Raw genomic sequence first — 56,460 nt, 5'->3', positions numbered from 1 at the left:
AGCATGCGGTTGAGCAGGCGGAAGAAGCGTTGATCCTGCCATGCGCGCCGCGCTTCCATGCGGATTGCCGCAAACAGCTGCGGCGCCTCGAACGCGCCCAAGGCCGCGATGTGTTCGGCCAGGCGCACCGCGTGCGGCAGCGAATAGCCGGTGGTCGGGTGGAACAGGCCGGCGCGCAGGCCGCTGCTGGGCTGTCCTGCCAGCTCGTCCCAGAAGGCGTCGAAGTCGCCGGCCAGCACGATCGGCAGCGAGCCGTGTTCCTCGCGCAGCACCTCAAGCACCCGCCAGCCGCGCGCGGCCACGTAGGCCGCGATGTTGGCGCGCAGCCGCTCGGGCTGCCAGGCGGCGCTGTCGACGTAGTGGGTGTCCTCGACCAGCAGCCGGTCCGGCCCGAAGGGCAGCAGGTAGACGAAACGGTAGCCGCCCTGCTGTTCGACCGCCGCATCCATGATGACCGGATGGTCCAGGCCATGCGGCGCGGCCAGGCGCAGCTCCTGGCCCAGGAAGGTCTGGTAGCCCAGCGAGAGATGGCCGCTGGGGCGCATGCCGCGCCCGTCGATGACGGCGCGCGCGTGGATGGTCTGGCCGTCCGCCAGGCGCACGCTGGTCGGCGTGAGCGACGCGATACGCACGCGGGTGAGCAGGGCGGCGCCCAGCGCCGGCTCGATGACGCGCGCGAAATCGCTGGAAGCGATGCTGGCGTAGCCGCCTTCGAGCGTGCGCGCCAGTTCGGGGAAGGCGACGTCGTAGCGCGGCCAGCGCTGGGTGACGAGCGGGGCGATCCAGGCGCGCTGGGCCGGGCTCAGGTCGCTATCGTGGAAGGACCAGGTGTGGTTGCCGCCGATGTGCTCGCCGCTTTCCAGCAGCAGGATGCGCAGCGCCGGGCGCAGGCTGCGCAGGCGCCAGGCCAGCAGGCCGTTGGCGAGTCCGCCGCCGGCCAGCACCAGGTCGTAGTCGGGCATGGACTTATCCAAGGGTAGCCGCATCCATGGCAAGCGGCCGGCGCGCACCCTGCAGCGCGGCCTCGATGATGTCGGCCGCGCGCAGCGTACCGCCGGCACTGGCCACGCTGTCGGCCATTGCGTCCAGGCGCGTGCGGAAGCCGTCCTCGTCGAGCAGGCGGCGCAGCAGGCGCGCCAGCTGGGCGCTGCCGGTCAGGCGCGCCGAGGCTTTCAGGCCGATGCCCGCGTGGACGATGCGCGCCGCCGTGCCGGGTTGGTCGAAGGCGATCGGCAGGGCCAGGATCGGGGTGCGTGCGGCGATCGCGTCCATGATGGTGTTCGAACCCGCGTGCGAGACCACGGCGTCGGCGCGCTCGAGGACCGCCTGCTGGTCGGCGAAGCCGCAGACCCAGGTCGCGCCGGCCGCCTCCAGGGCGCGCTCCTGATGCGTATCGAGGCCGCCGCAGTGGGCGACCAGCAGCTGCGCGTCGAGCGCGCGGCAGGCCCGCGCAATACGCTTGAACAGCGCCAGGCGTCCGCCCTGCATGGTGCCGAGCGAGGCGAATACGAAGGGCTTGCCGGCCGCGATCGCGGGCATGAAGTGCCGCTTCGTGCCGCCGCCATGCGCGCCGGTGGGGCGCAGCGGCCCGACATGGTGGAAGTGCGGCGGCAAGGCGCGGCGCGGGAAGTCGAAGGCGGCCACCGTCTGGCTGACCTGGGCCAGGGGCGACAGGCAGTCGTGCAGCGCATCGCGGGCCAGCAGGCCGAGGCGGCGCGCATTGGCTTCGATGCTGCGGCGGTGCGGGTTCATCATCCAGTCGTAGACGCGGGTGCTGCCCTCGTAGATGGCGCGGGCGCGCTCGTCCTCGGCATAGTCGAAGGGCATGACGGGCAGCGGGATGCCGGGCTCGCGGTTGACCGGCAGCGCGCAGGCCACCGAGACGAAGGGCAGGCCGAGTCCCTCGGCCACCAGTGCGCCGGCCGCTTCCATCTGGTCGGCGATGACGGCGTCGATCCCGAGCGCGTCGACGGCGCGCGGCAGTTCGCGGCACAGCATGTCGGTGCTGCCCGCCATGTCGAGGATGACGCGGCGCAGGCCGAGCGGACTGCCCGGGTTGGCGGCGCGGCGCAGCACGGCGTCCAGCGAGCCGGGAGGATGGGTGGCAGCGCCCACCGCATGGAAGCCGATGCGCGGATCGGCGACGTAGGCGCGCGCATCCGGGCGGTGCACGAAGGTGACGCGGTGGCCACGTTGCACCAGCTCGCCGGCGAGCGCGCCCAGGGCGCTGAAATGGCTGTAGAACGCGGGTGCGACGACCCCGAAGTGCGCCATGGGATGTCTTCCGTCTTTCAGTTCACCACAGCTTCGCGGCTGCGCGCGGCATCGGCGCCGGCCGCGGGAGTCTCGGCGGCAAAATGCATGCGAGAACGGCCCGTTGCGAACAGGCTGTCGACGAACAGGCAGGTTGCCGCTTTGGGGCCGAGGGCGGCCACTAGATGCTGCTGCGCCTCGTGCAGGTGCCTGGCCAGGCGCCGCTGCGTTTCCTCGACGCCGAGCGAGGCCAGCACGGTGGCCTTGCCGAGGTCCTTGCCGGTGTCCTTGCCGCTTTCCTTGCCGGTGAGGGCCAGGTCCTGGCCCGGCAGGTCGATCAGGTCGTCGCGGATCTGGAAGGCATGGCCCGCCGCCAGCGCGAAGGCGCGCAGCGAGGCCGCCACGCGCTCGTCGGCCTGGCAGATGATGGCCGCCATGTCGACCGCGACGCCGAGCAGCACCCCGGTCTTGAGTTCATTGGTGGTGGCGATCGCGTCGAGGGTGCGCGCGCCGCCGTGCAGGTCCTGGAACTGGCCGCGCACCAGTCCCTGGGTGCCGACGGTCTCGGCGAGTTTGGCGACCAGGCGGGCACGCGTGACCGGCGGGATGTCGGCGGCGCCCGCCAGCACGCCGAAGGCACGGCTCAGCAAGGCGACCGATGCCAGGATGGCGACATCTTCACCGTACTGGACATGGACGGCCGGCTTGCCGCGCCGTAGCTGGGCATTGTCCATGCAGGGCAGGTCGTCGAGCACCAGCGAAGCCGCATGCACCATTTCGACGGCGCAGGCGACGTCGGCCAGCGCCGGCGAATTGCAGCCGAGGTCGCGCGCCACCAGCATCACCAGCAGCGGACGCATGCGCTTGCCCGCGCCCAGGGCGCCCGCGCGCATGGCCGCGCCCAGCAGGTCGGCCTGGTCGCCGGACTCGGCCAGCAAGAAGGCCATGCGCTCTTCGACGCGCTCGCGCAGCGCGAGCAAGCCGTGTGGATCCGCTTCGGCGCCTGGGGGCAGGGCGAAGCCGTTGATGGAAGCGTTCATGGCTCCGTTGAACCGCTGTGACTTTCGTGTCATGTGCTTTCCCCTTGTCGTCGAGAGCCAGAACAATAATTGCTAAATTTGCCGACGATCATACCGGAAGCAATATTGGGAATTCGATAATTTTTCAATTGTGTGCAGGGGTCTTGAGGTGCATGCGTGCTGCTGCCTGCGAACCACCGCATCGATGTAGCAAACGTATTAAACTTGAAAATTAGGCCAGATTCACTTGCGCCACGCATGGTCAGCGGGTCAAGCACGGGACGAGGACGGTGCGCTCCGGCTCAGTGCCGGGGGCAATCACGAAAAAAAGGCCGGCGAGGCCGGCCTTCCTGGGGCATGCGGCGCTGCGCCGCAAGCCTTGCTTAGAACGAGTGGCGGATACCCACGTTGAACACGCGCGGGTCGGCGCCCAGCGCGGTTGCCGGCGGCGCCACGGTCACCGACGACGAGGTGATGCCGAAGGCGGCGCGGCCGTTGTTGCGCAGCTGGGCATAGGTCGTGTAGATGTTGGTGCGCTTCGACAGCGCGTAGGTGTAACCCACCGACACGGTATTGCCCTTGGCGCCGTTTTCAAGCTTTTGCTGCTGGAAATTGACGAGGAACTTGCCCGGGCCGGCGCTGTAGGTGCCGCCCAGGTTGGCGTTCTTGTACTCGTTGTTGGCGCCGGTCGGGTTCGCGACCAGGTAGTTGCCCTTCACTTCGAAGGCGCCGAAGCTGTAGCCCGCGCCGAACGCGTATTCCTTGTCGTCGCCGGTCGCCAGGCGCTCGAGCTGGTGGTAGCCGGCGCCCAGGTACAGGCCGCCGTTCTTGTATTCCAGCGACACGCCCATCAGGTCGCCCGACGGGTCGACGGCTTTTTCGCCGGTCGAGTAGGCGGCGTTGACGGTGAAGCCGCCCGCTGCGTTGCTCTTGTAGTTGACCGAGTTGGCCAGGCGGCGGGTCAGGCGACCGCTGGTGAAGGCCGACAGGTTGCTGCCGTACAGGCCCTGGCCCAGGGCGTCGGTGGCGGCGGCCACGGCGGCGATCGGGCTGTATTCGCGGCCCACGGTCAGGGTGCCGAAGCTGCCCTGCAGGCCGACCACGGCGCGGCGGCCGAACATGGTCGAATCGGCGGCGCCGGTATCCAGGGCCACGCCCGCTTCGATGTTGAACAGTGCTTTCAGGCCATTGCCCAGATCTTCGGTGCCACGGAAGCCGATCCGGCTGCTCGACTGGTTGCCCGAGTTGATCACGGTGCGGCTGTCTTCACCCGGTGCGTCGGTGTCTTCCACGCCGATTGCCGCATCCATCACGCCGTAAATCTGGACGTTGGTCTGGGCGTTGGCGAACAGCGGCAGGGAAGACAGCAGCGCAGCTGCCAGGTACTTGAACTTCATGAAGAGCTCCTTTGGTTTGGACAGGATGTCGAGTTCTCAATAAACTCAGATCGACGCGGATCTTACCTAGCGAATATGTCGACTTAATGACATGTTGCTATGTGACATCTTGTTATGCCAAAGGGGCAAGGCGGCTGGCGCTAGCTGGTGGCGTTCTCCCCGATGATGCGGCCGGCCAGCGGCAGCGCGATCTCGATGGTGGTGCCGGACATGCCTTCGCTGCTGATGGTGATTTCGCCGTGCATGGCCCAGACCCGTTCGCGCATGCCCACCAGGCCCAGCGACTCCTTCTTTTCCATGTCTTCGGAACGGATGCCGCGGCCGTCGTCACGGATGGTCAGGAGCAGTTCGTTATCAAGGCGGTCGAGATTGAGCACGACCTGGGTCGCTCCCGCATGGCGCGCGATGTTGGTGAGCGCCTCTTGCACGATGCGGAACACGGCGGTGCTGGCGGTATCGTCCAGGCGCAGTTCGGCTTCGTCGGCCAGCAGGGCGCAGGCGATCCCGTGGCGTTCGACGAAGTCGTCGCGCAAGCCCTGCAGCGCGAAATACAGGCCGCCTTCGTCGAGTGCACGCGGGCGCAGGTTGGTGGCGATGCGGCGCAGCGAGGCAATCGCCATCATCAGGTTGGTTTCCATGCCCTCGATCAGGCGCTGGCTCGGCTCGGGCAGCCTGGCGTTCCCCTGCAGCAGGGTCAGGTCCATGCGCAGCGAGGCCAACAGTTGTCCGAGGTCGTCGTGCAGTTCGCGCGCGATGTGGGTGCGTTCTTCTTCGCGGATGGTCTGCAGCGCCGAGGAAAGCTGGCGCAGCTGGTCGTGCGAGCGCGCCAGCTTCTGCTGCACCAGGTGGCGCTCGGAGACGTCGCGCAGGATCACGGTACAGACTTCATGGCCGTCGTGCTCGACGGTGGAGATCGAGCCCTCAATCGGGAACAGCTGGCCGTTGGCGCGGATGCCGGTGACGGCGTAGTCGGTGGCGCGCCGCCCTGCGCGCCCGCCGCCGGCGGGAAAGTAGTCGCACGGGGCCCTGGCATTGCGCACCGGCGCCTGGATGAAGCGTGCCAGCGAGCTGCCCTGCATGACGCCGACGCTGCTGGCGAACATCTGGGCCGCGGCCGGGTTGGCGAACAGGATCATGGCCTCTTCGTCGATCGAGAGGATGGCGTCGCTGGCGCTGTGCACGATGCGGCGGCCGTCGAAGGCGCGCAGGGGACGATGCACCTCTCGGGCACGGCGCAGCGCCGCGACGGCCCGGCCGGCGCAGTAGCCGCCCAGGAAGGAGAACACGAGCACCGCCGTGCCCGGACTGCGCTGTCGAAAGCGCCGCTGTGTTGGCCGCTGAATGCTCATGCAGAAGCTGCAAGGAAAGGCCTGGAGGCCGGGAGCTCTACATTACGGTGTGGCGGCGCACAGCGGATTGAGGCCACACAAGACCGTTCTAGCCTAGCTGGAAGCGCAGCGCAAAATTGTCCAGCGTCCCCGGCAACCGTTCCGGGTCTGGCGCGAGCCCTCCGGTCTGCGCCAGCGGGCGACCGTCGAGCAGGGTGGCCAGCATGGCGCTGCTCAGCATCAGCACCAGATGGCGCCCCGGGCACATCACCGGACCGTCGCTGAAGGGGACCAGGGGCCAGTCCTGGCCGGCGGTCCGGCCGTCCAGCCACAGCTCGGGCGTGAAGCGGTCGGCATGCTCCAGGCGGGTATCGTCGCGGTGGAAGAAGGGGGCGTGGATCAGGATGCCGGTGTCGGCCGGCATGCTGCCACGTTCCCAGCGCGTCTCGGAGGTGCTCTGGCGCAACACCATGGGCGTGGTCGGCCACAGGCGCAGCGCTTCCAGCATGCAGGCGCGCAGGAAGGGCAGGGGCTGCCCGGCCTGGCGCGCCGCGATCTCCTCGCGGGCGCGCGCCAGCTGTGCGGGGTGGCTGGCGAGCAGGGCCAGGGCGCGGAAGCTGGCCATCACGGCGGCGTCGAAGGCGAACAGCCATTGCGGCACCTGCTGGCGCGGCGCGGTCGTGGCGCTGCGCGCTATCCCGGCCATGTAGCCGGCCAGGCTGCCCGGCTCGGCGCGGTCGAGGTACATCTGGATGCGCGCCAGGAAGCGCTCGCGCCTGGCCGGCATCTTCGGGTGGAAACCGGCCCAGTTGGCGGCCCCGCGCAGGCGCACGATCAGGGCCTGCAGTTCCTGGTCCTCGGCCGCGCTGTTGCCCAGCACCACGCGCCGGATCAGGCGGTACCAGCCTTCGGACCAGGTTTTCCAGTCGAGCGTACCGCCGGCCTGCGCCAGCATGCGCGCCGCCTCTTCCTTGACGATGGGCAGGAAGCTGGCCGCCATCCGGTGCATCGGGTGCGCGGTGTCGAGCGCGGCCTCGTTGAAGCGGCGCCGGTCGGCGCGCTCCGGGCCGGTCGACAGCAGCACGCCCTTCGGTTCGAAGTGCGACAGCGCAGCGCGCTTTTCGGTGCTGGCGGCGGAAAACGGGACCGGCGATTGGTCCAGCACGCGCTGGGCGTGGGCCGGATCCAGCACCACGGCCTGCTTGCGGATCGGCAGCGGCAGCATCAGGGGGCCGGGGCCGTACTTGTCGCGCAGCTTCTGCATGCGCCGGATGGCGCGGCGGTGGGTGTCGAAGCGCTCGGCCAGGGCCATCATCGGCGGACGGCGGATGATCACGCCCTGCGCCACCACCGGGGCAAAGACCTCGAGCCCCAGGGCGAGCGTGTCGAGCAGGCTGGCGCGCGGCAAGCCGTCATCGCGATTGGCGTGGGTAGCGGGAGCGGTCCGGGCGATGCGCCGGCCGGCGGCCAGTCCGGCGCCGAAGGCGCCGAGCACGCCGGCGGCCAGCAGCAGGGTGTCCTTGCGCGAATTCTTCATGGTTCATCCTGTCGAGTTCGTAAAATTTGACTGTACGACATTCGACAGGACGAGCGCGCACGGGCGCCGGCGGGACTACATCTGCTTGAACAGGTGCAGGAAGCTGCGGCTCACTTCCAGCTTCTCGGGCCTGCCCTTGACCAGCACCAGGTGTCGCCCACGGATGTCGCGCGTCACGCCTTCGATCGCATTGACGTTGACCAGGGTGGCGCGGTGGATCTGCCAGAACAGCGAGGGGTCGAGCTCTTCGGCCAGGTCGCGCACCGGCTTGCGGATCAGGGCCTCGAAGCCGGCGGTCTGCACGCAGGTGTATTTTTCGTCCGAGCGGAAGAACAGGATATCCTCCACCGGAATCATGCGCAGGTCCTGGCCGATGCTGGCCTGGATCCACTGCAAATGCTTGGGCTTCGGGGAGGCGATCTTCTCGGCCAGCTGCGACAGCATGGCCTGGACGCTGTCGTTGACGCTGGCTTTCTCGTTCGGACGCTCCAGGCGCTGCTTCAGGCGGTCGACGGTGACCTTCAGGCGCTCCGGCTCGGTGGGCTTGAGCACGTAGTCGATGGCGCCGCGTTCGAACGCTTCCACCGCGTACTGGTCGTAGGCGGTGACGAACACGATCTGGCTGCGGTCGCCGATGTCGCGCGCCGCTTCCATGCCGGTCTTGCCCGGCATGCGGATGTCGAGGAAGGTCAGGTCCGGCTTGAGCTGCTCGACCAGTTCCACCGCTTCCTCGCCGTTCTTGGCTTCGCCAATGATGTCGAGCTCCGGCCAGGCCTCGGACAGGCGCAGGCGCAGCTGGTCGCGCATGAGTCGTTCGTCATCGGCGATGATCGCGGTAGGTGCGGTAGGCATGCTTGTCCCTGTAGCTATGTGATTATTTATTGATTATTCAATGAAACAGCGCGGCAGGCAAGCTCCTGGGCAGGCGCCGGCCCCTGCCCATGCACGGCGGGTCAGCCCGCCCTGGCGAGCTGGTAAGGCACCTCGATCATGGCGATCACGCCGCTCGGGCTGTTGGCCGCGATGTGCAGCTGGCCGGCGTCGCCGTGCAGCAGCTTGAGGCGGTCGCGGATGGTCTGCAGCCCGAGGCCGGTGCCGTCGCTCGGCACCACCCCGAAGCCGACGCCGTCGTCGGTGACGGTGACGAGCAGCTTGCTGTCGACCACTTCGGCCTGGATTTTGAGGGTGCCGCCTTCCGGCTTGCATTCGAGGCCGTGCTTGATCGCGTTCTCGACCATCGACTGCAGCATCATCGGCGGGAAGGCCGCGCTGCGCAGGCCCTCCGGCACCTGCATCACCACCGTCAGGCGCTCTTCCATGCGCATCTTGAGCAGGGCCAGGTAGGCCGTGACCATGTCCACCTCGCGCCCGAGGCCGGTGACGACGGCGTTGTCGCGCATCTGCGGCAGCACCGCGCGCAGGTACTGGATCAGGCTGCGCTGCATGGCCGAGGCGCGCGGCGGGTCGACCTGGATCAGGTGCTCGACCGAGGCCAGGGTATTGAACAGGAAGTGCGGCTCGACCTGGGCCTGCATCATCTGCATCTTGGTTTCCGACAGCTGGCGCTGCATGGCTTCGCGCTCGGCCGCCGCGTTGGCCAGCTGGGATTGCGCTTCGGCGCGCTTCTTGCCGCCGACCAGGGCCTTGGTGCCGAACAGGGCCAGCACGAACAGCAGCACGAAGTTCATGAACCAGGTCGACGCCTGCTTGTGGTAGCGCGACACCTTCTGCTCGGCGGCGTCTTCCACGGCGGCGTCGATCGCGTTCGACAGTTCTTCGCTGATCTGCGGCGGCAGTTCGATGTGGACCGATTCGCCACTGCTGCCCGCGGCCGGGGCGGGCGGCGCGCTCGGCGCCGGCGGGGCCGACGGGGCGGATGGCGCATCGGGCGCGTCGGGTGCGCCTTCGGCATCCGGCGGCGCGGGCGGCTCCGGCGGCGTCGCACTGCGCGGCCGGTTACGCGGATGGAAGCGGATGCCGCTCTCGTCGATCAGGATGGCGGCGTCGCCGCCGCGCCGCTCGCGTTCGGCGCGCGACACGTATTCTTCGGCCGGCCCGGAGAACAATTCCTCCTGCAGGATGGCCCCGGCGGTCAGGGTCAGGATCGCAAACAGGAAAAACTTCCACCACGACAGCTGGGTAACCCAGGTCGCCACGGCGTCGAAGCCGCGGTAGAGCCACGACAGGACGCTCGAGAAATAATGCGGATTGGTGTTCCTGGCTTGCATATCGATCTTCGCTATTGGTGCAAGCGGCGAGTGTACCTCGTCGCCACCTGCGCGTGCCGGAAATACAACATTGTCGGCATCTACGACTGTTGGGATGATGCAACTTTACGCCTTGCCGTCCCTGGCGGCCAGCGCCGTGCGACAGCCTGCACGATCCGGGGAATGGATTGCGTCCAGCTCTGCCAGAATGCGCCATCGCAAATGCTGACAAGCGGAAACGTTGCAAGGTATGATCTTTTGGACCGCAGTTTCGCTTTCCGACTCCAGAAAGGAAGTGCCGATGTCAGCCGACCAGCAAAAATTCCGACTCGTAACCCGCAGCGACTTCGACGGCCTGGTGTGCGCGGTGCTGCTCAAGCACCTCGACCTGATCGACGACATCCTGTTCGTGCATCCGAAAGACATGCAGGACGGCAAGATCGCAATCAGCGGACGCGACATCACGACCAACCTGCCTTATGTGCCGGCGGCCCACCTGGTGTTCGACCACCACCTGTCCGAGACCATCCGCAACACGGGCAGGCGCGACAACCACGTCATCCATCCCGAGGCGCCCTCGGCGGCGCGGGTGGTCTACGACCACTACGGCGGCCCCAGGACCTTCCCGGCCGCCTGGAACGAGATGATGGCGGCGGTCGACAAGGGCGACTCGGCGCGCTTCTCGCGCGAGGAGGTGCTGTTTCCGCAGGGCTGGAACCTGCTGAACTTCCTGATGGACGCGCGCACCGGCCTGGGGCGCTTCCACGACTTCCGCATCTCCAACTACCAGCTGATGATGGCCCTGATCGATTACTGCGCCGAGCATCCGATCGAGAAAATCATGGAGCTGCCCGATGTGCGTGAGCGCAGCACGCTGTACTTCGAGCACAGCGAGGCTTGCCGTGAGCAAATCCGGCGCTGCGCCCGCGTCCACCGGAACCTGGTGGTGCTCGACCTGCGCAGCGAGGAGGTGATCTATGCCGGGAACCGCTTCATCATCTACGCCCTGTTCCCCGAGACGAATATCTCGATCCACGTGCTGTGGGGCGTCAGGCAGCAGAACACCGTATTCGCCACCGGCAAGTCGATCCTGAACCGGACCTCGAACACTAACATCGGCGCCCTGATGCTGGAATACGGCGGGGGCGGGCACGAGAACGCCGGCACCTGCCAGGTGGACAACGAGATGGCCGAGGACGTGCTCGGCGCCCTCGTCAACCGCATCAACAAGGACGGTTGAGCTGAAGCTCAGGCGCCCTTAATGGCCGGCGCGGCGTGCGCCGATCCGGATGCAGCCGAGGGCGGCGCAGGTCACCGCGGTGCCGAGCGCCAGGCCGCCGACCATCCCGGCCACACCGATCGGGGCGGCGAGCCAGGCCAGCATGTAGCCGAGTCCGCCCAGCACCAGGGCCCAGCCGGCGAAGCGGCGCGCGGCCTGGTCGGCGCTAGGGGAGGCGCAGCGCATGCGCGCCGCCAGCGCCTTCGGGATGGCGTTCGCATACACCACCACGACGCCGCCCAGCAGGGCGCCGGCAAGGCGCCGTGCCCATTCCGGATCGAGGTAGGCCGGCGCGGCCCAGGCCAGCAGGGCGGATGCACCAAGGATGCAGGCAGCCGCCAGCACGGCGCGGCACAGGTGGGAAAGGCGGGACGACGGCTTCATGCTTACTCCTTCGTTGGTGGGACAGCGGGAGGCTCCGGCCGGCTGAGGTTCAGCCCAAAGGCCTGCGCGAATCCCAGCAGGGCGTCTTCGAGCACCGACAGCCTGAGCCGGTAGGTGATGCTGCGGCCCTGTTTTTCCGCCGCAATCAGCCCGGCCGCGACCAGCACGGCAAAGTGGGCCGACATCGTCGGTTTCGACACGTCGAACAGGTCGGCCAGTTCGCCGGCGCCCATCGGCCCCTTCTGCAGGTGCTCGAGGACAGCGCGGCGGGTCGGATCGGACAGGGCTTTGAAAACGGAAGTCATGATCGATTGTTAGCTAAATATCGAACTATTGCAAGAAGTTTGATGCGGCTGCGCCCCGATTATGCGGGGAGGGTGGGCCTCAGGCCTGGTGGCGCTGGCCGAGCATCTCGCGCACCGCCTCGGGCAGCAATGGCTCGCTGAACCATTGCCCTTGCAACTGGTCGCAGCCGTGCGAGCGCAGGAATTCCACCTGGGCCTCGGTCTCGACCGCTTCGCCCACCACCGCCAGGTCGAGGTTGTGGCCGATGTCGATCAGGGTCTTTGCCAGCCGGCTGCCGCTGCCGCCGCCGTCGCCCTCACGGGCGATCTCGTGCACCGCCGCTTTTGAAAGCTTGACCTGGCGTACCGACAGCTGGCGCAGGAAGGACAGGTCGGAAATCCCCTTGCCGAACTCGTCGAGCGAGAGCGCCACGCCGACCTCGCGCAGCTGGGCCGACAGGTCGCGCCCCAGGCCCGGATTGCGGATCAGGTCGGCCTCGGGGATCTCGATCTCCAGGCTGCCGGGCGGCAGCGCGTAGCGCCCCATGCGTTCGGCCAGGCCGGGGATGAAGCCGTGCTGGCTGTACTCGCGGTGCGAGACGTTCACCGACACCGGCAGGCCGGTATAGCCGAGCTGGCGCAGCTCCTGCAGGAAGGCGCAGGCCTGGTCCAGCACCCAGTTGCCGATCTCGATCATCTTGCCCGATTCTTCGGCCTCGGCCAGGAAGTCGGCCGGCAGCATGATGCCGTTCTTCGGGTGGCGCCAGCGCAGCAGCGCCTCGAAGCCGCGTACCTTGCCGCTCTTCGCGTCCATGCGGGGCTGGAACAGCAGGAACAGCTCGTCGTGCTCGAGGGCGCTGCGGATGCTGTCGGCCAGCGCCGCGCGCTTCTGGCTGGCCGAGCGCATCTCGGGCGAGTAGAAGTGCACGCCGCCGCCATTCCCCTTGACGTGGTACATCGCCATGTCGGCCGCGCGCACCAGTTCGGCGGGCGTGGCGCCGTCCTGAGGGAACAGCGCCACGCCCAGGCTGGCGCCGACCGGGATCTCGTTGCCGCCGAAGGCCACCGGCATCGTCATCGCGCGCCGCAGGCGCTCGGCCATGCGCAGCGTGAAGCGCACCGAGGGCTGGTCGACCAGCACCAGCACGAACTCGTCGCCCGACATGCGCGCCACCGTGTCGCTGTCGCGCACCGCCGACTGCAGCCGGCGCCCGACCACCTTGAGCACCATGTCGCCGGCCTCGTGGCCGAAGGTGTCGTTGACGATCTTGAAGTTGTCCAGGTCGACCAGGATGGCCGCCACCATGGTCCCGTGGCGCCGGGCCAGGTGCACCGCGTGGTCGAGGCGGTCCCACAGCAGGTTGCGGTTGGCCAGTCCGGTGAGGTGGTCGTGGTTGATCTCGTGCTCGAGGTGCTCGGTGCGCTGCTTGGTGGCGGTAACGTCCTGCAGGATGCCGATGAAGTGGGTGACCTCGCCGTGCTCGTCGCGCACCGGGGTGATGGAGAGGTCGTTCCAGAAGATGTCGCCGTTCTTGCGCATGTTGCGGAAGACCACGTTGACCGGGCGCCGCTCGGCCAGGGCCAGGCGCACCTGGCTGCGCTCGTTGGTATCGAGCTTGGGCGCCTGCATGAAGCGGGCATCGCGCCCGATCGCTTCAATGGCCGGATAGCCGGCGATGTGTTCGAAGGCCGGGTTGACGTATTCGATGATGTTGTCGCGCCCGGCGCAGCGGGTGATGACGATGCCGTTGCTGGCCGCGTGCAGCGCACGCTCGCGCAGGAGCAGCTGGAGCTCCTTCTCGCGCCGCTTGGCGATGCTGAGGCCCATCCCGAACAGGTAGCGGTCGCCGTTGCAGCCGACACGCGCGCCGCCGACGATGACCGGCGTCTCGCGCCCGCTGCGCGACACGTAGTTCATCTCCATCGCCACCTCGGCGCCTTCGTCGAACACGCGGCGGAAGTTTTCCATGGCCTGCCTGCGTTCGCGCGGCTCGAACATCTCGAACACATGGGCGGCGGCGAGCTCGTCCGGCGTCATTTCGGTCATGCGTTCGAGGTTGGCGTTCCAGAGGATGAAGCGGCCGTCACGATTGATTGCGTAAAACGTACCGGGCAGCAGGTCGACCACGTCGGAGAGAGGGGTATTGCCGACCCGCTCGGATTCGGAGAGCGCATCGGCAGGGGCGATGAGGACGGAGGCGCTCCAGCCCTGCGGCTCGTCGCGCGCGTCGTACTGGCGCAGCAGGACCAGGGTGGCCAGGGCCTCGCGTCCGCCTGCGAAGCGCATCCGCAGCTTGGCCCCGCCGGCGGCAGCCAGGGCCGGCCAGCCGGGTTTGCCGTCGCCGCCGGCGACGAGCTCAAGGAGCTCGCGTCCCGGCGCCTGCGCCGAGGTCCAGCCGAACAGCGCCGCGCAGGCGGGGTTCCAGGTCACGACCTTGCCCTCGTCATCGGTCAGGAAACAGACCTGCGCGGACGCTTCGATGGTGGACATGCCGGGGACCCTTCGCGAAAAACGCTCTTGGGATGATCAGATTACACGCCTTCGCTTATGGGCGGCGCATAAAGCACAAAGCCACGGCGGACCATGGCTTTGGAGATATGGAACGGCAAGCGAAGGCTGTATCAGGCCGCGACGGTTTCCTGCTTCGGCGGCAGCGCGATCTCGTTGTTCACGCTGAACTGGTAATCCTCGAAGACGTGCTGGGCCGACAGGATCTGGTAGCTGCCGTCCGCCAGGCGGTGGGTGGTGTCCTTCAGGCGGTAGGTGAAGTGGCCACAGGTCCAGCAGTTGAAGTTGCGCATGTGGGTGCACAGGCAGGTCTTGTCGAACACCGTGATGTTCTTGCCGTCGGGGCTGGCCTGCACTTCGCGGTTGTACGAGTTGATGTAGGCGCAGTTGCCGGTGGCGTCCAGCAGGTAGCCGTAGGACTCGCAGCCCGGGCGGATGCCGGAGCCGATCGCCGGCGTGCTCTTGAGCATACGCATCGGGTAGCCGGTCGGCGACACGCCGTTGACGATGATGTCTTCCTCGCTGGCGCGGAAGTATTCCTGCTTGACCGCATCCGGCATGCCGCACTCGTGGGTGACGGTGAAGCGGGTCGCCACCTGCACGCCGCCGGCGCCTTTTTCCAGGAAGGAGACCGCGTCCGAGCCGGTGAAGATGCCGCCCGCGGCGATCACCGGGATGTCGAGCTGCTGCTCGCGCATGTAGGCATGGATCTCGTCCATGATGGTGTGCAGGTCGTACTGCTTCCAGTCGTCGATGCCGAAGCCGAGGTGGCCGCCGGCCAGCGGGCCTTCGACGATGATGTAGTCGGGCAGGCGGTTCAGGCGCGACACCTTTTTCAGGAACAGCTGCAGTGCGCGCACCGAGGACACGATAATGCCCAGGAAGGTAGAGCGGAAGCGCGGGTGGTCCTTGATCAGATCGAAGGAACCCAGGTGCAGGCCGGCCGACATGGTGATGCCGTCGATGCCGGCGTCCATCGCAGCCGACAGGCGGGTGCGCAGGGTTTCCTTGGGCGCGTTCATGGTCAGCTTTTCCATGCAGTTCACGAAGATCAGGCCATCGCCTTTCTTCGCTTCCATGGTCGAGCCCACGTGCAGGCGGGTCGCTTCGGCCAGGCGGTCGAGGTCGAACTGGACCACCGCCTTGTTCATGTTGTTGATGTTGAACTTGTAGAGCTTGGTCTTATCCTTGACGAAGGTGGTGTCGAACTTGCGGTCCGACACGTCCTGCACCATCGCATCCGAGATGTGACCGATACCGCCGAGGCGGGCGGCCTCGAGGGCCAGTTCGGAGGTCGAGATGTCCACGCCCATCCCGCCGATCATGATGGGCACATATTCCTTGTTGCCCAGCTTCAGGCGGAAATCATCAACACGTTTCATTGCAATCCTTAAACCGCCGTAGTTCCCTACGCGTACATATGCATCGACAAGCCGCGCCTGTGCGCGGCCGTCATTCTACCCCAAGGCGGGGCGGGGTTTGCACAGCCAATATAGCTGCAAAGAAGCTCGTTAGAGCGCCTAACAATTTCCCCGATGGCTGCGTTGCATCGTCTCGCCGTACTGGCGTACTGTCTTCGACGATGCGCCTTGCCCTCGGGGTTTTGCTAGGCGCTCTTAGTCGCGGAAGTTGTTGAAGGCGAGCGGCAGGTCCTGCACGTCCTTGCGCAGCAACGCCATGGCGGCCTGCAGGTCGTCGCGCTTGGCGCCGGTGACGCGCACCGATTCGCCCTGGATGCTGGCCTGCACCTTCATCTTGCTTTCCTTGATGAGCTTGGTAATCTTCTTCGCGTCTTCGGTCTCGATGCCGTTGCGCACCTTGATGACCTGCTTGACCTTGTCGCCGCCGATCTTCTCGACCTTGCCTTCGTCGAGGAAGCGCACGTCGACCTTGCGCTTGGCCATCTTGTTGATCAGGACGTCCTTGACCTGGCCGAGCTGGAAATCGGAATCGGCCAACAGGGTCAGTTCCTTTTCCTTTTGCTCGACATTGGCCGAGCTGCCCTTGAAGTCGAAGCGGGTGGTGATTTCCTTGTTCGATTGTTCGACGGCATTCTTCACTTCGACCATGTCTGCTTCGCAGACAACATCAAACGATGGCATGGCGGTTTCCTTTTTTCTTGGTACTGCTGAATAGATGAATCCCTCTATTTTAACGGACAACACCTCCCGCAGGCCACCAGATTTGCCCGCACGGCAAGGGTCCGGGGCGGGCTTGCCTCTATAATGTCCAAAAAACACCCTGATGCCATGCAAGCCGACCTGCCCATCCTCGACGATTTTTCCCTCGCTTCCCTGAACACCTTCCGCATCCCGGCGCGCGCCCGCCATTACCTGCGGGTGAACGGCGCGGCGCAGCTCGAGGCCGTGCGGCGCGACCCGCTGCTTGCCGGCTTGCCGCGCCTGGTACTGGGCGGCGGCAGCAACCTGCTGTTCACCCGCGACTTCGACGGCATCGTCCTGCACATGGCGGGCCAGGGCAAGGAGCTGCTGGGCGAGCAGGACGGCCGCATCCTGGTGCGGGCCCAGGCCGGCGAGAACTGGCACGCCTTCGTCCAGTGGACCCTGGCCCAGGGACTGGGCGGACTGGAAAACCTGTCCCTGATTCCCGGCACGGTCGGGGCGGCGCCGATCCAGAACGTGGGGGCGTACGGGACAGAAACCAAGGACGTCTTCCATTCCCTGAGCGCCTACGACATGGCCAGTGGCGAAGTGCGCACGCTGGACGCTGCCGCCTGCCGCTTCGCCTACCGCGACAGCATCTTCAAGCATCCGGAAGGGCGCGAACTGGTGGTGCTGGACGTCACTTTCGCCCTGCCGGCGGCCTGGACGCCGAACCTGCGCTATGCCGAGCTGGCCAGGGCGGTGGAAGAGGCCGGATTGACCAAGCCGACGCCGCAGGAGATCGGGCGTACGGTCGAGGCGATCCGGCGGCGCAAGCTGCCTGATCCTGCCGAGATCGGCAATGCCGGCAGCTTCTTCAAGAACCCGGTGGTGTCGCGCGAACATTGCGCACGCCTGCTGGCCGAATTTCCACAGCTGGTGCACCATGCGCAGGCGGACGGCAGCGAAAAGCTGGCGGCCGGCTGGCTGATCGACCAGTGCGGCTGGAAGGGCCGGGCGCTGGGCGCGGCGGGCGTGTACCCGAAACAGGCGCTGGTGCTGGTCAACCTGGGCGGCGCCCAGGGCGAGGACGTGGTGCGGCTGGCGCGCGCGATCCAGGGAGACGTCAAGGCGCGCTACGGCGTCGAACTGGAGCCGGAACCGGTATTCATCTAGGGAGCATCGAGTGGAGGCGGGCATGATCAAGGCAGTCGTGACGGGCCACAGCCGTGGCCTGGGCGCCGCGGTGGCGGCGGAACTGGTGGCGCGCGGCATCCCCGTGCTGGGACTGGCGCGCGGACATGCGGAAATTGGCGAGGGCATGGAGCAGGCCGTGGTCGACCTGGGCGACGCCGAGGCCCTGGCCGCCTGGCTGGGCGGGCACACGCTGCGCTCCTTCCTGGCCGGCTGCGACACGGCGCTGCTGGTCAACAATGCCGGCGTGGTGACGCCGGTGGGGCCGCTGGCCGAGCAGGACCCGGCAGCGGCGCTGCGCGCGGCCATCCTGAACGTCGGCGCGCCGCTGGCCTTGTCCGCGGCCTTCGTGCAGGCGGCGCCGCAGGCCGAGCGGCGCATCCTGCATATCTCGAGCGGGGCCGGGCGCAGCGCCTACCCGGGCTGGAGCGTCTACTGCGCCACCAAGGCCGCGCTCGACCAGCATGCGCGGGCGGTAGCGCTCGACGGCGACCCGCGGGTGCGCTGCGTCAGCCTGGCGCCGGGCGTGATCGATACCGACATGCAGGCCGAGATCCGGGCGACGCCGGATGAAAAATTCCCGCTCAAGCAGCGCTTCGTCGACATGAAGGAAGGCGGGGTGCTGGTGTCGCCGGGCGATTGCGCCGCGAAGCTGGTGGATTGCCTGCTGGCGGAGCGCTTCGGGCACGAGCCGGTCGATGACCTGCGCAACAGCGCTTAGCGCAACAGCGCCTGGCTACTGCCAGGCCAGCATGGTCTCGAACAGGTCGGCCGGCACCGGCCGCGAAAACAGATAGCCCTGGGCATAATCGCAGCCGGCGCGGCTCAGGGCCGCGCACTGCTCCGGCGTTTCCACGCCCTCGGCGATGACCTTCAGTCCCAGCTTGTGGGCCATCACGATGATGGTCTCGGTGATCGTGCGGCTGAAGTTGTCGTGCACCAGTTCCTTCACAAAAGACTGGTCGATCTTCAGGTAGTCGATGTCGAGGCGCTTCAGGTAGCTCATCGAGGAGTAGCCGGTGCCGAAGTCGTCGATCGACACCTGCATGCCGCTCGACTGCAGCGCCGCCAGCTTGGCCAGCACCGTGTCCGACAGGTTCAGCAGCAGGCTTTCGGTGATCTCGACGTTGATGCAGCGCGGGCCCAGCCGGATCTCGTCCAGGTGGGCCACCCAGTCGGCGGCGTCGGCCTGGGCCTGGAACTGCACCGGCGACTTGTTGATGCTGACCTGGAAGTCGCGCGCCAGCATGTCCGACCAGCGCTTCGAATAGTGGGCCGCGGTGCGGAACACCCAGTCGCCGATCTCGTGGATCAGGCCGGATTCCTCGGCCACGCCGATGAAGGTATCCGGCGACAGCAGGGCGCCGGAAGCATGGCGCCAGCGCAGCAGGGCCTCGGCCTTGACGATCCGGTTCGAGGACAGGTCGACGATCGGCTGGAAATACAGTTCCAGCTGGTTGCCGGGGACTGCATTGCGCAGTTCGGCGAGCAGCTTGAGGCGCCGGATCGCGGCCGCCTGCATGTTCGCCTCGAAAAACGTCAGCTGGTTGCGCCCGGAGGACTTGGAGCGGTACATCGCGTGGTCGGCGTTGCGCATCAGTTCTTCCGGGTCGCGCGCGTCCTCGGGGTAGCGGGCGATGCCGATGCTGCCCGCGATGTAGAGGAGCTCCTGCTGGATCGGAAAGGGCTGGGCGAGCGCATCCAGGATCGCCTGCGCGACCGCCTCGACGTGGACCAGCTCGCGCGTTTCGCTCAGGATCACCGTGAATTCGTCGCCGCCGAGGCGCGCCACCGTATCGCCCTTGCGCACGCAGGCCTGGATGCGCTGCGCCGCCTCGACCAGCAGCAGGTCGCCAGCGTCGTGGCCGAGCAGGTCGTTGACCTCCTTGAAGCGGTCGAGGTCGATGAACAGCAGGGCGACTTCGCCGCGCTCGTCCTCGGCGCGCCGGATCGCCTGCTCGAGGCGGTCGCGGAACAGGGCCCGGTTCGGCAGGCCGGTCAGGGTATCGTAGTGGGCACGCCGTTCGAGCTTTTCGGTGAACTGGCGGATGGTTTCTTCGCTGTGCTTGCGGCTGCTGATGTCGTCGATGAAGCCATACCAGATGGTGCCGCCGTCAAGGCCCGGGGAGGGCGTGGCGATCACTTCGCGCCAGCAGCGCGCGCCGTCGGGCAGCTCGACCTGGAACTCGGCCCGTAGCGGCTGCATCCCGGCGGCCGAGCGCTCCAGGGCGCGGCGCAGGCGTACCTGGTGCTGCGGCACGATGCGCGCCGTCAGGCAGCCGAGGTCTGCCTGGATGGCGCTTGGCGCCAGCTCGAACAGCGTGTGCGCCATGTCGCTGATGAAGGGGCAGGCGAAGCTGCCGTCGGCCCGGTGCTCCAGTTCGAACAGGGCGCCCGGGACCTGCTGCGCCAGCTGGGCGAGCCGCTCGTGGCTCTTCTCCAGCGCCTGCCGCATGCGGTAGGCCTCGGTGATGTCGGTGATGGTGCCGATCATGCGCAGCGGCTGCCCCTGCGCATCGCGTGCGACGACGCTGCCGCGCGAGCGCACCCGGATCCAGTCGCCGGTGAAGCGGCGGATCCGGTATTCGCAGGTGTAGAGCGGTTCGTTGCCGGCCAGGTAGCGCTCGATGCAGCGCCGCACGTGGGCATTGTCGTCGGGGTGGATGCGGCTGGTCCAGATCTTCGGCGTGGCGCCGTCCGGGTTGCCGCTGGCGCCCATGATCTCCTTCCACTTGGCCGAAAAGGTGACGGAATTCTCGTCCATCCGCCAGTCCCAGACGCCTTCGCCGGTCCCGTTCAGGGCCAGCACCAGTCGCTCTTCCTCGCGCCGCAGCGATTCCGCCAGCCGCCCCTGGGTGGCGAAGGCTTCCTCCAGCGCACGGTGGGCCTGCTGCAGCTTTTCCTCGCGGTTGATGACGTCGGAAATGTCGTGCACGGTGCCCACCAGGTCGGTGCAGCGGCCGGCGGCGTCGAACACGGGCGTGATCGAGACCCTTCCGACCTTGCGGCCGGCCGGGTAGTCGCTGTGTTCTTCCCAGCGCTGGGTCTGGCCGGTACGGATCGCGGTGCGGTAATGATCGAGCACCATCGACAGCGAAGGTTCGGGGATGACTTCGTCGACGGTCTTGCCGATGACCTGTTCGGGCGTGAGCTGGGTGGCCTTGTAGAAGGCCGGGTTGACGTAGGTAAAGCGAAAGGTATCCCTTCCCTCGACCGCGTACTGGTAGACGACGTCCTCGATGTTGCGGTAGATGATGGCGATCGCGTCGGCCTGGGGCGTGGCCGGCCGCGCGGCGGGCGGGCTTGTCGTTGGGCCGCCGCTGACATGCGCCTGGAAGCTGTCGGTGTCGTCTTCGGGGGACATGGGCGCTCGATGGTGGGCAGGACCGGATATTCTAGCGCGAAGGAGAGGAACGGGCTGTTCTGGTGTTCAGGCGGCAATAGTGGGGTAGAGATCGTGCCAGGCGGGGTTGGTGGATTGGATAAGGTTGATTTTCCAGTTGCGGCGCCATTTCTTGATCTGTTTTTCGCGGGTAATGGCGGCGATGATGTCGGTGTGGATTTCGTACCAGACCAGCTGGTGTACGTGATGGGTTTTCGTGAAGCCCTCGACAAAGCGTTCATTGTGCTGCCATACGCGGCGGATGAGGTCGGACGTGACGCCGATGTAGAGTGTGCCGTAACGACCGCTGGCGAGGATGTAGACGAAGGAGTGCTTTCCCATCGGCGTATTGTCGGCCGACCACTGCATTTGCCGCTGATGGTACGCAAAAAATTGGACTCCCGCCTGCGCGGGAGCGACGGTCTTTGGGTTGGTGGTTTGTAGAACGACCGCATCCGATCAAATTGCTAGCGCATGCACGTCGTTCCCGCGAAGGCGGGAACCCAATTTTTCACGCGTTCACATAGCCTGCACCCATGAAAAAAGCCGCCTGGAAAGGCGGCTTTCGATGAGCACGTTACAGCTTACTTGCCGCGGGCCGCGCGTGCCTTCGCAGCGATGCGCATGCGCAGCGCGTTCAGCTTGATGAAGCCGCCCGCATCCGCCTGGTTGTAGGCGCCGCCGTCTTCATCGAAGGTCGCGATGTTCATGTCGAACAGCGAATCGGTCTTCGAATCGCGCGACACCACGATCACGTTGCCCTTGTAGAGCTTCACGCGCACCCAGCCGTTCACGGTCTGCTGGGTGTGGTCGATCAGGGTCTGCAGCGCGACGCGCTCCGGGGCCCACCAGTAGCCGTTATAGATCAAGGAAGCATAGCGCGGCATCAGGTCGTCCTTCAGGTGCGCCACTTCGCGGTCCAGGGTGATCGATTCGATCGCACGGTGGGCCTTGAGCATGATGGTGCCGCCCGGGGTCTCGTAGCAGCCGCGCGACTTCATGCCGACATAGCGGTTTTCCACCAGGTCGAGGCGGCCGATGCCGTGCTTGCCGCCCAGGCGGTTCAGCTCGGTCAGGACTTCGGCGGCGCTCATGCGCTTGCCGTTCAGGGCCACGATGTCGCCCTTTTCGTATTCGATGTCGAGGTACTCGGCTTCGTTCGGCGCCTGTTCCGGCGACACCGACCAGCGCCACATCGATTCCTCGGCTTCCGCGCTCGGGTTCTCCAGGTGGCGGCCTTCAAAACTGATGTGGAGCAGGTTGGCGTCCATCGAGTAGGGCGCGCCGCCGTTCTTGTGCTTCATGTCGATCTCGATGCCGGCATCTTCCGCGTACTTCAGCAGCTTCTCGCGCGACAGCAGGTCCCACTCGCGCCACGGGGCGATGATCTTGACGTCGGGTTTCAGCGCGTAGGCGCCCAGCTCGAAACGCACCTGGTCGTTGCCCTTGCCGGTCGCGCCGTGCGAGATGGCGTCGGCGCCGGTCTCGTTGGCGATCTCGATCAGGCGCTTGGCGATCAGCGGACGCGCGATCGAGGTGCCCAGCAGGTATTCGCCTTCGTACACAGTGTTCGCGCGGAACATCGGGAACACGAAGTCGCGCACGAATTCTTCGCGCACGTCGTCGATGTAGATGTTTTCCGGCTTGATGCCGAACTTGATCGCCTTGGCGCGCGCCGGCTCCAGTTCTTCGCCCTGGCCGAGGTCGGCGGTGAAGGTGACGATTTCGCAGTTGTAGTGATCCTGCAGCCATTTCAGGATGACCGAGGTGTCGAGGCCGCCGGAGTAGGCGAGGACTACTTTTTTAATGTCGCTCATGGAAGATTCCAGTGTGGAGGGGGAGGTGGGGTCGGGATGGTCAGCCGGCCCTTGCGGGCCGACGATCAAACTAAAGGTTGTGGGTGATGAAATTACTTGTCTTCGATACGGCCGAGCAGCAGGTACTCGATCAGGGCTTTCTGCACGTGCAGGCGGTTTTCCGCCTCGTCCCAGACGACCGACTGCGGGCCGTCGATGACGCCGGCCGATACTTCTTCGCCGCGGTGCGCCGGCAGGCAGTGCATGAACAGGGCGTCGGAGGCGGCACGCGCCATCTTGGCTTCGTCCACGATGAAGCCGTCGAAGGCCTTCATGCGCTCGGCGTTTTCCTTCTCGTAGCCCATGCTGGTCCAGACGTCGGTGTTGACCAGGTGCGCGCCTTCGCAGGCGTCCGACGGGTTGTCGAACAGGGTGTAGCGCTGGGTGGACACCAGCTTCGGATCCAGGTCGTAGCCCTTCGGCGTGGAGACGTTCAGGTGGAAGCCGAACACCTCGGCCGCCTGCAGCCACGAGTACAGCATGTTGTTGGCGTCGCCGATCCAGGCCACCGTCTTGCCGGCGATCGGGCCGCGGTGCTCGTAGAAGGTGAAGATGTCGGCCAGCACCTGGCAGGGATGGTGTTCGTTGGTCAGGCCGTTGATGACCGGGACGCGCGAGTTGGCGGCGAAGCGTTCGATGATCTCCTGGCCGAAGGTGCGCACCATGATGATGTCGCACATGCGCGACATGACCTGGCCCGCGTCTTCCACCGGCTCGCCGCGGCCCAGCTGGCTGTCGCGGGTGTTCAGGTAGATCGCGGCGCCGCCCAGCTGGTGCATGCCGGCTTCAAAGGAAAGGCGGGTACGGGTCGAGCTCTTCTCGAACACCATCACCAGGGTGCGGTCGACCAGCGGGTGGTAGACCTCGTAGGCCTTGAACTTGCGCTTGATGACCTTCGCGCGCTCGATGACGTATTCGAATTCGTCCGCGCTGAAGTCGGAGAACTGCAGGAAATGCTTGATGGGCTTTGCGACTGGCATATCGTCTGTGCGTCTTTGCTTGAGTGTTATCCCTTGAATTATAAGGGTTTTTGCTTTCCCTTAGGGAAAGCGGATGAAAAAGTCAATAGAGAGTCTGCGATGATTCGTGCAGCAGCTGCGCATACAGCTCGTGCCGCATCTTCGCGATCCTGCCTTCCCCGACCGCGCCCAGCACCGCGCATTGCGGCTCAGCCAGGTGGCGGCAGTTGTAGTACTTGCAACCGCCGAGATAAGGCTTGAACTCGACGAAGGCGCGTTCCAGCATGCCTTCGGTCAGGTGGTACAGCCCGAATTCCTGGAAGCCGGGCGAATCGATGATCGAGGCGCCGCCGGGCAGCCAGTACAGGCGCGTGAAGGTGGTGGTGTGCTTGCCGGTGTCCAGGGCTTCCGAGATCTCGCGCACGGCGATGTCGGCGTCCGGCACCAGGAGGTTGATCAGGGACGACTTGCCCATGCCCGACTGGCCGATGAAGATCGAGGACTGGCCGGCGAGCAGCGGCATCAGGGTCTCGACCGCGTGCTCGGGCCGTTCGCGGGCCGACAATTCGTGCACCGGATAGCCGAGCGAGGCATACAGGCCGGCGCGCTCGCGGGCGCGCGCCAGCGGCTGCTCCACGTCGACCTTGTTCAGGATGATGTGGGCCTCGATGCCGGCGGCCTCGGCCGCCACCAGCGAGCGCGAGACCAGGTCGTCGGCGAAGCTCGGCTCGGTGGCGACGACGATGAACAGGCGCGAGATGTTCGCTGCCAGCAGCTTCGACTTGTACTGGTCCGAGCGGTAGAGCAGGGTGGTACGGTCGGCGATCTTCTCGATCACGGCCTGGTCGTTCGACGTGCGCTTGAGAATCACGACGTCGCCCACCGCCACGTTGGTCTTCTTGCCGCGCGTGACGCATTGCAGTTTCTCGCCGTTCGCATCGGCCAGGTAATGGCGGCCGTGGGCCGCGATGATGGTGCCGGTCAACTCGCTCATGCGCTCGGGCCTTGCACGTAGATCGCGTCCGCCCGGGCGGCGCAAATAAAATCGTTGTCGCTCAGCGCGCCGCCGGCCGAGTGGGTGGTGTAGGCCACCGTGCAGCGGCGGTAGCCGACCGTCATCTCGGGGTGATGGTTCTGCGCTTCGGCCATGTTTGCTATCGCGTTCACGAAATCGATGGTGGCGCGGTAGTTCGCAAACGTGAACGCGCGCGCGATGGTGCCGTCAATGGCCTGCCATTCGGGCACATCGAGCAGGCGCGCCCCGATCGTGGAAGGATCCAGCGCCGGCGCGCCGTGAGTGCAGTGTTGGTCAATGAGCTTCATGCGGCCGCCATGGTCAGGTGTTTCACCCGTACCGAAGCCGGCGGGTGCGAATCGTAGAAGGCCGAGTGCAGCGGGTCCGGCGTCAGGGTCGAGGCGTTGTCCTCGTACATCTTGACCAGGGCCGACACCAGGTGGCTGCTATCGGTGTGCTTCGCGGCGAAGGCGTCCGCCTCGAACTCGTGCTTGCGCGAGGTGATGGAGCTGAGCGGCGAGAGCACGAAGGTGAACACCGGCAGCACCAGTGCGAACAGGATCAGGGCCATGCCGTCGTTCGACGCGTTCATCATCGGCAGCACGCCCAGGCCGGTGTAGAACCAGGCCTGGTTCTTCAGGTAGCCCAGCAGCGCCAGGAAAGCCAGCGACAGCGCGAACATCACCACGATGCGCTTGACGATGTGGCGCAGCTTGAAGTGGCCCAGTTCGTGTGCCAGCACGGCTTCGATCTCGTGCGGGTCGAGGCGCGACAGCAGGGTGTCGAAGAAGACGATGCGCTTGTTGCTGCCAAAGCCGGAAAAATAGGCGTTGCCATGCGCGCTGCGCTTGCTGCCGTCCATGACGAACAGTCCTTTCGAGGCGAAGCCGACGCGTGCCATCAGGCCTTCGATGCGCTCCTTCAGGCTCGCATCCTCGAGCGGGGTGAACTTGTTGAACATCGGCGCGATCACGGTCGGGTAGAGCACCATCATCAGCAGCTGGAAGCCGCTCCATACGCACCAGGCCCACAGCCACCACAGGTCGCCGCTACGCTCCATCAGCGCCAGGATCACCCACAGCAGCGGCAGGCCGATCACGGCGCCGACCAGCAGGCCCTTGAACATGTCGGCGATCCACAGGCCGGGCGTCATCTTGTTGAAGCCGAAGCGCTGTTCCAGCACGAACTGGCGGTACCAGTCGAAGGGCAGGTCGAGCAGGCCGGATACGATCGCGAACGCCACCACCAGGGCCATCTGGTGCGTCATGCCCGGACCGGTGAGGCCCAGCAGGGCGACCGACAAGGCCTGCAATCCGCCCAGCAGGGTGAAGCCGATCAGCACCACGCCGCCCCACAGCATCGAGGCGATGCCGAGCCGGGTCCTGGCCACCGTATAGTCGGCCGCCTTCTGGTGCGCCGCGAGCGGCACCTTTGGCGCAAACTCGGCCGGTACGCTGGCGCGGTGGCGCAGCACATGCCGGATGTGCCGGTTGGCCAGCCAGAAGCGCACGCCCAAGGTCAGCGCAAAGAATACGACGAACAAAACCGAAAACCCGAGTGAAGACATGCTGTGCCTGTGAGAAAATGCAGGATTACGCGAAAACTCAACGCGTCTAACAAAACCACCAGGGCAAGGCGCATCGTCGAAGACAGTACGCTAGTACGGCGAGACGATGCAACGCCGCCATGGTGGGAATTGTTAGGCGCGTAAATAAACAAAGAGAGAATTATGTCACAAGCTACACAAACCGAAGGCGCTGCCGCGCCTGTGCGCCCGAACGAATTCAACCTGGTCTGGCTCGACATGGAAATGACCGGCCTGGACCCGGACAACGACCGCATCATCGAGGTGGCCGTGGTCGTCACCGATGCCGACCTGAACATCATCGCCGAAGGTCCGGTGTTCGCCATCCACCAGTCGGACGAAACCCTGGACAAGATGGACAACTGGAACAAGGGCACCCACGGCCGCTCGGGCCTGATCGACCGCGTCAAGGCCTCGACCGTGACCGAAGCCCAGGCCGAGCTGGAGCTGATCGCCTTCCTGAAGCAGTACGTCCCGGCCAACAAGTCGCCGATGTGCGGCAACTCGATCTGCCAGGACCGCCGCTTCATGGCGCGCGGCATGCCCAAGCTGGAAGCCTTCTTCCACTACCGTAACCTGGACGTGTCGACCCTGAAGGAGCTGTGCCGCCGCTGGAAGCCCGAACTCGCCTCCGGCTTCAAGAAGCACCAGAAGCATACCGCGCTGGCCGACATCGTCGAGTCGATCGAGGAGCTGCGTTACTACCGCGAGCACTTTATCAAGTTGTAATACCTGCCTTGCCTGTCTTGCAAAAATGCATCTCGGGCAAGAAAGGTGTGCGACAATCGGCCCATGTCCTCTCCCTCGCACACCATGGACGACGGCATGCGCATGCGCATCCACCGTCATGACTGGAGCCAGACCCCGCTCGGTCCGCCGGGGGAATGGTCGCCGGCCCTGCGCACCGCCGTGGACATGGTGCTGCACTCGGCCTTCCCCATGTTCCTGGCCTGGGGCCCGGACCTGATTTTCATCTACAACGACGCCTATGTGCCGCTGCTCGGGCAGAAGCACGGGCGCGCGCTCGGCGAGCGCTTCTGCGACCTGTGGGCCGAGGTCTGGAAGGACATGGTGCCGCTGATCGACCGCGCCCTGTCGGGCAAGCCGGTCTACTTCGAAGACATGCCGATGACCGTGATGCGGCGCGGCTATCCTGAACGCGCCACCTTCACCTTTTCGCATGCGCCCCTGATCGGCGACAACGGCCAGGTGGCGGGCCTGTTCTGCACCGTGATGGAAACCACGCGCCGTGTCGCCAGCGAGCGCCGCGCGGCCTTCGAGCTGACCGTGTCTGACGCGCTGCGCCCGCTCGCCTCGAGCGAGGAAGTGATCGCCACCGCCAGCGCGCTGCTGGGCGGCGAGCTGCACGCGGACCGGGTGGTGTACGCCGAGATGAACGAGGCGACGGGACGCTTCTCGGTGCCGCGCTGGTGGGCGCGCGACGGCCGCAAATGGACACAGCCCAGTTTCAGCCTCGACGAATTCGGTCCCGCGGTGGGCGCGGCGCTGCGCGCGGGCGACGTGGTGCGCATCCACGACACCGCGCGCGACGTGCGCACCATGGGCTACCGCAGCGCCTACATCGCCGACCGCATCGGTGCGCTGCTGGTGGTGCCGCTGGTCAAGTCCGGGCGGCTGACGGCCTGCCTCGGCATCGATTGCCTGCTTGCGCGCCACTGGAGTGACGACGACCTGCAGCTGGCGCGCGACGTTGCCGAGCGTACCTGGGCGGCGGCCGAGACCGCGCGCGCCCAGGCCGCGCTGCGCGCCGAACGCGACCGCAGCCGCAACATCTTCGACACCATCGCCGAAGGCTTCGCCGTGTTCGACGCCGACTGGAACATCGTCGAGATGAACGCCGAGGGCCTGCGCCTGTGCCGGGCCACGGCGGATGAGGTCATCGGGCGCAATCACTGGGAGGTCTTCCCCAATACGGTCGACATGGAGATGGGCCGGATGTACCGCGAAGTGATGCGCACCCGGGTCGCCTCCGCCGCGATCTATTTCGACATCTTCCCCGATGGCCAGCGCATCTGGACCGAGGTGCGCGCCTACCCGATGCAGGACGGCAGCATCGCCTCCTTCTTCCGCGACATCACCGACCGCAAGCTGGCCGAGGAAAAGCTGGTCGAGGCCGACCGCCGCAAGGACGAGTTCCTGGCGATGCTGGCGCACGAGCTGCGCAACCCGCTGGCGCCGATCAGCGCCGCCGCCGAGCTGCTGCGCATCGGCACGCTTGGCGAGGAGCGGGTGCGCCAGAGCAGCAACATCATCGGTCGCCAGGTGCGCCACATGACGCGCCTGGTGGACGACCTGCTCGACGTCTCGCGCGTGACGCGCGGCCTGATCACGCTCGAGCGGGCCGAGATCGGCATGCGCGGCGTGGTGCAGGAAGCGGTGGAACAGGTCAGGCCGGCCATCGAGGCCAGGCGCCAGCGCCTGTCGGTGCACCTGCCGCCCTCATGGGCCCTGGTGGAAGGGGACAAGGCGCGCCTGGTGCAGGTGGTGGCCAACGTGCTCGGCAACGCCACCAAATATACGCCGGAAGGCCGCGAGATCGACCTGCGCGCCGAGGTGCGCGGGGATGGCGCCAAAGGCGCGCTGGTGATCAGCGTGCGCGACGAAGGCATCGGCATGGACCGCGAGCTGAGCGCCAGGGTGTTCGACCTGTTTACGCAGGGCGAGCGCTCGTCGGACCGTTCGCAGGGCGGCCTCGGTCTCGGCCTGGCACTGGTGCGCAACCTGGTCGAGCTGCATGGCGGGATGGTCGGCTGTTCGAGCCCGGGACCGGGCAAGGGCAGTACCTTCGTCATCACGCTGCCGCTGTTGTGCGAGGCCGCTCCCGCGCCGCTGCCGCAGGCGCCCGTGCCGGCGGCGAAGGCCGGCTCCTTGACGGTGCTGGTGGTGGACGACAACGTGGATGCCGCCGAGACGCTCGGCCTGCTGCTGGCGGCCCACGGCCACGAGGTGGTGGTCGAGCACGAGCCGCTGCGGGCGCTGGAGCGCGCCAGGACGGTAGCGCCCGACGTCTGCCTGCTCGACATCGGCCTGCCCGGGATCGACGGCCACGAACTGGCGCGCCGCCTGCGCGCCCAGCCGGAAACCGCGGCGAGCGTGCTGGTGGCCATTACCGGCTACGGCCAGCAGCAGGACCGCGACGAGGCCTTCGCCGCAGGCTTCCGGCATCACGTGGTCAAGCCGGTCGATTTCGACGCGCTGGCGCGCCTGCTGGACAGCGTGCAGGCGTCGCCGCACAACGCCTAGTCGCTTACTTGACCCGGTAGGCCGCGCACAGCTTGTTGCCGTCCGGGTCGCGCACGTAGGCCAGGTGCAGCGCACCCAGGCTGCCGTTGCGCAGGCCCGGCGCTTCCTCGATCGACGTACCGTCGTGCGCCACCGCGACGTCGTGGAACTGCTAGCAAAAACGTGCACAAAAGTATGCAGCGTTCTCTTCCTGCCCCGAGCCTTCCTGCTGACCGTGCTCGTGCCTGACAGGCGTGACTTTCCCGCCTCCCGCCGGCACTAGGCCGGCGGCAGTGCCCGGCGTCGCCGCCGGACTCGCCACGGGTAGCGCCGTTGCCGCCGCGAGGGCGCCGGTGGCGAGCCGTTGCAAATTGATGGCCGCGTTGACGTCGCGGTCGTGGCGCGCGCCGCATCCGGCGCATGTCCAGGCGCGCTCGCCCAGGGCCAGGGTGGCGTTGCGCACCCCGCAGCCCGAACAGAGCTTGCTGGACGGGTACCAGCGGTCGGCCAGCACGATCAGGGTGCCGTAGCGCGCAGCCTTGTACAGCAGCTGGCGACGGATCTCGTAAAAGCCGACATCCGAGATCGCGCGGGACAGCCTGGCGTTGGCCAGCATGCCGCCCACGTTCAGGTCCTCGATCGCCACCGCTTGGTTCTCGCGGCAGAGGCGGGTCGTGAGCTTGTGGGTGAAGTCCTGGCGCACCCTGGCAATACGAGCGTGTAGGCGAGCCAGCGCCTGCGCTCCCTGGATGCAGTTCTTCGAAACGGGCAGGCGTGTACCTTTCGGGATCCGGCCTGCGATCCCGGCCAGTGCCTTTGCGGCCTCCAGCTTGCGCGACAGGCGCCGGCCCCGGATGCGCAGGCGCCGCAGCGCGGCGGTCAAGGGACGCGGCGCCGCGATCTTCTCGCCGCTGGCGAGCGTGGCGGCCGCGCTCACGCCGAGGTCGACGCCGGTGACGCCGTGGCCGCTGCGAGGCAGGCGCGCTGTCGCGTCGGGTACCTCGACCTGGACGCACAGGAACCAGTGATCCGCTTCGCGCGCGACGCTCGCGCCCAGGATGCGCCCAGGCCAGCGCAGCGCTTCGCACAGCGCCACCCGGCCGACCCTGGGCAGCACGGCGGTGCTTCCCTCGATCCTGAACTTGTCGTTCGCCAGGTAGAACACATCGCGGCAGCGCCCCTTTTTCTTGAATACCGGCGGGTATGCCGGCGTTCCTGCACGGCGCTGCTCGAAGTAGCGGCTCCAGGCCCTGGCGAGGTTGGTGAAGGGCTGCGCATGGGCGTCGCGGTGGACGGTGCGCAGCCAGGGCCGGCCGTTCTCGTCAAGCCAGGCCGGGTCCGCATACTTGATCCGGTTGAACTGCTTTTTGAGCGCCATCGCATTCGGCTTGCAGCCTGCGGCGGCCTGGCGCTGCCATTCGGCGAGCGCCCAGTTCCAGACCCGGCGCGCAGTCCCGGCCGCGCGCGCGAAATAGCCGCGTTGTTCAAGCGTGGGGTCAATCCTGATCCGGTGCGCCAGCAGCATCGTGACTCTCCAGTGCCGCGCGCAGCTGGCGCTCGGTATACCGACGGCGGTTGCTGGCGGTGCGCGCCGCCGGGACCAGTCGTCCCTCACGCTCCCAGCGCTGCAGCGTCTTGACCGTGATTCCCAGCCGCTTCGCTGCGTGTCCAATCGCTAAAGTGCTTTCCATGATCATTATTCGACACGTGGGTGCACATTAAGTTCGACTAGGGTCTAGCTCCTTGACCTGCTCGGGCGAACTGCACTTGAAGCCGATGGTGCCGCCGTTGGCCGGCGTCGCCGCTTCCCCATTGATCGGCTCGCTGATGCCGAAGCTGCTGCCATCGTGGCGGTAGAACAGCCGCTTGTGGCCGCTCGGCGCCTCGTTGCGGAAACCTTCGCCCGCACCCAGGACGCCCAGGACAGCATCGTAAAAACGTTTCGAGCGCTCGATATCGTTCGAGCCGACCATGACGTGATTCAGCATTGTCTTTCCTTTCAGCGCATCTGGGTGTAGTTGACCGGGACGTAGCGGTAGCCCTTGCCTTCGGTGTGCAGGTAGCCCAGGCCGGGGAACTGCAGGTGGGCGCCGCCGATCATGTAGCCGCCCTTGGCCGCGGCGTCGAATTCCTTCTTGCGGGTGGCGGCGGCGGCCTTCTGGTCGCCGTCGAACTGGATGGTCACGGCCGGGTTTTCCATCTGCACCGCCGCCACGTGGATCAGGTCGCCGATCACGAGCAGCTTCTGGCCGCCGCTTTCGACCAGGTAGCTGGTATGGCCCGGGGTGTGGCCGCCGGTCGGATTCGCGCGGATGCCCGGCACCAGTTCAAGGCTGCCTTCGAAAGGCTTGAAGCGGCCGGCCTTCACGTACGGACCGAGCGCGGCCTGGGCGCCCTTGAAGGTGTCCTTGTCCTTGGCCTTGTCCATGTTCGCCTGGCTCAGCCAGTGGTCCGATTCCAGCTTGTTGGCGCGCACGATGGCCTTGCTGAACACGACCGCCGAGTCCTTCACCAGGCCGCCGGCGTGGTCGCCGTGGAAATGGGTCAGGTAGATCTCGTCGACCTGGTCCGGGGTGTAGCCGGCCGCCTTCATGTTCGCCACCAGCTTGCCCAGGGTCGGGCCGAAGAAGGAGCCGGCGCCGGTGTCGATCAGGACCAGCTTGCTGCCGGTGTTGATGAGGTAGGCATTGTCCGAGGTTTCCAGCATCGGCTTCAGGTGCGCCCTGGCCAGGGTCTCCCGGGTTTTCTTGGGATCCTGGGCCAGCAGCTGGTCGACCGGCAGGTCCACGGTGCCGTCCGACAGCGGGGTGATTTCGAACTGGCCTAGCATCATGCGCGACCAGCCCGGGGCCGGGGTCTTCGCCATCGGTGCGGCGGCCAGGGCCGGGGTGGCGACGCAGATCGCCAGTGCGGCGGCGGCCAGCGTGGACAGGGTGCGTCGTGGAATGGTGTTCATCGTGTGTCCTCGTTGTTGGTTGCTGCGGCAAGCCGGCCGCAGTGCGTTGCTTATCCTACATGATTGCTTGTCGGAATGCTTACCGTCCGCGTGGGGGAATACGCGTTCGCGCAAGCTGTGGTGTAATGGCAGGTTCCCAATGTTGCAAACCGTATCCATGTTCTCGATGTTGTCGCAAGTGCTATCGAGGCTGGGGCGCCTGCGCCCCGCCGGACCGACTTCCTTTACCCGGCAGGTGCCCGCCGCCCTCGGCGCACTGCTGGCCCTGCTCCTCACCGCCCTGGTCAGCCGCGCCGCGCTCGGCGCCGCGGCGGTGCATTCGCTGCCCTTCCTGATCGCGCCGATGGCCGCGTCCGCGGTGCTGCTGTTCTGCCTGCCGGCGGCGCCGCTGGCCCAGCCCTGGCCCGTCATCGGCGGCAACGTCGTCTCGGCCCTGGTCGGCGTGGCCTGTGCGCAGGCCGCCGACCCGCTGGTGGCGGCGCCGCTGGCCGGCGGCCTGGCGATCGCCGCGATGGCCACGCTGCGCTGCCTGCATCCGCCCGGCGGCGCGGTGGCCGTGACCGCCGTGCTGGGCGGGGCGGCGGTGTCCAAGGCCGGCTTCTGGTTCGTGCTGGCGCCGGTGGGCCTGAATTCGGTCCTGATGGTGCTGGGCGCGGTGGCCTGGAACCGGCTGTCGGGACACCATTACCCGCACGTGCAGCTGGCCGCGCGCCCGCCCGAGGAAAAGGCAGGCTTTGCGAAGGAAGACCTGGATGCGGCGCTGGACAGCTATGGCGAGACACTCGACGTCAGCCGCGACGACCTGGCCACGATCTTTGCCGAGACCGAGCAGCGCGCCGCCGAGCGCCGCGCGCGCCAGCACCGCTGCGGCGAGCTGGCGCATCCCGTGCCGGCCACCCTGAGCCCGGACATGCCGCTGGCGGCGGCGCGCGCGCTGCTGGTGCGCCACGGCGTGCCGGCCTTGCCGGTGGTGGACGCCGCCGGCTGTCCGGTCGGGGTGCTCAGCATGTCGGGCCTGGTGGCGGCCGGCGGCAGCGCCAGCCGCCCCTTGCCGGCGCGTGCGCGGCGGGCGACGGCGCTGCTGTTCGGGCGCGATACGGTGCCGACGGTCGGCCAGCTGGTCGAGGCGGATTTCGTCGCCGTGCGCAGCACGGCGCCGGTCACGGCGCTGCTCACCCGCTTCCATGAGGGAGCGAAGCAGGTGTTCGTGGTGGACGAGGAGGGCAGGCTGGCCGGGATGGTGCAGCCCGGCGACCTGCTGGTGGGACTGGATCTGGGTTTGACGGAGGCGGCTGCCTGAGCAGCCGCTGTCACACGGAAGCTGCTTAGCCGGCGTCGGCGCCGCAGCACTTCTTGTACTTCTTGCCACTGCCGCAAGGGCAGTCGTCGTTGCGGCCGACCTTCGGCTCCTCGCGCTTGACGGTCTCGACCGCGCCCTTGCGGCGCGGCGCCCAGTAGCGGTAGATGGCCGGGATGTTGGCTTCGATCTCCAGCCCCAGTTGATGGGCCTTGCGCGGGTCTTCGACTTCCGGCAGTTCGGATTCCTCGATCTCGTCGGCGCCGAGCAGGTAGATCGGGCGCATCAGTTCGGCCACTTCCGAATCCCAGATCTCTTCCCAGGAGCCGGGGCGCAGTTCCATGCCTTCCCAGAAACCCCAGCACCAGGCCTCGGCGTCGATCAGGGCCTCGCCCTCGAATTCATGCTCGACGAACAGCGGCTCGAACTCCTTTGGTGCGGCTTCGAAGGTGATCAGCACTTCGTTCATGAAGCGCATGATCAGGTTGATGATGCGCTGTTCTTCCTTCGGGTTCTTCCAGTTCGGCGCCTGCTTGCCATCCTCGCCCCAGACGCGCGAGAGCCATTCGGCCGGCATGATGGTTTCCGGGCCGATCGCGATCGCGGTCAGGTAGCCGTGCAGGGTGTCCATCGTCATCGCGTCCTCGGGGGAGCGGTCGGACAGCAGGAACTGGTCGAGTTCGTCGAATTCTTTATCGGTAAGGGGCTCGTCGAGATGCATGGGGTGCTCTGTTGCGTGTGAAGGCGCCAGTGTAACCCGTTCCTCCAGGCTTGCGCAAAGCTGTCCATCGTTAGCTTTGCCGCTGGATTCCTGCTTCACCGGGGCCGGTTTCGCCTCGCGCTTGCGCCAGGCCAGCGCCTTCCCCTCCACAGGCCGATGCGGTGGAACTCACCGCCATGTTGCTCAAATTGACCGCCGCATTAACGTCGCGGTCGTGGTGCGCGCCGCAGTTTGGGCAGGTCCAGTGCCGGATATTCAGTTCAAGCTTGTTGAGTACGTGCCCGCAGCCCGAGCATAGTTTGCTGCTGGGGAACCAGCGGTCCGCCACCACCACCTGGGCGCCGCGCCACGCCGCCTTGTATTCCAGCTGGCGCCGGAATTCGTAAAAGCCCATGTCGGCGATTGCGCGCGCCAGCCGCCCGTTGGCCAGCATCCCTTTTACGTTCAGGTCCTCGATGCCGATGGTGTGAAAGCGCCGGGAGAGGCTGGTCGTGAGCTGATGCAGGCCATCGCGCCGCATGTGGGCGATCCGCTCATGCAGCCTGGCCAGCTTCAGCTTTGCCTTGCCCCGGTTGCGCGAGCCCCTGGCCTTGCGGGACAGCGCGCGTGACAGCCGGCGCAGGCGCTGCAGTAAGGCGTGCAGCGCTTTCGGGCCTGCGATCGTCTCCCCGGTCGACAAGGTCGCCAGCGACGACACACCCAGGTCGATCCCGACCGCGCCTTGGTTTTCGGCTGGTGGCAGAGATGGATCCGGCGTGTCGACGGTGATGCTGGCGTACCAGTGGTCCGCAATGCGCGAGATAGTGCTTGACACGATGCGCCCCGTAAAACGCAAGGCCTCGCGCATACGCACCCATCCGAGCTTGGGGATCCGGAGTTGTCTACCCTCGACCTGGAACTGGTCGTTGCTGAGCGTAAAACGGTCGTGCTGTCCCTTCCTGTGGAACCGCGGGTAGCGCGCCCGGCCGGTAAAGAAGTTCTGGAAGGCCTGTCCCAGCTGCATGATCGCTATCTGGGGTGCGTTCTTCGTCACCTCGAGCATCCACGGGAATTGCTGGCGCTTGACCGCATTCAGCTGGCGCTGCAGTGCAGCTTTGTTCGGCTTGGGCAGCGACGGGTCGACCTTGCACGCCTCGTACTGCCGTCTCCACTCGGCCAGCGCCCAGTTGTAGGCGAAGCGGGCGGTGCCGGCCGCGCGCGCCAGATGCGTCGCCTGCGCGTTGCTCGGGTCGAGCCGGATGCGGTGGGCAATGAACATGGCGAGCAGCAGGCAGCGAAAGTCCTCATCACGAATGAGACTGTGTAGAGTTAAACAAGTTCTGGACGAACTATTAGAACCCAGTGGAGGCCAAGAGCATAGAAAACCTGCGTGGCGCGTACAATGCGCGGATGGAGAATCTGTCTACTGAATCGAACGAGCAAACCCATCCTTACGCACGGCTCGACCCGCACACGGTGCTGGAGGCCGTCGAGAGCGTCGGCCTGTACGGCGACGGCCGCCTGCTGGCGCTCAACAGCTACGAGAACCGCGTCTACCAGGTCGGCCTGGAAGAGGGAGCGCCGGTGGTCGTCAAGTTCTACCGGCCAGGGCGCTGGAGCGAGGCCGCCATCCTCGAGGAACACGCCTTCGTGGAAGAGCTGGCGCAGCAGGAGATTCCTGTCGTGCCGGCCACCGGCATCGACGGGCGCACGCTGCACAACTTCGCCGGCTACCGCTTTTCCGTGTTCCCGCGCCGCGGCGGACGGGCGCCGGAGCTGGGCGACTCCGCTACCCTGGAATGGATCGGCCGTTTCATCGGCCGCATCCATGCGATCGGCGCGGCGCGGCCCTACCAGCACCGGCCCGAGATCAATCCGCAGACCTTCGGGCGCGAACCCTTCGAGTTCCTGCGCGCCAATGGCTTCATCCCGCCCGAGCTGGCCGCCACCTATGCCAGCGTGGTCGAGCAGGCGCTCGAGGGCGTGGCGCGCTGTTACGACCAGGCCGGCGCGCTGCCGCTCCTGCGCCTGCACGGCGACTGCCACGGCGGCAACGTGCTGTGGACCCCGGATGGCCCGCACTTCGTCGACTTCGACGACAGCCGCATGGGACCGGCGGTGCAGGACCTGTGGATGCTGCTCTCGGGCGAGCGCCAGGAAATGGTGGGGCAGATGGCCGACGTGCTGGCCGGCTACGAGGATTTCTGCGACTTCCACCCGCGCCAGCTCTACCTGGTCGAAGCGCTGCGTACCCTGAGGCTGATTCATTACTCAAGCTGGCTGGCGATGCGCTGGGACGACCCGGCCTTCCCGGCGGCTTTCCCCTGGTTTAACACCCAGCGCTACTGGCAGGACCGCATCCTCGAGCTGCGCGAGCAGGTGGCGCTGATGGATGAGCCGCCCCTGTGGCCGGTATAGCCCGAATTGCCATGGTTTTGCCGTCCAGTTCGGCGTGACACGCGCGCGCGATTTCCCGGATAATCCGATGGACGCAAGCTGCGTCCTCACCGAAAACGACCATGGAACCCATCAAGCCCGAGCACGAGAAGTACGACGATAGCGACTTCACGATCGACCTGTCGCATGCCGGCAGCGTCGTTCCGGAGGCGGCGGCCGAGCCCGCGCCGGCCCCGGCCGCAGCCCGCGGCCCGATGGACATGCGCGAGATCCACGAGGCCATCGCCCGCGTCGAGGCCGAAGCCAAGGCCAATGTCGCCGCCGAGAGCCGCGCCCATGCCGAGGCGCGCGCCCGTTCGCTGGCCGAGGAGCGCGCCGCGCTGGATGCGGCCGCGACCGCCGCCGCGCTGGCCAATGCCCAGGCCTCCGAAGAGGCGATCGCCGCCGACCGCGACCGCCTGGAGTCGCTGCGCGCCGCCGCCCAGGCGTCCAGCGAGCGGCTGGAGGCGATCCGCCAGGAGACCACCGAGCTGCGCGCCCGCGTGCAGCAGGAAACCGAGACCCGCATGGCGGTCGAGGCGCGTGCCCGTCTTGAAGAAGAAGCGCGCCGGCGCCACGCCGCCCAGGTCGAAGCCCAGGCCGAGATGGCCGCCCAGGCCGCGCGCGCCGCCGAGGAATTGCTGGTGCAGACCGAACAGGCGCGCCTGCAGGCGGCCGAGCGCATGGCGGCGGTGGAAGCGGCCAAGGAAGAAGTGCTGCACAACGCCAGCGCCGATGCGCGCGTGGCGATCCTGGCGCGCGAGCGCGAGCGCGCCGAACGCGGCGCCCGCCAGACCGCCGAGAAGCTGGCCCAGGCCGAAGCCGAGGCGCTGGAGCTGACCCAGCAGCGCGAGCGCGCCGACCAGGTGGCCCTCGCATCGAGCTTCGCGCGCGCCGCGGCCGAGGCGCGCGCCCTGGAAGAAGCACGCGCCCTGGCCCACATCGAACAGGAACGCGAGGCGATAGCGCTGGCCCAGGCCGAGTCCGAGCGTGTCGCGGCCCAGTCGCTGCGCATGCGCCTGCAGACCGAGAAGGAATTGCGCGACGCCGCCACCCACCGCGAGCGCCTTGAGCAGACGGCTGCGGCCGCCGCGCAGGCGCGCCGCGACGCCGAAACCCGCATCCTGGCGGCGACCGAGGCGCGCATCGAGGCCGACCGCAGGCTGCGCGGCGTGGCCGAGGAACGTGCGCGGGCCGAAGAAGAGGCGAGCCAGCAGGTGCAGGCGCGGCTGGAAGCCGAAGCCCTCGCCGCCGGCCACGCGCGCGAGCGCGCCGCGGCCGACGAGGCGGCAAGCCAGGCGGCGGCGCGCCAGCTCGAAGAAGAGCAGCGCCAGCGCGCGCTGGCGGAAGAACGCGCCGCCCTGGCGCAGGGAGCGGCCGAGGCGCAGGCGGAGGAAAACGCGCTGGAGGATGCGGCGCTGGCCGCCGCGCGCCGGCAGGCCGAGGCGCGGCAAGAAGCACTGGCAGCGGCCAGGGCGCGCGCCGAGCAGGCCGAGCGCCTGGCCGAGGCCGAGCGCGAGCGCGTCGCCGCCGAGGAAGCGGCGCTGGCGCGCGAGCGGGAGCGCCTGCAGGCCGAACAGGAACTGACGCGGGCCGCCGAGGCGCGCGCCGCGGCAGAGCAGGCGGCTGCCGCGCAATCAAGAGAGCAGGGTGAAGCCGAACGGCGCGCGGAAAGCGCGCAGCAGGCGGCCCTGGAAGCGCAGCGGGCGCAGGCGCGCGCCGCGATCGAGGAAGCCGAGCATGCCGAGGCGGCGGCCAGCGCCCAGCAGGCGCAGGCGCGCCGGGCGGCCGAGCTGGCCCAGGCGCAGGCCGAGCGTGCCGAGCTTGAGCGCCGCCAGCTGGAGCTGACGGGAGCAGCATTGCTCGCGGAACGCGCCGCCACCGAGGCCGCGCGCGAATCGCTGGCCCTGGTCGAGCGCAAGCTGGCCGCGCAGCGCCAGCAGGCGGCGTCCGATGCGCGCGCCAACGAGGCGGCCAGCGCACGGCTGGCCTCCGAGCAGGCGGCGGCCCAGGCCGCCCAGGCGCGCGCCGCGGCCGAGGAAGAACAGGCCAGGCTGGCGCACGAGCGGGAAGCAGAGGAACAGGCCGCGCTGCAGGCCGCGGTCGAGAAGCGCGACGCCCAGCGCGCGCTCCTGGCGCACGCGCAGCGCCACGCCGAGATGCAGCGCAAGGCGGCCGAGGCGACCCGGCGCATGGCGGATGCGCGCCGGCAGCTGGCCGAGCTGGAAGCGCAGCGCCATGAGGAGCAGACCGGGGAACTGGCGGCCCTCGATCACGCCCTCGGCGAGCGCAAGGCCGAGGCCGAGCACCGGGTGGCCTCGGTGAACATCACGCGCGAGGTGCTGGGCCGCTTCAAGAGCACGCCGCCGGCCTCGGCCTCGCAGGCGGCGACGCGGCTGGCTGACGTGATCCTGAATCAGAGGAAGAACGAGGAGTGATCCGTGCGCGTCAGTGGTACGCGTCGAAGGTCGAATTGGGTTCCCGCCTGCGCGGGAACGACGGTGTTCGGCAAACGCAGAGAACTACTGCGACTTGATGACGACCGACATCGTTAGCACGTCATTCCCGCGCAAGCCGGAATCCAATCTTGCGTGATACGTCACGCATATCACCAGCACCCTACTAATACATAGCGCGTATTACTGCGCAGCCGGCATCTCGCTCGGCGCCACCGGATTCATCGGCCCGGTGCTGGCCCTGGTCGCGAAATACCCGGTCTCGCCGAAGCACGAGGTCGGCACCCCCACGTGCTGTTCATAGGTGATCTGCACCCGTTGTCCCATCGCGTTCTGCAGCTGCTCCACCACCGCGTCGTCGCGCACTGTGAAGGCGAAGCGCTCCGGAATCGCGCCCGGCATGCTCGACAGCAGGATCTCGCCTTCCCAGGTCTTGCACAGCCAGCCCTTCTTGGAGAACTTCTGCAGGTAGCCCGCGCGTTCGCCTTCCGAGTACGACCAGCTCAGGGTGAACCAGGTATACAGCGCGAACAGCACGATGATCGCGGCAAGGGCGGACAGGAGGATGGCGGTAGCGCGTTTCGGCATGGTTTTCGGCATAAGATAGGTGAGTTGTCAGGTTGGCAGCCACGCGGCCGGGCACATTCTGCCACGGATGGACAAAATCACAAACTGCCGGCGGCGGCAGCCTCAGGCCGCCTCCTTGGCGCCGCCGGCCTCCATGCGCCTTCGGTAGCGCACCGAGGACCACAGCGACACCAGGATGAAGGCCAGTCCCGACAGCCCCGTGAACCACTCGGGAATGTGATAGTGGACGCTGATGAACATGATCATGGCCAGGATGCCGATCGCATAGTGCGCCCCATGTTCCAGGAATACGAACTCTTCCAGCGTGCCCTTGTAGACCAGGAACACCGTCATCGAGCGCACGAACATGGCGCCGATGGCCAGGCCCAGCATGATGATGACGACGTCGTTGGTGATCGCGAAGGCCCCGATCACGCCGTCGAAGCTGAACGAGGCGTCCAGCACCTCGAGGTAGAGGAAGCCGCCGATGCTGCCCTGGGCGATCATCTTGCCGACCGTCGGGTCTTCTTCTTCCTTCTCGAGCAGGCCGCTCAGCCATTGCACGCCGATGTAGATCAGGACGCCCGTGACGCCGGCGATCAGGACCGGCAGCTTGCGCGCCGGCTCCATCAGGTACATGGCGCCGCATACCGCCAGCAGGGTGAGGGCGATGGCCAGCCCCTCGGTACCGTATTTGCCCACTTTTTCCTCGATCCAGCCGAGCCAGTGCAGTTCCTTCTGCTCGTCGAACAGGAAGTTCAGGAAGACCAGCATCAGGAAGGCGCCGCCGAAAGCCGCCACCTCGGCGTGCTTCTCGGTCAGGTGGCGTGAATATTCCTTCGGGTTGTCGATCGCCATGTGCCAGACCTCGACCAGGCCAAGTCCCGTCGCTGCGGACACGATGACGAGCGGAAAGATCAGGCGCATGCCGAACACGGCCACCAGGATGCCGACCGTGAGGAACAGTTTGCGCCAGAATTCGTTCCAGCCGCGCAGGACGGAGGCGTTCACCACCGCGTTGTCGAAAGAAAGCGACACTTCGAGCACGCCGAGGATGGCCGTGATCCAGAGCGCCTGCAGCAGGCCGCCGATCCCGCCGTGCTCGTAGCCCCACCAGCCGGCCAGGCCCATCAGGATGACCGTCACCGCGATCGACAACCGGAAATGCCGCATACCGCCCCCTTGCCTGTCTCGTCTAGTTAAGAGAATATTACCGTCCCAGATGGTGCGGCGGCGCTACGGATGTCCTTGATTCGGCATCGTTTTTATATCGGTAATAGCTTGCTTCTGAGATAATTCCGCCCGGCATTACTCAGCATCATTTATCTACCTCGTCGTACCTGGATTTGGACATGGATCTCGCATACCTCGTAACACCCGTGCTGACCTGGATGGTGGTCGGCCCGATCAAGTTCCTGATTACCAGCGCGCGCCAGCGCCGCTGGGCCTTCAACCTGGTGGGCAACGGCGGCTTCCCCAGCAACCACAGCTCCGTCGTCACCAGCATGGCCACCCTGATCGCACTGCGCGAGGGGATCGGCCATCCGGCGTTCGGCGTTGCGGTGACCCTGGCCTTCATCGTGATGATCGACGCGAACAGCCTGCGCCAGCACGTCGGCCGCCAGGCCGCGGCGATCAACAAGCTGGCGTGCGACACCGTGGGTCATGTCGTCCTGCGCGAGCGCATGGGCCACACCCTGGTGGAGATCGGCGGCGGCATCGCCACCGGTATCGGGATGGGTTTCCTGATCCACGCCGTCTTCGGCGCCTGAGCCCCGGAACCGTACGCGGGCGGACACTGTCGGACGTCCGCCTGTCCGGAATCGGCCACATTCCAGTCCGCCTGGAATGCAGCTCGTCGCCAAATATCGCATTTCATCCCTCGAATTCCGCAGTACGCAGAGTCGTCACTTGAAGTTGGTTGGGCACTACTCGATACTGCGCGCTGGCTGTCTATACCCGAATTTTTACAAGAACAACCACTGAGTCCTTCTCTGGAGAACCACAATGCTGCGCAAAACACTACTCGTCCTTGCCATCGCTTCGGCGCTCGCCGCCTGCAGCAAGGAGTCCAAGGAGCCTGCCAAGCCGGGCACGGAAACCGCCCAGGCCGGCGGCAAGTCCGATCCAAAGGACAAGCGTCCCTCGCAGCTGAAGGTCGCGTCGGAAGACGTGCTGACCATCCAGAACGACACCCTGTCGAGCGGCCCGGTCGTCACCGGCTCGATCCAGCCGGAGCGCAAGGCCGACCTGCGCGCCGAAGTCTCGGCCGTGGTCCTGCAGGTCCTGAAGGAGAACGGCGAGCCGGTCAAGCGCGGCGACGTGCTGGTGCGCCTGGATGAAACCGCGATCCGCGACACCGTCGCATCAAGCGACGAAGCGGTGCGCGCCTCCAGCCAGGCCCTGGACCAGGCCAACCGCCAGCTGGAGCGCATGAAGACCCTGCGCGCCTCGGGCATGACCTCGGCCGTCGGCCTGGACGAAGCCGAAGTGCGCCGCAACAGCGCCCAGAGCGAGCTGTCGGCCGCCAGGAGCCGCGCCGCCACCGCGCGCCAGCAGCTCAGCCGCACCGTGGTGCGCGCGCCGTTCGACGGCATCGTCTCCGAGCGCAAGGTCTCGGCCGGCGACACCGCGACCATCGGCAAGGAACTGGTCAAGGTCATCGACCCGAACAGCATGCGCTTCCAGGCCCGCGTCTCGGCCGACGAGATCGCCAACGTGAAGCTCGGCCAGAAGGTCAATTTCCGCGTCAACGGCTACGGCGAGCAGCAGTTCGCCGGCATCGTCAAGCGCATCGACCCGGCCGCCAACGCCATCACCCGCCAGGTCGAGGTGGTGGTGGAGTTCGCCGACAAGGCCCAGCCGCGCGTGGCCGGCCTGTATGCCGAAGGCCGCATCGACGCCCAGAGCACCAACGCCCTGATGCTGCCGGAAGCCGCGCTGGTCAAGGCCGGCGACAGCGCCTTTACTTGGCGCATCAAGGACAAGACCCTGAACAAGGTCCCGCTGGTGGTCGGCGCGCGCGATCCGCGCACCGGCAACATCGAAGTCAAGCAGGGCCTGGTCGCCGGCGACATCGTGCTGCGCTCCCCGACCTCGAACCTGAAGGATGGCCAGAAGGTCGAGATGCCGGCCGCCGTGGTGGCCAGCGCGGCCAGCGCCGCCAATCAGGTCGCGGTGCAGGGCAAGTAAGGAACACAGGACAACCAAGGATAATTAAAAATGTTCCTCTCCAATTTTAGTGTCAAGAGACCCGTCGCGACGGTCGTCATGATCGTGGCGATGATGCTGATCGGCCTGCTCGCGCTGTCCAAGCTCAAGGTCAACCAGAACCCGGACGTCGAGCGTCCGGCCCTCTCGGTCAGTATCCCGTATCCGGGCGCCTCGCCCGAGACCGTCGAGCGCGAGATCACCAACCGCATCGAAAAGCAGCTGCTGGCGATCCAGGGCGTCAACGAGATCACCTCCAACTCCTATGAAGGCGGCGTGTCGTTCTTCATGGACTTCAATTTCGGCCGCAACGTCATCGAAGCCTCGGACGACGTGCGCAACGCGATCGCCGCGGTGCGCTACAAGCTGCCGGTCGAGATGCGCGAGCCGGTGCTGCGCCGCTGGGACATCAATGCCCAGCCGGTGATGCAGCTGTCGCTGTCCTCGAGCACCCAGTCGCACGCCGAGATCTCGCGCTATGCCGAGGACGTGCTGGCCGACAAGTTCCGCGCCATCCCGGGCGTCTCGACCGTGACCGTGAACGGCGCCCTGCGCCGCGAACTGTCGGTCCTGCTGCGCGCCGAGAAACTGCGTGAATACAATGTCTCGGTGTCGGAAGTCACCAATGCCCTGCGCACCCAGAACACCAACGCCCCGGTGGGCAAGCTGCGTAGCGAGCTGGACGAGAAGGGCATCCGCCTGGTCGGCCGCATCGAGCGTCCGGAAGATTTCTCGCAGATCGTGGTCAAGCGTAACGGCGACCAGATCGTGCGCCTGAACCAGGTCGCCGAGATCAAGGACGGCTTCGCCGACATCAACAGCCTGTCGATTCGCAGCGGCAAGCCGAACGTCGGCCTGCAGATCGCCCGTTCGCCTGACGCCTCGACCGTCTCGCTGGCCAAGAAGGTGCACGAGGTCGTCAAGGAGGCCAACAAGGAAATGCCGAAAGGCACCGCTATCGAAGTCGTGCAGGATGGCGGCGAAGAAGCCCAGAGCAGCCTGGACAACGTGATCGAAGCCCTGGTGCTGGGCGCGATCCTGACCATCTTCGTGGTCTACGCTTTCCTGAATTCGTGGCGTTCGACCCTGATCACCGCGCTGGCGCTGCCGACCTCGGTGCTGGCCGCCTTCATCGCCGTGTGGCTGTGCGGCTTCACCCTGAACTTCATGACCCTGCTGGGCCTGTCCCTGGCGATCGGCGTGCTGATCGACGATGCGATCGTGGTGCGGGAAAACATCGTGCGCCACATGGAAATGGGCTCGGACCGCCGTACCGCCGCGCTCGAAGGCACGGCCGAGATCGGCCTGGCCGTGGCCGCGACGACCTTCTCGATCATGGCCGTGTTCGTGCCGGTGGCCTTCATGCCGGGCGTGTCCGGCGAGTGGTTCCGTCCCTTCGCCCTGACCGTGACCTGCTCGGTGATCGTCTCGCTGCTGATCTCCTTCACGCTCGACCCGATGCTGTCGGCCTACTGGGGCGACCCGCCTGACCACGCGCATGCGCCGAAGAAGGGCCTGAGCCTGGTGCTGCAGCGCTTTAACACCTGGTTCGACCACCAGGCCGACCGCTACGGCCGCGTGATCGCCTGGGCACTGCACCACCGCAAGTGGATGGGCTTCATCGCCTTTGCCAGCTTCGCCGGCGCCATCCTGCTGCACAACTTCTTCGGCGGCTCGAGCTTCATGCCGAAATCGGACTGGGGCACCATCATGGTCGAGATCCGCACCCCGGCCTCGTCGAGCCTGGAATATTCGCGCCGCAAGGTCGAAGCCGCGGCCGAGATCGCGCGTTCGATCCCGGAAACCGAGGATACCAACAGCTACGTCGACCTGAGCGGCGGCCGCGTCTACGTCGATATCGGCAAGCGCAGCAAGCGCGAGCGCAGCGGTTCCGAGATCGGCGCCGAACTGCGCGCCAAGATCGCTCCGCTGGTCGGCGCCGAGTACACCGTCATCGACGACCTGGGCGGCGGCGGCAAGCCGGTCCAGATCGAGTTCACCGGTCCGGATTCGCGCAAGCTGATGGAACTGACATCAAGCTTCATGGAAGAACTGCGTCAGGTGCCGGGTGCCGTCGACGTCACCCTGTCCGAGCAGGATCCGAAGAACGAACTGCAGATCGTGCTGGACCGCGGCCTGGCCAACGCCATGGGCATCTCGGTCAACGACGCCGCCCAGTCCCTGCGCGTGGCCTTCGCCGGCATCGAAGTGGGCGACTGGGTCGACCCGACCAACGAGACCCGCGACGTCGCCGTGCGCCTGCATCCGGAGGACCGCGTCAATACCGACAGCATCGAGCGCCTGCCGATCGCGGTGAGCGGTACCGGCATGATGGTGCCGCTCGAGCAGATCGCCAGCATCACCATGGGCAAGGGCCCGGCCGGCATCCGCCACAAGGATGGCGAGCGCCTGATCACCGTGTCCGCCAACGCCCAGGGCCGTTCGGCCGGTGAAGTGACCGCCGACGCCATGAAACTGGCCAAGAGCTTCGACTTCCCGCCGGGCTATGGCCTGGCGCTGGGCGGCCAGGGCGAGGACCAGCAGGAGCTGTTCCGGGAAATGATGATCGCCCTGTTCTCGGGCATCCTGCTGATGTACCTGATCCTGGTGATGCAGTTCGGTTCCTTCACCGCACCGATCGGCGTGATGCTGTCGCTGCCGCTGTCGCTGATCGGCGTGGTGCTGGCCCTGATCCTGACCAAGAACACGCTCAACCTGATGAGCATGATCGGCGTCCTGATGCTGATGGGCCTGGTGGCGAAGAATGCGATCCTGCTGATCGACGCCGCCCGCGCCCTGGAAAAGGAAGGCGTGGACCGCGAGGAAGCGCTGATGCAGGCCGGCCGCAAGCGCCTGCGTCCGATCCTGATGACGACCTTCGCGCTGATCGCTGGTATGTTCCCGGTGGCGATGGCCTTCGGCGATGCCGGCCAGTTCTACCAGCCGCTGGCCATTGCGATCATCGGCGGCGTGATCACTTCCACGCTGCTGACCCTGCTGGTCGTGCCGACCTTCTACGACAGCATCGAGATCGCCCGTGACCGCATGTTCGCGAAGTTCAACCGCCGCGCCAAGCGCCACAACGTGGCCCTGGCCTTCCTGATGACCTTTGTCGAAGCCATCCTGACGCTGGTCTTCGTGCGCCTGATCTTCCGCGGCATCGTGCGCATCGGCCGCTTCGTGAGCGGCCGCGGCCGCGGTACCCCGCAGCCGGTCTAAGCCGCACCGGCTTCACCTGCACAGAGCCAGCCTTCGGGCTGGCTTTTTTCATGCGCATTGCGCACACCATCGCGCACACCATCGGGAGCAGGTCTGACATTCGGACACGAACTCCACCGTTACGCTGCTGTATTGCTCAGCCCGTGTCTAAATGTCAGACCTGACCCTCAAGGAGACCCTCAAGGAGGGTGCTGCTGAAGCGTAGTAGGGGAAATGGGGGGAGGGGAGGGAAAACAGAATGCGACTAGGCCAGCCCTGCCGGACTGGCGATCGCCGCTATAAGAACGGCACGAAACCATCTCCCGCTGGGACGCGGAAGTCCCGGAGCCCGCGCCGCGGGCTCCGTTCGTTGCCAGGCGGATGGCGGATCAGCCGCCGGTGCTTGGCGGGGTGGTGGTGCCGGTGCCGGTGGTACCGGTGGTGCCCGAGGTGCCCGAGGTGCCGGTTGCGCCGGTGCCGGTGGTGCCGGTTGCGCCAGTGCCGGTGGTACCGGTTGCGCCGGTGCCGGTGGCTGCCGGATCGGTCATGGTGCCGGTGGTGCCGGTTGCGCCGGTGCCGGTGGCGCCAGTGCCCATGTCGGTGCCGGTGGTGCCGGTGCCGGTTGCGCCGGTGCCGGTGTCACCCGTGGTGCCGGTGGCGCCCGAGGTGCTGCTCGGGGTGGTGGCCGAGGTGTCCGGCGTGGTGGTCGTGGTGTCGGTCGCCGGCTCGTTCTTGCGGCAAGCGCCCAGCAGGGAGGCCAACACAGCAGCAGTCAGCAGGATTTTTGGTGCTTTGGTCAGTGCTTTCATTGTTTAAACTCCTCGTTCACGTCTATCTTGTGCCGCAGCGTCCAGGTGAGGCCTTGGAACACTACGACGCCAGGTTAGGTCCTCTGAGGGTTCGGGAACCCAGCAGTGGAACCATCAGGGAACCGACGCAATACGCGGCCCCGGTCAGTGCACGATCCGACTCCGTTAGACTGGCAGCCCGGCCGCCGGTTCGGATCGAACACTGTCGTACTTGCTGGAGAGCGAAGCTACTGGAACTCCGCTCCCCATCCCACCGGCGTGGGCCGGATGGTCTCGCTGTCGCCGGCATCCTTGCCCGCGAGCTGTTCCAGGAGCGCGGGTATCTCCTGTGATATTTCCCGCGCTAGATATCCTAATGTGCCCATGCGCTCGGCGAGGCGCTCGCCGGCACGCGCATGCAGCGCCACGCCCCAGCAGGTGGCCTGGGCCAGCGGCGCACCGCGGGCAGCCAGGCCGGCGATGACACCGGCCAGCACATCGCCGGATCCGGAGATGGCCAGGCCAACATTGCCGCCTTCATGCTGGTACAACGTTCCATCCGGCGTTGCGATGACAGTGCGCGCACCTTTTAATGCAACCACCGCGTTCCAGGCCCGTGCCGCCTCGAGCGCGCGCGGGTCGGGCGCGGCATTGATGTCCTGCTTGGCGATGCCGGTCAGGTGCGCCATTTCGCCCGCGTGCGGGGTGAGGATCACCGGACGCTCGAAACGCCAGGGCATGCCGGGCGGCCAGCCCGCGGGCGGATGCAGCAGCGTGCCCATGGCGCAGGCGTCCAGCACCACTTGCGTGCCGGCCGCGTCCAGGCGCGGCAGCAGCGCATGCACCAGCGCGGCGGTGGCCGGCTCGTCGCGCATGCCCGGCCCGATCAGCACCGCGTCGACGCGCTCGGCCAGCGGGTCGAGGCAGGCGACAGCACCCATGCTGAAACCGGCGCTGGCCTGTTCGGCCAGGCCGATCACGCGCGCCTCGGGCATGGCCAGGGCCACCAGCTGGGCCACGCTCTGGCCGGTGGCGATGGTGAGCTTGCCGGCGCCCGCGCGCAGGGCCGCGGTGGCGGCCAGGATGACCGCGCCCGGCATTTCGCAGGAGCCGCCCAGCACCAGCACGTGGCCGCGGATTTCCTTGTCGCCTTCGACGGCCGGCATCGGCACCGGCCAGCCCTGCAGCAGGGCTGTGTCGACGTCGTGCACGGCAGTGGCGCGGTCAGGCGTATCGATGAGCGTTTCCATGGGATGGGCTTAGGCCTTCGGTGCGGCAGGCAGGTCCTTGCTGGCGGTGACGGGGGTGCCGGTCGATTCGAGCGGCGCCACGAAGTTCACGAGGCGCAGGGCCAGATGGCCGCCCTTGCCGAGATCGGGGTCGTATTCGTAGGAGGTGACCGAGCAGTTCGGCACATCGCCGGCGCGGTCGAACTCGAGGATGGTTTTTTCGTCGAGGCGCTCGAACAGGTAGCGGAAGCAATTGACCGTGACCTGGTGCGCGACGATCAGCACGCGCTCGCGGCAGAACTCGCGGTTCAGGGTGTCGACCACGCTGCGCAGGCGCAGGATCACGTCGCACCAGCTCTCGCCGCCGGGCGGGCGGAAGTAGAACTTGCCGACGTGCTGGCGCTGTTCGTACAGCGCGGGATGGTGGTGCGCGATGCCGTAGGTGGTGAGGCGGTCGAGGATGCCGAATTCCTTTTCGCGCAGGCGCTCGTCGGATTCGACCACCAGGCGCGAACGGTCCAGCCTTTGCATCAGGATATTGGCGGTCTCAGCAGCGCGCACATAGGGCGAGTGCAGCACCACGGTCGGCTGCTGCTCCGGCGGCAGCGAGGCGAACCAGGAACCGAGCGCCTCGGACTGGCGCTCGCCCAGTTCGGATAGGGGCACGTCGACGTCGCGGTCCGCGATGTCGATGAGGTGTCCGGCGGCCGCCTCGGCAAGGTCACGTGCGACGTTGCCGGCGCTCTGTCCATGCCTGACCAGCCAGACTTCCTGTGGCCACTTTTGTTCCATTACCTGCCCGTCTCTGATATTGACATGACGTCATCATAGACGGATTCTACGGGCAGAAAGCGCACGATTGCGGGCTTTCCGGACAGGCTCGCCGCAGCGTCGGAGCCCTCTTACACGGCTTGCGATTCGCTATCTAAATTGATTTCCGCATCGCTATGAAACACCCGCATGTCGGTTTCTCCGAGGATGCGGCTGGTCAAGGTGCCGGCGGTGATCGAACCGCTGACGTTGAGCGCCGTGCGACCCATGTCGATCAAGGGTTCTACAGAAATCAAGAGACCGGCCAGCGCCACCGGCAGGTCCATCGCCGACAGCACGATCAGCGCCGCGAAGGTGGCGCCGCCGCCCACGCCGGCCACCCCGATCGAACCGAAGGCGATGATCGCCAGCAGCGGCAGCAGGAAGGATGCGGTGAACGGATCGATGCCGACGGTCGGCGCGATCATCACCGCCAGCATGGCCGGATAGATGCCGGCGCAGCCGTTCTGGCCCATGGTGGCGCCGAACGAGGCGGCGAAATTGGCAATGCCTTCGGGCGTGCCGAGGCGCGCGGTCTGGGTCGCCACGCTCATCGGGATCGAGCCCGCGCTGGTGCGCGAGGTGAAGGCGAAGGCCAGCACCGGGAAGATCTTGGCCACGTAGCGCAGCGGGTTCAGGCCGCTGCCGGCGACCAGCACCAGGTGCACCAGGAACATCAGCGCCAGCGCGCAGTAGGAGGCGGCAACGAAGCTGGCCAGGCTGAGGATGTCCTGCAGGCTTGATCCCGCCACCATCTTGGTCATCAGGGCGAACACGCCGAAGGGCGTCAGGCGCAGCACCAGCGTGACCATGCGCATCACGATCACGTGGGCCACGTGCACGAAGCCGCTGAAGGACTCGAACACCTCGGGCTTCTTGCCGGCGATGCCGGTGGCCGAAATGCCGATGAAGATCGAGAACACCACCACCGCGATGGTCGAGGTGGTACGCGCCCCGGTCATGTCGAGGAAGGGATTGGCCGGAATAAAGGACAGCAGCATGGAGGGCAGCGAGATTTCCTGCGCCGCCGCCAGCTTGCCCTGCAGGTATTCGCCGCGCGCCACTTCGGCGGCGGAGCTGGTCAGGCCGACCGCGCTCAGGCCGAACAGCTTGGCCATCAGGATGCCGATCGCGGCCGCCACGATGGTCGTGGCGAGCAGGATGCCGATCGTCAGCGTGCTGATGGCGCCGAGCGAGGCGGCATTGCGCAGCTTGAGGATGGCCTGCACGATCGAGACCATGATCAGGGGGATGACGATCATCTGGAGCAGCTTCACGTAGCCGCTGCCGAGCACGTCCAGCCAGGCGTTGGTGGCGGCGACGTCGGCCGAGCCGGCGCCGTACACGGCCTGCATGGCCGCACCCAGCACCACGCCGAGCCCGAGGCCGGTGAAGACGCGCTTGGTGAAGGACACGTGGCTTGCCTGCAGGCGATAGAGCAGCACGCACACGAGCAGTGCCAGGACCAGGTTGATCAGGACGGGAAAGTTCATTGGAGCCTTTGCGGGGCAGCTCATGCGCTGCGGAAATCAATCGCAGCATTCTATAGGCAAACGGGCATTGCCGCCGGACCCGCCATGCCGTCGTTACCTGTCGAGCTGGCCATCAAGGATGACAGCTTGGCAAAATTCTGTGGCTGGACGGCGACGCTCCGGTGGAATTGGCGCAATGCAAGCAGCCGATATCCCCGATGGGTGAGGAGTTGTTTCTATAATTCAATATGAACGTCATCCCATTTTCGAGCCCACCATGTTCAAACATCTCAGCATCAAGAGCCGCCTCGTCTTCGTCATCGCCTTCCTGGCGACTGAACTCGTGGCCGGCGCCGTCATCGGTATCTATAACCTCGCCGTCGCCAACGCGGAACTGAAGAGCCTGCACGACGACCGTGTCGTCCCGATCGGCCAGCTCAGCCGCGTCATGCAGCTGATCACCACCAACCAGCTACTGGTCGGCAAGGCGGCGGCCAGCACCGACAGCGCCCAGCGCGACGCGTTGCTGACCGAGGTCGACGCCAATATTGCGGCGGCGACGGCAAGCTGGAAAGCCTACGAGCAGACCAGGCTGACGGACGAAGAAGCCGCGCTGGCCGCGACCTTCGTCGAAGCCCGCAAAGTCTTCCTGGCGCGCGGCCTGCGGCCGGCCATCGCGGCGGTGCGCGCCGGCGACACTGCATTGGCCAACGGCCTGGTGGCGGGCGAGATGGCGCGCCTGTTCCAGCCGGTGGGCGCCAGCGGCGGCCAGCTGCTCGCGCTGCAGCAGCGCGTGGCCAAGGCCGAATACGAAGCCTCGCAGCAGACCTACGAGACTGTGCGCCTGGTGTGCCTGGCCGGCCTGGTGTTCGGCCTCCTGATGGCGGCCGTGGTGGGCTGGATGCTGGTGCGCGCGATCGTGCGCCCGCTCGAGCAGGCGGTGCGGATCGCCGGCGCCGTGGCCGCGGGCGACCTGAGCCAGAAGATCGAGGTGAACGCGAACGACGAAACCGGGCGCCTGCTGCAGGCCCTGAAGGACATGAATGCGGCCCTGGTGGGGATCGTCACGCGCGTGCGCGCCGGCACCGACACCATCGCCACCGCTTCCGGCGAGATCGCCGCCGGCAACCTCGACCTGTCCGCGCGCACCGAGCAGCAGGCCGGTTCGCTGGAAGAGACCGCCTCCTCGATGGAAGAGCTGACCTCGACCGTCAAGCAGAACGCCGACAACGCGCGCCAGGCCAATGCGCTGGCGGCCTCGGCCCGGCAGGTGGCGGGCAAGGGCGGCGAAGTGGTGGAGCAGGTGGTGCGCACCATGGGCGCGATCAACAGTTCGGCCACGCGCATCGTGGACATCATCACGGTCATCGACGGCATCGCCTTCCAGACCAATATCCTGGCCCTGAACGCGGCGGTGGAAGCGGCGCGCGCCGGCGAGCAGGGCCGCGGTTTCGCGGTGGTGGCGGGGGAGGTGCGCAACCTGGCGCAGCGCAGCGCGGCCGCGGCCAAGGAGATCAAGGCGCTGATCGACGACTCGGTCGAGAAGGTGCATATCGGCTCCGAGCTGGTGGACCAGGCCGGTGCGACGATGGCGGAGATCGTGCAGAGCGTCGGCCGCGTGACCGACATCATGGCCGAGATCACCGCCGCCAGCCAGGAACAGACCGCCGGCATCGAGCAGATCAACAGCGCCGTGACCCAGATGGACCAGGTGACGCAGCAGAACGCCGCGCTGGTCGAGGAAGCCTCGGCGGCGGCCCAGTCGCTGCAGCAGGAGGCGGCCGAGCTGGCGCAGGCGGTCGGCATCTTCCGGCTCGATGCGCAGGCGGCGCCGGCACGGTCAGCGGTAGCGGCAGGCGTGGCGCGGGTGCCGGCCCCGGCCGTGCGTCCGGTCAGGGTCACCGCCCCGGCACGCGGCGAGGCGAAGGCGGCTACAGCGCAGCCGGCCCGCAAGGCCGCCAAGGCCGAGGAAGCAACCGAAGGCTGGGAAGAGTTCTGAGGGCGATCAGCCGCGCCTCGTCAATCGAACAGCGGGCCGACGGCCCGCTGTTCTTGTATGGCATGGGCGCATCCGCACGCCTGCCGCGTGCCGTGCTCCCGAGCTGGTGCGCGCTTACTCGAGCGTGATGAACAGGGCTGCCATGCCGAGGCACAGGCCGACCGCCACGCCGATGCGCTGGCGCAGGCGGCGGCTGTTCGACACGATGCCTTTTGCAAACGTGCGCTTCGGTGCGCGTGGGTTGCTGCGGTCGACCGTGCCTGGGTGGATGCGTGGATGCGAGTGTTCGGTGTTCATTGTTATTCCTTTTGCCGTCTCGACCGGAGACAGGCATGCAATAGGTTGACAGTGTGTGCTGGAGCGTTTGCTGACGGGAGAATTCGGTTGGCGCGCTTGGCGCGCCGGCCGTTCAGGCAAGCAGGGCAGTGCAGGCGTAGCGCGTGCGCGTGTCCGAAGCGTGCAGATGAGAAGTGGTCGACATGCAATGCCAGTAACGCTTCACCATAAAATCCAGTCCGCGATGCACCTGACGGGCAAGGGCATCTGATGTTGTCTATTTTACATGTGCGCCATGCGAATACAAGAGCGCACACAATTGCTTACGACCTCAAGGTGTTGCTTCGAAAGAACAATATCTTCCTATCCCTCTGCAATGTCAAGCAATTGCACTCAGTCGTAGGAAGTAACCAACAGTAGGGGCTGCAGGCCCGGGAATGATATGACCGGCGAGGTCATCGAGAGTTCGGAAAATGATACAAAAAACAAGGTAAGCTTGCCTTTTTGTATCATATCGATCGATCATGGCGCGTGACCATGCAGCGACGGAAGGCATAAACAAAAACGCCAGCCCGAAGGCTGGCGTTTCTGCTGATTCTGGTAGGCCGTGCGGGGCTCGAACCTGCGACCAACGGATTAAAAGTCCGCTGCTCTACCAACTGAGCTAACGACCCGAAAGAAGCAAGATTATAGGACGGGTGAGGCTCGCTGTCAAATGCTGCGCGACATCAATGCGCATCCGGGCGTTTACTTCAGCGACGCCAGGCGGTCTTTTGCGGTACGGGCCGCGCTCGACTCCGGATACTTCGACACCAGCTGCTGCAGCGCCTTCTTCGCGTTCTTGCTGTCCTTCAGCAGGGCATAGCTGCTGCCGATGTTCAGCATCGCGTCCGGCGCCTTCGGGCTGCTGGCATAGGTGGTGGTGACGACTTCCTGGGCCGCGATGGCCTTCTTGTAGTCGCCCAGCGCGTAGTAGGCGTTGCCCAGCCAGTACTGCGCGTTGGCGGCGTAGGCCGAATCCGGGTAGCGGCGCACGAAGTCCTGCAGGGCGGTGGTGGCGCCCTGGTAGTCGCCGGACTGGAACATCGCGGTCGCGTTGTCGTAGGCGGTCTTTTCGGACGGCAGCACCGAGGCCACCTGGCCGTCGACGGTTTCCTGCTGCGGCTCGACCTTCTTCAGGCGCGCGTCGAGGTCGGCGTACAGCTGCTTCTGGCTTTCCTGGGCGCGGGTGATCTGGTTGGCCAGCACTTCGATCTGGCCGCGCAGGCGCGCGATTTCCTGCATGGTCTGCTCGTGCTGGTTCAGCATGTCGAGCTGCGCGGTCCTGTCCGACTTGTTGTCGATCTGGGCTTTCAGCTCACGGGCCACGGCATCGACCTTGGCGCGCAGCTCGAGGATGGCCTTGCGCGCTTCGTTGTCGTCGAGCAGGCCGGCGGATGCGTGCAGCGGCATCCAGGCCATCACGGCCAGCAGGACCAGGCGGGACGGGGACAGTTTCATCATGGCGGAGTTCTTTCGGGTAGCAGAATAAAAACGGGGCGGATGCAGTCTGCACTGCTGTCCGCCCCGCTGTCAATCGGCTCAGGCTTAAGCTTTATCAGCCGATTCGATCAACTGTTACTGGTAGACGATGTCGGCGCGGCGGTTCTGAGCCCATGCCTCTTCGTTGCTGCCGGTTGCTTTCGGCTTCTCTTCGCCCAGCGAGACGGCTTCCATCTGGTTGTCCGACACGCCCAGGGTGGCCATCGCGCGACGGACGGCTTCGGCACGCTTCTGGCCCAGGGCCAGGTTGTACTCGGTGCCGCCGCGTTCGTCGGTGTTGCCCTGGATCAGGATCTTGCGACCAGTGTTCTTGGTCAGGTATTGCGAGTGGTTGGCAACCACCGGCTTGCCGTCTTCGCGCACGACGAAGCTGTCGTAATCGAAGTAGATGCTGCGGTTGGCCAGCACGCCTTGCGGATCGTTCAGCGGATCGACGTTGCCGGTCTCGACCGGGCGGATGACGCGTTCCGGTTCAGCTTGGGCGACAGGCGCCGGGGTCGGGGTCTTTTCGACTACCGGGGTTTCCTGCAGCTTGGTCGACGAGCAGGCGGTCAGCAGGACAGCCGAGGCGATGAGGGCCAATTTCTGGAAGTTGCGCATGGTTTTTCTCCTTGTCTATTAAAGTTTTACTGCTTTTACTTCATGAAGGGACCCCAGCTGGGCTCCCGAATGTTTCCCGCATTGGTGGTCAAGCGCTGCTTCACCCGTCCATCCACCGAGACCACGGCCAGCGAGGCACGCCCGCCGCCCTTGGTCGCATACATGATGTACTTGCCGTTAGGCGAAAAACTCGGTTCGGTGGCCCCATCGGCCAGGCGCAGTTCCTGGCCCGAGGCCAGGTCCATCGCATAAAGGGAGAAATTGCCGTTGCGCTGGGAAATCCAGGCGAGGGTCTTGCCGTCTGGCGACACGCGCGGGCTGATGTTGTAGTTGCCGTTGAACGTGACACGGGTGGCATTGCCGCCCGAGACGCTCATCTTGTAGATCTGCGGACCGCCGCTGCGGTCGCTCATGAAGTAAATGGTCTGGCCGTCGGCCGAGAACTGCGGTTCGCTGTCGATGGCCGGATTATTCGTCAGGCGGCGATGGCCGGTGCCGTCCGGGCGCACGGTGTAGATCTCGGTGTTGCCGTCCTTCGACAGGGCCACGGCCAGCATGCTGCCGTCCGGCGACCAGGCCGGCGCCGAGTTGTTGCCCTTGACGTTGGAGATCACGTTGCGGCGGCCGGTCATCAGGTCCTGCAGGTAGACCACCGGCTTGCGGTCTTCCAGCGAGACGTAGGCGACCTTGGTGCCGTCCGGCGACCAGGCCGGCGAGATGATCGATTCGCGGCCGTGGGCGGCGACGATCTCGTTCTCGCCGTCGGCGTCGGCCACCACCAGCGCGCTACCGCGGCCGGTGTTCTTGACGTAGGCGATGCGGGTCGAGAAGATGCCGCGCACGCCGGTCAGCTTTTCGTAGATGTCGTCGGCGATGCGGTGGGCCTGCAGGCGGACGTACTTCGGCTGCACTTCACCGCCCAGCTGCGAGATCGGCGCGCCCTTGACGGTGTCGTGCAGCTTGTAGCGGATCGCAAAGCGGCCGTCCGAGCTGCGGCTGACGCTGCCGACCACCAGCGCGTCGGCGCCGCTGGCGCGGAAGGCGGCCAGGTCGACGCTGGCGCTGTCGCTGATGGTCTGGCGGGCATCGATGACCTTGAAAATGCCGCTGCGCTCGAGGTCGGCGCGGATGATGTCGGAGACGTCGTCCTGCGCCAGGTTTTCGTCGGCAAAGGCCGCGACTGCGACCGGGATCTGGTTGCTGCCGACACCGGCGATCTCGACCTTGATCTGGGCATGGGTCGCCGTCCCCATCAGGAGGGTGGCGCTAAACAGCAGGTAATGGAGTTTTTTCATAGTCTGTCGTTGAAACCGAATCAGTCGTAGTCTTTCATCGAGAAATTGACATCAAGTATGCGTTCCACCGTTCCGTCCTTCTTTTTTGGAAGCGGG

Annotated in this window: 49 protein-coding genes, 1 tRNA gene and 1 pseudogene (2 of these 51 cut by a window edge); 12 read left to right on the top strand and 39 right to left on the bottom strand. The window is 66.5% G+C overall.

Annotated elements, in window-relative coordinates; all coding sequences use genetic code 11:
• The 8 genes from crtY to YWC_RS0115615 all read right to left on the bottom strand — a co-directional run.
• Positions 1-962: the 5' portion of a lycopene beta-cyclase CrtY gene (gene crtY / locus YWC_RS0115650; protein ID WP_229413121.1), read on the bottom strand. It extends 208 nt beyond the left edge of the window; the window shows 962 of its 1,170 coding nt (coding positions 1-962); its start codon is at positions 960-962; the stop codon falls past the left edge of the window.
• Positions 963-966: 4 nt separating this feature from the next.
• Positions 967-2,274: a glycosyltransferase gene (locus YWC_RS0115645; protein ID WP_027866226.1), complete on the bottom strand. Its 1,308-nt coding sequence runs from the start codon at positions 2,272-2,274 to the stop codon at positions 967-969.
• 17 nt (positions 2,275-2,291) lie between these two features.
• Positions 2,292-3,293, bottom strand: a complete 1,002-nt coding sequence (locus tag YWC_RS29590; protein WP_084416454.1) for a polyprenyl synthetase family protein — start codon at positions 3,291-3,293, stop codon at positions 2,292-2,294.
• A gap of 362 nt (positions 3,294-3,655) precedes the next feature.
• On the bottom strand, positions 3,656-4,669 hold the full coding sequence (locus YWC_RS0115635) for a porin (RefSeq protein ID WP_027866225.1): 1,014 nt from the start codon (positions 4,667-4,669) through the stop codon (positions 3,656-3,658).
• A gap of 140 nt (positions 4,670-4,809) precedes the next feature.
• The gene (locus YWC_RS0115630; protein ID WP_027866224.1) at positions 4,810-6,018 is read right to left on the bottom strand and encodes a PAS domain-containing sensor histidine kinase; all 1,209 of its coding nucleotides are present in this window, start codon (positions 6,016-6,018) and stop codon (positions 4,810-4,812) included.
• A gap of 88 nt (positions 6,019-6,106) precedes the next feature.
• Positions 6,107-7,534: a cytochrome P450 gene (locus YWC_RS0115625; RefSeq protein WP_084416453.1), complete on the bottom strand. Its 1,428-nt coding sequence runs from the start codon at positions 7,532-7,534 to the stop codon at positions 6,107-6,109.
• A 75-nt stretch (positions 7,535-7,609) separates the two neighbouring features.
• Positions 7,610-8,386 carry a LytR/AlgR family response regulator transcription factor gene (locus YWC_RS0115620; protein WP_036214541.1) on the bottom strand — a complete coding sequence of 259 codons (777 nt, stop codon included), beginning with the start codon at positions 8,384-8,386 and terminating at the stop codon, positions 7,610-7,612.
• 101 nt (positions 8,387-8,487) lie between these two features.
• Positions 8,488-9,762, bottom strand: a complete 1,275-nt coding sequence (locus YWC_RS0115615; protein WP_027866221.1) for a sensor histidine kinase — start codon at positions 9,760-9,762, stop codon at positions 8,488-8,490.
• Between the two features lie 280 nt (positions 9,763-10,042).
• On the opposite strand from YWC_RS0115615, the gene YWC_RS0115610 reads away from it, so the two are divergent.
• Positions 10,043-10,981: a DHH family phosphoesterase gene (locus tag YWC_RS0115610; protein ID WP_027866220.1), complete on the top strand. Its 939-nt coding sequence runs from the start codon at positions 10,043-10,045 to the stop codon at positions 10,979-10,981.
• Positions 10,982-10,999: 18 nt separating this feature from the next.
• On the opposite strand, the gene YWC_RS31625 is transcribed toward YWC_RS0115610, so the two are convergent.
• The 5 genes from YWC_RS31625 to YWC_RS0115585 all read right to left on the bottom strand — a co-directional run bounded on the left by YWC_RS31625 (position 11,000) and on the right by YWC_RS0115585 (position 16,299).
• Entirely contained in the window at positions 11,000-11,404 is a 405-nt protein-coding gene (locus tag YWC_RS31625) for a hypothetical protein (protein WP_156923698.1), read from the bottom strand.
• 2 nt (positions 11,405-11,406) lie between these two features.
• Entirely contained in the window at positions 11,407-11,709 is a 303-nt protein-coding gene (locus tag YWC_RS0115600; RefSeq protein ID WP_027866219.1) for a metalloregulator ArsR/SmtB family transcription factor, read from the bottom strand.
• Positions 11,710-11,788: 79 nt separating this feature from the next.
• Positions 11,789-14,179, bottom strand: coding sequence for a sensor domain-containing protein (locus YWC_RS0115595; RefSeq protein WP_027866218.1), 2,391 nt, complete (start codon positions 14,177-14,179; stop codon positions 11,789-11,791).
• 131 nt (positions 14,180-14,310) lie between these two features.
• Positions 14,311-15,579 carry a nitronate monooxygenase gene (locus YWC_RS0115590; RefSeq protein ID WP_027866217.1) on the bottom strand — a complete coding sequence of 423 codons (1,269 nt, stop codon included), beginning with the start codon at positions 15,577-15,579 and terminating at the stop codon, positions 14,311-14,313.
• A gap of 234 nt (positions 15,580-15,813) precedes the next feature.
• A complete protein-coding gene (locus YWC_RS0115585) occupies positions 15,814-16,299 on the bottom strand; it encodes a YajQ family cyclic di-GMP-binding protein (RefSeq protein ID WP_027866216.1) in 486 nt (161 codons plus the stop codon).
• 147 nt (positions 16,300-16,446) lie between these two features.
• On the opposite strand from YWC_RS0115585, the gene murB reads away from it, so the two are divergent.
• Together murB and YWC_RS0115575 are read left to right on the top strand one after the other, a co-directional pair.
• A complete protein-coding gene (gene murB, locus YWC_RS0115580; protein WP_027866215.1) occupies positions 16,447-17,475 on the top strand; it encodes a UDP-N-acetylmuramate dehydrogenase in 1,029 nt (342 codons plus the stop codon).
• Positions 17,476-17,497: 22 nt separating this feature from the next.
• Entirely contained in the window at positions 17,498-18,214 is a 717-nt protein-coding gene (locus tag YWC_RS0115575) for an SDR family oxidoreductase (protein ID WP_036214533.1), read from the top strand.
• Positions 18,215-18,229: 15 nt separating this feature from the next.
• Here YWC_RS0115575 and YWC_RS31620 read toward each other — a convergent pair whose 3' ends face one another.
• The 7 genes from YWC_RS31620 to YWC_RS0115540 all read right to left on the bottom strand — a co-directional run bounded on the left by YWC_RS31620 (position 18,230) and on the right by YWC_RS0115540 (position 26,272).
• Complete coding sequence (locus tag YWC_RS31620; RefSeq protein WP_051306490.1) at positions 18,230-20,857, bottom strand: sensor domain-containing protein; 2,628 nt, start codon at positions 20,855-20,857, stop codon at positions 18,230-18,232.
• Positions 20,858-20,923: 66 nt separating this feature from the next.
• Positions 20,924-21,244 (bottom strand): GIY-YIG nuclease family protein, encoded by a 321-nt coding sequence (locus tag YWC_RS0115565; RefSeq protein WP_229413120.1) that lies wholly within the window; start codon positions 21,242-21,244, stop codon positions 20,924-20,926.
• A 215-nt stretch (positions 21,245-21,459) separates the two neighbouring features.
• Positions 21,460-22,692, bottom strand: a complete 1,233-nt coding sequence (locus YWC_RS0115560; protein ID WP_027866212.1) for an argininosuccinate synthase — start codon at positions 22,690-22,692, stop codon at positions 21,460-21,462.
• Positions 22,693-22,784: 92 nt separating this feature from the next.
• Positions 22,785-23,711, bottom strand: coding sequence for an ornithine carbamoyltransferase (argF, locus tag YWC_RS0115555; protein ID WP_027866211.1), 927 nt, complete (start codon positions 23,709-23,711; stop codon positions 22,785-22,787).
• 82 nt (positions 23,712-23,793) lie between these two features.
• The gene (gene rsgA, locus YWC_RS0115550; RefSeq protein ID WP_027866210.1) at positions 23,794-24,684 is read right to left on the bottom strand and encodes a ribosome small subunit-dependent GTPase A; all 891 of its coding nucleotides are present in this window, start codon (positions 24,682-24,684) and stop codon (positions 23,794-23,796) included.
• Positions 24,681-25,013 (bottom strand): 4a-hydroxytetrahydrobiopterin dehydratase, encoded by a 333-nt coding sequence (locus YWC_RS0115545; protein WP_027866209.1) that lies wholly within the window; start codon positions 25,011-25,013, stop codon positions 24,681-24,683. The genes rsgA and YWC_RS0115545 overlap by 4 nt, the downstream gene beginning before the upstream one ends.
• Entirely contained in the window at positions 25,010-26,272 is a 1,263-nt protein-coding gene (locus YWC_RS0115540; protein WP_027866208.1) for a M48 family metallopeptidase, read from the bottom strand. The genes YWC_RS0115545 and YWC_RS0115540 overlap by 4 nt, the downstream gene beginning before the upstream one ends.
• A gap of 162 nt (positions 26,273-26,434) precedes the next feature.
• Here YWC_RS0115540 and orn point away from each other — a divergent pair, with 162 nt between their 5' ends.
• Together orn and YWC_RS29575 are read left to right on the top strand one after the other, a co-directional pair.
• Positions 26,435-27,019: an oligoribonuclease gene (gene orn / locus YWC_RS0115535; protein ID WP_027866207.1), complete on the top strand. Its 585-nt coding sequence runs from the start codon at positions 26,435-26,437 to the stop codon at positions 27,017-27,019.
• A gap of 63 nt (positions 27,020-27,082) precedes the next feature.
• Positions 27,083-29,554: a hybrid sensor histidine kinase/response regulator gene (locus YWC_RS29575; RefSeq protein ID WP_229413119.1), complete on the top strand. Its 2,472-nt coding sequence runs from the start codon at positions 27,083-27,085 to the stop codon at positions 29,552-29,554.
• Between the two features lie 4 nt (positions 29,555-29,558).
• Here YWC_RS29575 and YWC_RS29570 read toward each other — a convergent pair.
• The 5 genes and pseudogenes from YWC_RS29570 to YWC_RS0115505 all read right to left on the bottom strand — a co-directional run.
• A pseudogene (locus YWC_RS29570) lies at positions 29,559-29,702 on the bottom strand (VOC family protein); the annotation flags it as partial.
• Between the two features lie 3 nt (positions 29,703-29,705).
• A complete protein-coding gene (locus YWC_RS0115520; RefSeq protein WP_027866206.1) occupies positions 29,706-31,058 on the bottom strand; it encodes an RNA-guided endonuclease InsQ/TnpB family protein in 1,353 nt (450 codons plus the stop codon).
• A complete protein-coding gene (locus tag YWC_RS32115) occupies positions 31,030-31,224 on the bottom strand; it encodes a MerR family DNA-binding transcriptional regulator (protein WP_211238975.1) in 195 nt (64 codons plus the stop codon). The genes YWC_RS0115520 and YWC_RS32115 overlap by 29 nt, the downstream gene beginning before the upstream one ends.
• Before the next feature lie 27 nt (positions 31,225-31,251).
• Positions 31,252-31,521: a VOC family protein gene (locus YWC_RS29560; protein WP_307176355.1), complete on the bottom strand. Its 270-nt coding sequence runs from the start codon at positions 31,519-31,521 to the stop codon at positions 31,252-31,254.
• Between the two features lie 11 nt (positions 31,522-31,532).
• A complete protein-coding gene (locus YWC_RS0115505; protein ID WP_027866205.1) occupies positions 31,533-32,489 on the bottom strand; it encodes an MBL fold metallo-hydrolase in 957 nt (318 codons plus the stop codon).
• 139 nt (positions 32,490-32,628) lie between these two features.
• On the opposite strand from YWC_RS0115505, the gene YWC_RS29555 reads away from it, so the two are divergent.
• Positions 32,629-33,789, top strand: coding sequence for an HPP family protein (locus YWC_RS29555; RefSeq protein WP_156923696.1), 1,161 nt, complete (start codon positions 32,629-32,631; stop codon positions 33,787-33,789).
• A 25-nt stretch (positions 33,790-33,814) separates the two neighbouring features.
• Here the strand turns inward: YWC_RS29555 and YWC_RS0115495 are convergent, their stop codons facing one another.
• Positions 33,815-34,507 (bottom strand): UPF0149 family protein, encoded by a 693-nt coding sequence (locus YWC_RS0115495; RefSeq protein WP_027866204.1) that lies wholly within the window; start codon positions 34,505-34,507, stop codon positions 33,815-33,817.
• A gap of 70 nt (positions 34,508-34,577) precedes the next feature.
• The gene (locus YWC_RS0115490) at positions 34,578-35,765 is read right to left on the bottom strand and encodes an RNA-guided endonuclease InsQ/TnpB family protein (protein ID WP_027866203.1); all 1,188 of its coding nucleotides are present in this window, start codon (positions 35,763-35,765) and stop codon (positions 34,578-34,580) included.
• Positions 35,766-35,896: 131 nt separating this feature from the next.
• On the opposite strand from YWC_RS0115490, the gene YWC_RS0115485 reads away from it, so the two are divergent.
• On the top strand, positions 35,897-36,904 hold the full coding sequence (locus tag YWC_RS0115485) for a serine/threonine protein kinase (RefSeq protein ID WP_027866202.1): 1,008 nt from the start codon (positions 35,897-35,899) through the stop codon (positions 36,902-36,904).
• A 101-nt stretch (positions 36,905-37,005) separates the two neighbouring features.
• Positions 37,006-39,360 (top strand): coiled-coil domain-containing protein, encoded by a 2,355-nt coding sequence (locus YWC_RS0115480; protein WP_084416452.1) that lies wholly within the window; start codon positions 37,006-37,008, stop codon positions 39,358-39,360.
• 201 nt (positions 39,361-39,561) lie between these two features.
• Here the strand turns inward: YWC_RS0115480 and YWC_RS29550 are convergent, their stop codons facing one another.
• Positions 39,562-39,966, bottom strand: coding sequence for a DUF8785 domain-containing protein (locus YWC_RS29550; RefSeq protein WP_036214576.1), 405 nt, complete (start codon positions 39,964-39,966; stop codon positions 39,562-39,564).
• 102 nt (positions 39,967-40,068) lie between these two features.
• Positions 40,069-41,118 (bottom strand): DUF475 domain-containing protein, encoded by a 1,050-nt coding sequence (locus YWC_RS0115470; protein WP_027866200.1) that lies wholly within the window; start codon positions 41,116-41,118, stop codon positions 40,069-40,071.
• A gap of 179 nt (positions 41,119-41,297) precedes the next feature.
• On the opposite strand from YWC_RS0115470, the gene YWC_RS0115465 reads away from it, so the two are divergent.
• From YWC_RS0115465 to YWC_RS0115455, 3 genes are all read left to right on the top strand, one after another.
• Positions 41,298-41,717 (top strand): divergent PAP2 family protein, encoded by a 420-nt coding sequence (locus YWC_RS0115465; RefSeq protein WP_027866199.1) that lies wholly within the window; start codon positions 41,298-41,300, stop codon positions 41,715-41,717.
• A gap of 235 nt (positions 41,718-41,952) precedes the next feature.
• Positions 41,953-43,137 carry an efflux RND transporter periplasmic adaptor subunit gene (locus YWC_RS0115460; RefSeq protein ID WP_027866198.1) on the top strand — a complete coding sequence of 395 codons (1,185 nt, stop codon included), beginning with the start codon at positions 41,953-41,955 and terminating at the stop codon, positions 43,135-43,137.
• 30 nt (positions 43,138-43,167) lie between these two features.
• Positions 43,168-46,374, top strand: coding sequence for an efflux RND transporter permease subunit (locus YWC_RS0115455; RefSeq protein WP_027866197.1), 3,207 nt, complete (start codon positions 43,168-43,170; stop codon positions 46,372-46,374).
• 368 nt (positions 46,375-46,742) lie between these two features.
• On the opposite strand, the gene YWC_RS0115450 is transcribed toward YWC_RS0115455, so the two are convergent.
• The 4 genes from YWC_RS0115450 to YWC_RS0115435 form a co-directional block, all read right to left on the bottom strand.
• The gene (locus YWC_RS0115450; RefSeq protein WP_027866196.1) at positions 46,743-47,162 is read right to left on the bottom strand and encodes a hypothetical protein; all 420 of its coding nucleotides are present in this window, start codon (positions 47,160-47,162) and stop codon (positions 46,743-46,745) included.
• 227 nt (positions 47,163-47,389) lie between these two features.
• The gene (locus tag YWC_RS0115445) at positions 47,390-48,391 is read right to left on the bottom strand and encodes an NAD(P)H-hydrate dehydratase (protein WP_156923694.1); all 1,002 of its coding nucleotides are present in this window, start codon (positions 48,389-48,391) and stop codon (positions 47,390-47,392) included.
• Between the two features lie 9 nt (positions 48,392-48,400).
• Entirely contained in the window at positions 48,401-49,162 is a 762-nt protein-coding gene (locus YWC_RS0115440) for a histidine phosphatase family protein (RefSeq protein ID WP_027866194.1), read from the bottom strand.
• Between the two features lie 110 nt (positions 49,163-49,272).
• Positions 49,273-50,673, bottom strand: coding sequence for an L-cystine transporter (locus YWC_RS0115435; protein WP_027866193.1), 1,401 nt, complete (start codon positions 50,671-50,673; stop codon positions 49,273-49,275).
• 256 nt (positions 50,674-50,929) lie between these two features.
• On the opposite strand from YWC_RS0115435, the gene YWC_RS0115430 reads away from it, so the two are divergent.
• Positions 50,930-52,651: a methyl-accepting chemotaxis protein gene (locus YWC_RS0115430; protein WP_027866192.1), complete on the top strand. Its 1,722-nt coding sequence runs from the start codon at positions 50,930-50,932 to the stop codon at positions 52,649-52,651.
• A gap of 114 nt (positions 52,652-52,765) precedes the next feature.
• On the opposite strand, the gene YWC_RS0115425 is transcribed toward YWC_RS0115430, so the two are convergent.
• The 6 genes from YWC_RS0115425 to tolA form a co-directional block, all read right to left on the bottom strand.
• Positions 52,766-52,948, bottom strand: a complete 183-nt coding sequence (locus tag YWC_RS0115425; RefSeq protein ID WP_027866191.1) for a hypothetical protein — start codon at positions 52,946-52,948, stop codon at positions 52,766-52,768.
• A gap of 577 nt (positions 52,949-53,525) precedes the next feature.
• Positions 53,526-53,601 (bottom strand) — tRNA-Lys (locus YWC_RS0115420).
• A gap of 73 nt (positions 53,602-53,674) precedes the next feature.
• Complete coding sequence (gene ybgF, locus YWC_RS0115415) at positions 53,675-54,430, bottom strand: tol-pal system protein YbgF (RefSeq protein ID WP_027866190.1); 756 nt, start codon at positions 54,428-54,430, stop codon at positions 53,675-53,677.
• 114 nt (positions 54,431-54,544) lie between these two features.
• A complete protein-coding gene (pal, locus tag YWC_RS0115410) occupies positions 54,545-55,069 on the bottom strand; it encodes a peptidoglycan-associated lipoprotein Pal (RefSeq protein WP_027866189.1) in 525 nt (174 codons plus the stop codon).
• Positions 55,070-55,104: 35 nt separating this feature from the next.
• The gene (gene tolB / locus YWC_RS0115405; RefSeq protein WP_027866188.1) at positions 55,105-56,364 is read right to left on the bottom strand and encodes a Tol-Pal system beta propeller repeat protein TolB; all 1,260 of its coding nucleotides are present in this window, start codon (positions 56,362-56,364) and stop codon (positions 55,105-55,107) included.
• Between the two features lie 20 nt (positions 56,365-56,384).
• Positions 56,385-56,460, bottom strand: partial view of a cell envelope integrity protein TolA gene (gene tolA, locus YWC_RS0115400; RefSeq protein ID WP_027866187.1) — the 3' end only. It continues 899 nt past the right edge of the window; the window shows 76 of its 975 coding nt (coding positions 900-975); its start codon lies off the right edge, out of view; the stop codon is at positions 56,385-56,387.

Origin of the sequence: Massilia alkalitolerans DSM 17462 (assembly GCF_000427785.1) — a bacterium.
Classification (GTDB): Bacteria; Pseudomonadota; Gammaproteobacteria; order Burkholderiales; family Burkholderiaceae_D; genus Telluria; species Telluria alkalitolerans.
This window is presented reverse-complemented; position numbering and strand designations above follow the sequence as displayed.

Coding starts and splice junctions, on each gene's coding strand:
- YWC_RS0115435 (WP_027866193.1), bottom strand. CDS start 50,673: ATGAACTTTCCCGTCCTGATCAACCTGGTCCTGGCACTGCTCGTGTGC.
- YWC_RS0115645 (WP_027866226.1), bottom strand. CDS start 2,274: ATGGCGCACTTCGGGGTCGTCGCACCCGCGTTCTACAGCCATTTCAGC.
- YWC_RS29550 (WP_036214576.1), bottom strand. CDS start 39,966: ATGCCGAAACGCGCTACCGCCATCCTCCTGTCCGCCCTTGCCGCGATC.
- YWC_RS0115545 (WP_027866209.1), bottom strand. CDS start 25,013: ATGAAGCTCATTGACCAACACTGCACTCACGGCGCGCCGGCGCTGGAT.
- YWC_RS0115460 (WP_027866198.1), top strand. CDS start 41,953: ATGCTGCGCAAAACACTACTCGTCCTTGCCATCGCTTCGGCGCTCGCC.
- YWC_RS0115485 (WP_027866202.1), top strand. CDS start 35,897: ATGGAGAATCTGTCTACTGAATCGAACGAGCAAACCCATCCTTACGCA.
- YWC_RS0115430 (WP_027866192.1), top strand. CDS start 50,930: ATGTTCAAACATCTCAGCATCAAGAGCCGCCTCGTCTTCGTCATCGCC.
- YWC_RS0115630 (WP_027866224.1), bottom strand. CDS start 6,018: ATGAGCATTCAGCGGCCAACACAGCGGCGCTTTCGACAGCGCAGTCCG.
- YWC_RS0115565 (WP_229413120.1), bottom strand. CDS start 21,244: ATGCAGTGGTCGGCCGACAATACGCCGATGGGAAAGCACTCCTTCGTC.
- YWC_RS0115625 (WP_084416453.1), bottom strand. CDS start 7,534: ATGAAGAATTCGCGCAAGGACACCCTGCTGCTGGCCGCCGGCGTGCTC.
- YWC_RS0115595 (WP_027866218.1), bottom strand. CDS start 14,179: ATGTCCACCATCGAAGCGTCCGCGCAGGTCTGTTTCCTGACCGATGAC.
- YWC_RS0115490 (WP_027866203.1), bottom strand. CDS start 35,765: ATGTTCATTGCCCACCGCATCCGGCTCGACCCGAGCAACGCGCAGGCG.
- YWC_RS0115440 (WP_027866194.1), bottom strand. CDS start 49,162: ATGGAACAAAAGTGGCCACAGGAAGTCTGGCTGGTCAGGCATGGACAG.
- YWC_RS0115445 (WP_156923694.1), bottom strand. CDS start 48,391: ATGGAAACGCTCATCGATACGCCTGACCGCGCCACTGCCGTGCACGAC.
- YWC_RS0115600 (WP_027866219.1), bottom strand. CDS start 11,709: ATGACTTCCGTTTTCAAAGCCCTGTCCGATCCGACCCGCCGCGCTGTC.
- pal (WP_027866189.1), bottom strand. CDS start 55,069: ATGCGCAACTTCCAGAAATTGGCCCTCATCGCCTCGGCTGTCCTGCTG.
- YWC_RS0115495 (WP_027866204.1), bottom strand. CDS start 34,507: ATGCATCTCGACGAGCCCCTTACCGATAAAGAATTCGACGAACTCGAC.
- tolB (WP_027866188.1), bottom strand. CDS start 56,364: ATGAAAAAACTCCATTACCTGCTGTTTAGCGCCACCCTCCTGATGGGG.
- orn (WP_027866207.1), top strand. CDS start 26,435: ATGTCACAAGCTACACAAACCGAAGGCGCTGCCGCGCCTGTGCGCCCG.
- YWC_RS0115590 (WP_027866217.1), bottom strand. CDS start 15,579: ATGAAACGTGTTGATGATTTCCGCCTGAAGCTGGGCAACAAGGAATAT.
- YWC_RS0115450 (WP_027866196.1), bottom strand. CDS start 47,162: ATGAAAGCACTGACCAAAGCACCAAAAATCCTGCTGACTGCTGCTGTG.
- YWC_RS0115585 (WP_027866216.1), bottom strand. CDS start 16,299: ATGCCATCGTTTGATGTTGTCTGCGAAGCAGACATGGTCGAAGTGAAG.
- YWC_RS29560 (WP_307176355.1), bottom strand. CDS start 31,521: ATGCTGAATCACGTCATGGTCGGCTCGAACGATATCGAGCGCTCGAAA.
- YWC_RS0115520 (WP_027866206.1), bottom strand. CDS start 31,058: ATGCTGCTGGCGCACCGGATCAGGATTGACCCCACGCTTGAACAACGC.
- YWC_RS0115470 (WP_027866200.1), bottom strand. CDS start 41,118: ATGCGGCATTTCCGGTTGTCGATCGCGGTGACGGTCATCCTGATGGGC.
- YWC_RS29575 (WP_229413119.1), top strand. CDS start 27,083: ATGTCCTCTCCCTCGCACACCATGGACGACGGCATGCGCATGCGCATC.
- YWC_RS0115455 (WP_027866197.1), top strand. CDS start 43,168: ATGTTCCTCTCCAATTTTAGTGTCAAGAGACCCGTCGCGACGGTCGTC.
- YWC_RS32115 (WP_211238975.1), bottom strand. CDS start 31,224: ATGGAAAGCACTTTAGCGATTGGACACGCAGCGAAGCGGCTGGGAATC.
- YWC_RS31625 (WP_156923698.1), bottom strand. CDS start 11,404: ATGAAGCCGTCGTCCCGCCTTTCCCACCTGTGCCGCGCCGTGCTGGCG.
- murB (WP_027866215.1), top strand. CDS start 16,447: ATGCAAGCCGACCTGCCCATCCTCGACGATTTTTCCCTCGCTTCCCTG.
- YWC_RS31620 (WP_051306490.1), bottom strand. CDS start 20,857: ATGTCCCCCGAAGACGACACCGACAGCTTCCAGGCGCATGTCAGCGGC.
- YWC_RS29590 (WP_084416454.1), bottom strand. CDS start 3,293: ATGAACGCTTCCATCAACGGCTTCGCCCTGCCCCCAGGCGCCGAAGCG.
- YWC_RS0115620 (WP_036214541.1), bottom strand. CDS start 8,386: ATGCCTACCGCACCTACCGCGATCATCGCCGATGACGAACGACTCATG.
- YWC_RS0115615 (WP_027866221.1), bottom strand. CDS start 9,762: ATGCAAGCCAGGAACACCAATCCGCATTATTTCTCGAGCGTCCTGTCG.
- YWC_RS0115425 (WP_027866191.1), bottom strand. CDS start 52,948: ATGAACACCGAACACTCGCATCCACGCATCCACCCAGGCACGGTCGAC.
- YWC_RS0115480 (WP_084416452.1), top strand. CDS start 37,006: ATGGAACCCATCAAGCCCGAGCACGAGAAGTACGACGATAGCGACTTC.
- YWC_RS0115465 (WP_027866199.1), top strand. CDS start 41,298: ATGGATCTCGCATACCTCGTAACACCCGTGCTGACCTGGATGGTGGTC.
- YWC_RS0115560 (WP_027866212.1), bottom strand. CDS start 22,692: ATGAGCGACATTAAAAAAGTAGTCCTCGCCTACTCCGGCGGCCTCGAC.
- rsgA (WP_027866210.1), bottom strand. CDS start 24,684: ATGAGCGAGTTGACCGGCACCATCATCGCGGCCCACGGCCGCCATTAC.
- ybgF (WP_027866190.1), bottom strand. CDS start 54,430: ATGATGAAACTGTCCCCGTCCCGCCTGGTCCTGCTGGCCGTGATGGCC.
- YWC_RS0115575 (WP_036214533.1), top strand. CDS start 17,498: ATGATCAAGGCAGTCGTGACGGGCCACAGCCGTGGCCTGGGCGCCGCG.
- YWC_RS0115635 (WP_027866225.1), bottom strand. CDS start 4,669: ATGAAGTTCAAGTACCTGGCAGCTGCGCTGCTGTCTTCCCTGCCGCTG.
- argF (WP_027866211.1), bottom strand. CDS start 23,711: ATGCCAGTCGCAAAGCCCATCAAGCATTTCCTGCAGTTCTCCGACTTC.
- YWC_RS0115610 (WP_027866220.1), top strand. CDS start 10,043: ATGTCAGCCGACCAGCAAAAATTCCGACTCGTAACCCGCAGCGACTTC.
- YWC_RS0115540 (WP_027866208.1), bottom strand. CDS start 26,272: ATGTCTTCACTCGGGTTTTCGGTTTTGTTCGTCGTATTCTTTGCGCTG.
- YWC_RS0115505 (WP_027866205.1), bottom strand. CDS start 32,489: ATGAACACCATTCCACGACGCACCCTGTCCACGCTGGCCGCCGCCGCA.
- YWC_RS29555 (WP_156923696.1), top strand. CDS start 32,629: ATGTTGCAAACCGTATCCATGTTCTCGATGTTGTCGCAAGTGCTATCG.